The organism is Allomuricauda sp. M10 (assembly GCF_020782875.1).
In the GTDB taxonomy this organism is placed as follows: Bacteria; Bacteroidota; Bacteroidia; order Flavobacteriales; family Flavobacteriaceae; genus Flagellimonas.
Genome location: NZ_JAJGBN010000009.1, coordinates 1 through 57,282 on the forward strand (window position 1 = coordinate 1; position 57,282 = coordinate 57,282).

56 protein-coding genes and 1 pseudogene (1 of these 57 only partly in view) are annotated in these 57,282 nt (G+C 42.5%); 26 read left to right on the plus strand and 31 right to left on the minus strand.

Features of this window, described 5'->3' with window-relative positions:
- Positions 1–1,080 (minus strand): hypothetical protein (locus LKX84_RS16955; protein WP_228238751.1); only part of this gene is annotated, 1,080 nt, incomplete at its 3' end.
- Between the two features lie 213 nt (positions 1,081–1,293).
- Between LKX84_RS16955 and LKX84_RS16960 the strand changes: the two genes are divergently transcribed.
- The 6 genes from LKX84_RS16960 to LKX84_RS16985 all read left to right on the plus strand — a co-directional run bounded on the left by LKX84_RS16960 (position 1,294) and on the right by LKX84_RS16985 (position 6,722).
- On the plus strand, positions 1,294–2,034 hold the full coding sequence (locus tag LKX84_RS16960; protein ID WP_228238752.1) for a carboxypeptidase-like regulatory domain-containing protein: 741 nt from the start codon (positions 1,294–1,296) through the stop codon (positions 2,032–2,034).
- Positions 2,031–2,825: a hypothetical protein gene (locus LKX84_RS16965; protein ID WP_228238755.1), complete on the plus strand. Its 795-nt coding sequence runs from the start codon at positions 2,031–2,033 to the stop codon at positions 2,823–2,825. The genes LKX84_RS16960 and LKX84_RS16965 overlap by 4 nt, the downstream gene beginning before the upstream one ends.
- 84 nt (positions 2,826–2,909) lie before the next feature.
- The gene (locus tag LKX84_RS16970; RefSeq protein WP_317206484.1) at positions 2,910–3,419 is read left to right on the plus strand and encodes a DUF6702 family protein; all 510 of its coding nucleotides are present in this window, start codon (positions 2,910–2,912) and stop codon (positions 3,417–3,419) included.
- 60 nt (positions 3,420–3,479) lie between these two features.
- Positions 3,480–5,795 (plus strand): M1 family metallopeptidase, encoded by a 2,316-nt coding sequence (locus LKX84_RS16975; protein WP_228238764.1) that lies wholly within the window; start codon positions 3,480–3,482, stop codon positions 5,793–5,795.
- A gap of 81 nt (positions 5,796–5,876) precedes the next feature.
- Positions 5,877–6,146, plus strand: coding sequence for a twin-arginine translocase TatA/TatE family subunit (locus LKX84_RS16980; RefSeq protein WP_228238765.1), 270 nt, complete (start codon positions 5,877–5,879; stop codon positions 6,144–6,146).
- 3 nt (positions 6,147–6,149) lie between these two features.
- Positions 6,150–6,722: a phosphatase PAP2 family protein gene (locus LKX84_RS16985; protein WP_228238766.1), complete on the plus strand. Its 573-nt coding sequence runs from the start codon at positions 6,150–6,152 to the stop codon at positions 6,720–6,722.
- On the opposite strand, the gene LKX84_RS16990 is transcribed toward LKX84_RS16985, so the two are convergent.
- Positions 6,688–7,329 carry an O-methyltransferase gene (locus tag LKX84_RS16990; protein ID WP_228238767.1) on the minus strand — a complete coding sequence of 214 codons (642 nt, stop codon included), beginning with the start codon at positions 7,327–7,329 and terminating at the stop codon, positions 6,688–6,690. The genes LKX84_RS16985 and LKX84_RS16990 overlap by 35 nt on opposite strands.
- Positions 7,330–7,393: 64 nt before the next feature.
- Here LKX84_RS16990 and LKX84_RS16995 point away from each other — a divergent pair, with 64 nt between their 5' ends.
- From LKX84_RS16995 to LKX84_RS17005, 3 genes are read left to right on the plus strand one after another with little or no spacing between them, the layout of a single operon-like run.
- Positions 7,394–7,861: a GNAT family N-acetyltransferase gene (locus LKX84_RS16995; protein ID WP_228238768.1), complete on the plus strand. Its 468-nt coding sequence runs from the start codon at positions 7,394–7,396 to the stop codon at positions 7,859–7,861.
- A 40-nt stretch (positions 7,862–7,901) separates the two neighbouring features.
- Positions 7,902–9,170: a kynureninase gene (gene kynU, locus LKX84_RS17000; protein WP_228238773.1), complete on the plus strand. Its 1,269-nt coding sequence runs from the start codon at positions 7,902–7,904 to the stop codon at positions 9,168–9,170.
- 44 nt (positions 9,171–9,214) lie between these two features.
- Positions 9,215–10,363 carry an MFS transporter gene (locus tag LKX84_RS17005; protein WP_228238775.1) on the plus strand — a complete coding sequence of 383 codons (1,149 nt, stop codon included), beginning with the start codon at positions 9,215–9,217 and terminating at the stop codon, positions 10,361–10,363.
- A gap of 56 nt (positions 10,364–10,419) precedes the next feature.
- Here the strand turns inward: LKX84_RS17005 and LKX84_RS17010 are convergent, their stop codons facing one another.
- From LKX84_RS17010 to LKX84_RS17020, 3 genes are all read right to left on the minus strand, one after another.
- Positions 10,420–10,836, minus strand: a complete 417-nt coding sequence (locus LKX84_RS17010) for a response regulator (protein WP_228238777.1) — start codon at positions 10,834–10,836, stop codon at positions 10,420–10,422.
- On the minus strand, positions 10,833–12,650 hold the full coding sequence (locus LKX84_RS17015) for a sensor histidine kinase (protein WP_228238779.1): 1,818 nt from the start codon (positions 12,648–12,650) through the stop codon (positions 10,833–10,835). Before LKX84_RS17015 ends, LKX84_RS17010 begins: the two co-directional genes overlap by 4 nt.
- Positions 12,651–12,917: 267 nt before the next feature.
- Entirely contained in the window at positions 12,918–13,598 is a 681-nt protein-coding gene (locus tag LKX84_RS17020; protein WP_228238781.1) for a hypothetical protein, read from the minus strand.
- Positions 13,599–13,740: 142 nt separating this feature from the next.
- Between LKX84_RS17020 and LKX84_RS17025 the strand changes: the two genes are divergently transcribed.
- From LKX84_RS17025 to LKX84_RS17045, 5 genes and pseudogenes are all read left to right on the plus strand, one after another.
- On the plus strand, positions 13,741–14,313 hold the full coding sequence (locus tag LKX84_RS17025) for an RNA polymerase sigma factor (RefSeq protein WP_228238783.1): 573 nt from the start codon (positions 13,741–13,743) through the stop codon (positions 14,311–14,313).
- A complete protein-coding gene (locus LKX84_RS17030; protein WP_228238785.1) occupies positions 14,314–14,502 on the plus strand; it encodes a hypothetical protein in 189 nt (62 codons plus the stop codon).
- Between the two features lie 32 nt (positions 14,503–14,534).
- Entirely contained in the window at positions 14,535–15,371 is an 837-nt protein-coding gene (locus tag LKX84_RS17035; protein WP_228238787.1) for a mechanosensitive ion channel family protein, read from the plus strand.
- A 66-nt stretch (positions 15,372–15,437) separates the two neighbouring features.
- The gene (locus tag LKX84_RS17040) at positions 15,438–15,986 is read left to right on the plus strand and encodes a ClpP family protease (RefSeq protein ID WP_228238789.1); all 549 of its coding nucleotides are present in this window, start codon (positions 15,438–15,440) and stop codon (positions 15,984–15,986) included.
- Between the two features lie 272 nt (positions 15,987–16,258).
- Positions 16,259–17,614, plus strand: a pseudogene (locus LKX84_RS17045) (FAD-dependent oxidoreductase); the annotation flags it as partial.
- A gap of 194 nt (positions 17,615–17,808) precedes the next feature.
- Here the strand turns inward: LKX84_RS17045 and LKX84_RS17050 are convergent.
- Positions 17,809–18,588 (minus strand): zinc ribbon domain-containing protein, encoded by a 780-nt coding sequence (locus tag LKX84_RS17050; RefSeq protein ID WP_228238791.1) that lies wholly within the window; start codon positions 18,586–18,588, stop codon positions 17,809–17,811.
- A gap of 6 nt (positions 18,589–18,594) precedes the next feature.
- Positions 18,595–19,689: a Nif3-like dinuclear metal center hexameric protein gene (locus LKX84_RS17055; RefSeq protein ID WP_228238792.1), complete on the minus strand. Its 1,095-nt coding sequence runs from the start codon at positions 19,687–19,689 to the stop codon at positions 18,595–18,597.
- 47 nt (positions 19,690–19,736) lie between these two features.
- Here LKX84_RS17055 and lpxK point away from each other — a divergent pair, with 47 nt between their 5' ends.
- The gene (gene lpxK, locus LKX84_RS17060) at positions 19,737–20,735 is read left to right on the plus strand and encodes a tetraacyldisaccharide 4'-kinase (protein ID WP_228238793.1); all 999 of its coding nucleotides are present in this window, start codon (positions 19,737–19,739) and stop codon (positions 20,733–20,735) included.
- On the opposite strand, the gene LKX84_RS17065 is transcribed toward lpxK, so the two are convergent.
- The 9 genes from LKX84_RS17065 to LKX84_RS17105 form a co-directional block, all read right to left on the minus strand.
- Positions 20,732–22,876, minus strand: a complete 2,145-nt coding sequence (locus tag LKX84_RS17065) for an ATP-binding protein (RefSeq protein ID WP_228238794.1) — start codon at positions 22,874–22,876, stop codon at positions 20,732–20,734. The genes lpxK and LKX84_RS17065 overlap by 4 nt on opposite strands.
- A gap of 74 nt (positions 22,877–22,950) precedes the next feature.
- Entirely contained in the window at positions 22,951–23,961 is a 1,011-nt protein-coding gene (gap, locus tag LKX84_RS17070) for a type I glyceraldehyde-3-phosphate dehydrogenase (RefSeq protein ID WP_228238795.1), read from the minus strand.
- A 14-nt stretch (positions 23,962–23,975) separates the two neighbouring features.
- Positions 23,976–24,851 carry a lipoyl synthase gene (gene lipA, locus LKX84_RS17075; RefSeq protein ID WP_228238797.1) on the minus strand — a complete coding sequence of 292 codons (876 nt, stop codon included), beginning with the start codon at positions 24,849–24,851 and terminating at the stop codon, positions 23,976–23,978.
- A gap of 62 nt (positions 24,852–24,913) precedes the next feature.
- Entirely contained in the window at positions 24,914–25,474 is a 561-nt protein-coding gene (locus LKX84_RS17080; protein ID WP_228238799.1) for an RNA polymerase sigma factor, read from the minus strand.
- A gap of 31 nt (positions 25,475–25,505) precedes the next feature.
- Positions 25,506–25,715, minus strand: coding sequence for a membrane or secreted protein (locus LKX84_RS17085; RefSeq protein ID WP_228238801.1), 210 nt, complete (start codon positions 25,713–25,715; stop codon positions 25,506–25,508).
- A gap of 72 nt (positions 25,716–25,787) precedes the next feature.
- Positions 25,788–26,546: an anti-sigma factor gene (locus tag LKX84_RS17090; RefSeq protein ID WP_228238803.1), complete on the minus strand. Its 759-nt coding sequence runs from the start codon at positions 26,544–26,546 to the stop codon at positions 25,788–25,790.
- The gene (locus tag LKX84_RS17095; protein WP_228238805.1) at positions 26,543–27,109 is read right to left on the minus strand and encodes an RNA polymerase sigma factor; all 567 of its coding nucleotides are present in this window, start codon (positions 27,107–27,109) and stop codon (positions 26,543–26,545) included. Before LKX84_RS17095 ends, LKX84_RS17090 begins: the two co-directional genes overlap by 4 nt.
- A 202-nt stretch (positions 27,110–27,311) precedes the next feature.
- Complete coding sequence (gene murB / locus LKX84_RS17100) at positions 27,312–28,328, minus strand: UDP-N-acetylmuramate dehydrogenase (protein ID WP_228238809.1); 1,017 nt, start codon at positions 28,326–28,328, stop codon at positions 27,312–27,314.
- Entirely contained in the window at positions 28,325–29,518 is a 1,194-nt protein-coding gene (locus tag LKX84_RS17105; RefSeq protein WP_228238815.1) for a pyridoxal phosphate-dependent aminotransferase, read from the minus strand. The genes murB and LKX84_RS17105 overlap by 4 nt, the downstream gene beginning before the upstream one ends.
- Before the next feature lie 158 nt (positions 29,519–29,676).
- Here LKX84_RS17105 and LKX84_RS17110 point away from each other — a divergent pair, with 158 nt between their 5' ends.
- Positions 29,677–31,002, plus strand: a complete 1,326-nt coding sequence (locus tag LKX84_RS17110) for a PDZ domain-containing protein (RefSeq protein WP_228238817.1) — start codon at positions 29,677–29,679, stop codon at positions 31,000–31,002.
- Between the two features lie 56 nt (positions 31,003–31,058).
- Here the strand turns inward: LKX84_RS17110 and LKX84_RS17115 are convergent, their stop codons facing one another.
- Positions 31,059–31,451 (minus strand): DUF1573 domain-containing protein, encoded by a 393-nt coding sequence (locus LKX84_RS17115; RefSeq protein ID WP_228238818.1) that lies wholly within the window; start codon positions 31,449–31,451, stop codon positions 31,059–31,061.
- A gap of 198 nt (positions 31,452–31,649) precedes the next feature.
- On the opposite strand from LKX84_RS17115, the gene LKX84_RS17120 reads away from it, so the two are divergent.
- Positions 31,650–34,274, plus strand: a complete 2,625-nt coding sequence (locus tag LKX84_RS17120; RefSeq protein ID WP_228238821.1) for a valine--tRNA ligase — start codon at positions 31,650–31,652, stop codon at positions 34,272–34,274.
- Between the two features lie 262 nt (positions 34,275–34,536).
- Positions 34,537–35,805: a sterol desaturase family protein gene (locus tag LKX84_RS17125; protein WP_228238822.1), complete on the plus strand. Its 1,269-nt coding sequence runs from the start codon at positions 34,537–34,539 to the stop codon at positions 35,803–35,805.
- Here the strand turns inward: LKX84_RS17125 and LKX84_RS17130 are convergent.
- The 6 genes from LKX84_RS17130 to rsfS are packed head-to-tail and all read right to left on the minus strand — an operon-like array spanning position 35,802 to position 40,513.
- Entirely contained in the window at positions 35,802–36,065 is a 264-nt protein-coding gene (locus tag LKX84_RS17130) for an acyl-CoA-binding protein (protein WP_228238823.1), read from the minus strand. The two genes, LKX84_RS17125 and LKX84_RS17130, sit on opposite strands and share 4 nt — an antisense overlap.
- Entirely contained in the window at positions 36,058–36,726 is a 669-nt protein-coding gene (locus LKX84_RS17135) for a phosphatidylserine decarboxylase family protein (protein WP_228238827.1), read from the minus strand. The genes LKX84_RS17130 and LKX84_RS17135 overlap by 8 nt, the downstream gene beginning before the upstream one ends.
- Complete coding sequence (locus LKX84_RS17140; protein WP_228238829.1) at positions 36,716–37,519, minus strand: phosphatidate cytidylyltransferase; 804 nt, start codon at positions 37,517–37,519, stop codon at positions 36,716–36,718. The genes LKX84_RS17135 and LKX84_RS17140 overlap by 11 nt, the downstream gene beginning before the upstream one ends.
- 4 nt (positions 37,520–37,523) lie before the next feature.
- On the minus strand, positions 37,524–38,132 hold the full coding sequence (locus LKX84_RS17145) for an LUD domain-containing protein (protein WP_228238830.1): 609 nt from the start codon (positions 38,130–38,132) through the stop codon (positions 37,524–37,526).
- Positions 38,133–38,182: 50 nt separating this feature from the next.
- A complete protein-coding gene (gene ftsH, locus LKX84_RS17150) occupies positions 38,183–40,129 on the minus strand; it encodes an ATP-dependent zinc metalloprotease FtsH (protein WP_228238832.1) in 1,947 nt (648 codons plus the stop codon).
- 6 nt (positions 40,130–40,135) lie between these two features.
- Positions 40,136–40,513 carry a ribosome silencing factor gene (rsfS, locus tag LKX84_RS17155; protein ID WP_228238834.1) on the minus strand — a complete coding sequence of 126 codons (378 nt, stop codon included), beginning with the start codon at positions 40,511–40,513 and terminating at the stop codon, positions 40,136–40,138.
- 82 nt (positions 40,514–40,595) lie between these two features.
- Here rsfS and LKX84_RS17160 point away from each other — a divergent pair, with 82 nt between their 5' ends.
- Positions 40,596–41,339 (plus strand): biotin--[acetyl-CoA-carboxylase] ligase, encoded by a 744-nt coding sequence (locus tag LKX84_RS17160; protein WP_228238836.1) that lies wholly within the window; start codon positions 40,596–40,598, stop codon positions 41,337–41,339.
- Here LKX84_RS17160 and LKX84_RS17165 read toward each other — a convergent pair.
- Both LKX84_RS17165 and pyrE read right to left on the minus strand, forming a co-directional pair.
- Positions 41,333–41,731, minus strand: a complete 399-nt coding sequence (locus LKX84_RS17165) for an SRPBCC family protein (protein WP_228238841.1) — start codon at positions 41,729–41,731, stop codon at positions 41,333–41,335. The genes LKX84_RS17160 and LKX84_RS17165 overlap by 7 nt on opposite strands.
- Before the next feature lie 9 nt (positions 41,732–41,740).
- The gene (gene pyrE / locus LKX84_RS17170; protein ID WP_228238843.1) at positions 41,741–42,379 is read right to left on the minus strand and encodes an orotate phosphoribosyltransferase; all 639 of its coding nucleotides are present in this window, start codon (positions 42,377–42,379) and stop codon (positions 41,741–41,743) included.
- Between the two features lie 7 nt (positions 42,380–42,386).
- On the opposite strand from pyrE, the gene LKX84_RS17175 reads away from it, so the two are divergent.
- The gene (locus LKX84_RS17175; protein ID WP_228238845.1) at positions 42,387–42,983 is read left to right on the plus strand and encodes an NUDIX hydrolase; all 597 of its coding nucleotides are present in this window, start codon (positions 42,387–42,389) and stop codon (positions 42,981–42,983) included.
- Here the strand turns inward: LKX84_RS17175 and LKX84_RS17180 are convergent.
- The 5 genes from LKX84_RS17180 to LKX84_RS17200 form a co-directional block, all read right to left on the minus strand.
- Positions 42,976–44,748 carry a M14 family metallopeptidase gene (locus LKX84_RS17180; RefSeq protein WP_228238847.1) on the minus strand — a complete coding sequence of 591 codons (1,773 nt, stop codon included), beginning with the start codon at positions 44,746–44,748 and terminating at the stop codon, positions 42,976–42,978. The genes LKX84_RS17175 and LKX84_RS17180 overlap by 8 nt on opposite strands.
- A 73-nt stretch (positions 44,749–44,821) precedes the next feature.
- On the minus strand, positions 44,822–45,235 hold the full coding sequence (locus LKX84_RS17185; RefSeq protein WP_228238848.1) for a response regulator: 414 nt from the start codon (positions 45,233–45,235) through the stop codon (positions 44,822–44,824).
- Entirely contained in the window at positions 45,219–47,048 is a 1,830-nt protein-coding gene (locus LKX84_RS17190; RefSeq protein ID WP_228238850.1) for a PAS domain-containing sensor histidine kinase, read from the minus strand. Before LKX84_RS17190 ends, LKX84_RS17185 begins: the two co-directional genes overlap by 17 nt.
- Positions 47,049–47,238: 190 nt before the next feature.
- Positions 47,239–47,697: a pantetheine-phosphate adenylyltransferase gene (coaD, locus tag LKX84_RS17195; RefSeq protein WP_228238852.1), complete on the minus strand. Its 459-nt coding sequence runs from the start codon at positions 47,695–47,697 to the stop codon at positions 47,239–47,241.
- A 37-nt stretch (positions 47,698–47,734) separates the two neighbouring features.
- Positions 47,735–48,709, minus strand: a complete 975-nt coding sequence (locus tag LKX84_RS17200; RefSeq protein ID WP_228238854.1) for a D-alanine--D-alanine ligase — start codon at positions 48,707–48,709, stop codon at positions 47,735–47,737.
- Positions 48,710–48,788: 79 nt separating this feature from the next.
- Between LKX84_RS17200 and LKX84_RS17205 the strand changes: the two genes are divergently transcribed.
- From LKX84_RS17205 to LKX84_RS17230, 6 genes are all read left to right on the plus strand, one after another.
- Positions 48,789–49,382, plus strand: coding sequence for a PASTA domain-containing protein (locus LKX84_RS17205; RefSeq protein ID WP_228238860.1), 594 nt, complete (start codon positions 48,789–48,791; stop codon positions 49,380–49,382).
- 2 nt (positions 49,383–49,384) lie between these two features.
- Entirely contained in the window at positions 49,385–50,413 is a 1,029-nt protein-coding gene (locus tag LKX84_RS17210) for an RluA family pseudouridine synthase (RefSeq protein ID WP_228238862.1), read from the plus strand.
- 89 nt (positions 50,414–50,502) lie between these two features.
- The gene (yaaA, locus tag LKX84_RS17215) at positions 50,503–51,264 is read left to right on the plus strand and encodes a peroxide stress protein YaaA (protein ID WP_228238870.1); all 762 of its coding nucleotides are present in this window, start codon (positions 50,503–50,505) and stop codon (positions 51,262–51,264) included.
- Positions 51,265–51,434: 170 nt separating this feature from the next.
- Positions 51,435–53,981 (plus strand): phosphoenolpyruvate carboxylase, encoded by a 2,547-nt coding sequence (locus LKX84_RS17220; RefSeq protein ID WP_228238872.1) that lies wholly within the window; start codon positions 51,435–51,437, stop codon positions 53,979–53,981.
- A 194-nt stretch (positions 53,982–54,175) separates the two neighbouring features.
- The gene (locus tag LKX84_RS17225; protein ID WP_228238874.1) at positions 54,176–54,772 is read left to right on the plus strand and encodes a hypothetical protein; all 597 of its coding nucleotides are present in this window, start codon (positions 54,176–54,178) and stop codon (positions 54,770–54,772) included.
- Positions 54,772–55,479, plus strand: a complete 708-nt coding sequence (locus tag LKX84_RS17230; protein ID WP_228238876.1) for a uracil-DNA glycosylase family protein — start codon at positions 54,772–54,774, stop codon at positions 55,477–55,479. The genes LKX84_RS17225 and LKX84_RS17230 overlap by 1 nt, the downstream gene beginning before the upstream one ends.
- Before the next feature lie 355 nt (positions 55,480–55,834).
- On the opposite strand, the gene LKX84_RS17235 is transcribed toward LKX84_RS17230, so the two are convergent.
- A protein-coding gene (locus tag LKX84_RS17235; protein WP_228238878.1) for a M20/M25/M40 family metallo-hydrolase crosses the window boundary here: on the minus strand, positions 55,835–57,282 show its 3' portion. 49 nt of this gene lie beyond the right edge of the window; the window shows 1,448 of its 1,497 coding nt (coding positions 50–1,497); the start codon falls outside the window, past its right edge; its stop codon occupies positions 55,835–55,837.

Genomic DNA, 57,282 nt, shown 5'->3' on the forward strand with positions numbered 1-57,282 from the left:
CCCTGCACTGGGGTCCAGGGCTATGACATCTGCAAGGTCCTGTGCCTCCGTTGCCGTGACCACATATGGCGTTCCTGCGGAACCGTCACCTGTCACAACGTTTATCCCTGCGCCTGTCACGATTGTTTCCGTTCCGTCCGCTGCGTTATTGGTTATCTGGGTGTCCACATAGTTCTTGGTCGCGGCGTCCGTTGCCACGGCGGGTTCGTCGACGTTGATCAATTTGTTAAGGCCCAAATCAACATCTGCAACTGCAGCATCAAATCCACTAAGTGAAATATTGCTTTTGTCCAGTTTGTCATTGGTCACATTACCGTTCAATATTTTATCGGTGGTAACGGCATCGTTGGCCAACTCTAAACTGGTTATCCCATTGTCTGCAACGTCTAATGTGTAAGGAATGTCAATTCCGTTTCCATCACGCCTAAGGGTCGAATCAAAAGGACCAATTACTTCGTTGCCTACAATACTGTCTTTTTCGGTAATCGTCAAAGCCGTTTCATTGGTCAAGGTCCATTGGCTACCATTCCATCTAAAAATTTCCCCAATGTTGTTTCCGTCCTCAAATTTGGCCGTAGATACAGATTTCGCGGCCAAAAGGCGACCTGTTACGGATGCGGCCTGTATCTTGGTGTCCGCGTTTATGGAAGAGTTCACAATGTTGGCCCCTGTAATTTGGTTTACCTCAAAATTGTAGTTCGTACTGCCATCAAGGTTGGTGGTAGGGGTAATCACCACAGTACTGTCCAACGCGTTGGGATTCAGCTGGCTCAGATAGTCTGCCCTGGTACTTACCGTAAACGTGTTGTCAAATTCTTCGCAGATGTTGATCCATTGGGATCCATCGTAATAATGGATGCAATCATGATCGGTGTTGTATACCAACGCTCCCCGTAAGGGTGAAATGGAATTCATTTCGGCATCGGAGACCCTGGTAATGACCAGTACACGGGAACTGCTCTCCAGTTCCAAAATCGATGCGGCATTCAGGTTTTGTGGGTTGTCGCCAATCTTTACCTGCCCAATAAGGGTATTGATCATGAGTAGGACAACGACCAAGGTTGCAATGTAAGTTCTCACAGTGTTTGTTATTTGAGGTTTCCAAACGGAAACAACAAATCTAAGGTTATGCTTCCATATTCATATGAATTTCCGTCAAAACACGAAATTCAAGGGTGAACGGGAAAATCCCTTTGGGTATATTTGTAGGTAGAATTAACAAAAGTTTAGAACCCCTTCGCTTTTATATATGGGCACCATGGACTTTCTTTAACGTGTGCTAAACACTTTATTATGAAAAAAATTATCTTGATCTTGTTCTCGTTGCTGGTATCGGGTTGGTCCCTTGCACAGGATGGCCGCCAACTGCTCAGGGGGAAGGTGTTGTACCGGAGCTCCAATGTGCCCAATGAGAACGTGATCAACTCCACCTCTGGCGAGGCCACCATTACCAATGATAATGGGGAATTTGCCATTGAGGTGAAGACAGGGGATAAGATTGTGTTCACGGCGGTAAACTACCAATTGGAAGTAGTGACCATTACTCCCGAAATCTTACAGAACAACCGCTTGGTGGTTGAGGTGAACGAGAAGATTCGTGAGTTGGACGAAGTGGTGGTAACGCCCGAAAACCAGGCCAAATTTTTGGAGGTGAAGAACGAGGATTTCAAGGAATTCGACTACGAAATCGACCGGAATACGGAGGTGGTGAACGTTGCTGAATCCAGAACGGTTCGTGGCATGCAGGACGGGCTCAATTTTGTGAATATTTTCAAGGCACTCTTCAAATCCCGACAAGGGGAAGGTGGCGAGGAAAGGGAACCCCTAAAAGTCAGCGAAGTCCTCCGCCATGTGTACGACGATGAGTTCTTTGTGGTGGATCTTAAATTGCCACAGGATAAAATCGATGCCTTTTTATTGTATTGCGACGATAAGATTCCATCACAGACCTTGCTCAAAAAAGAAAACGAATTTCAATTGATCGATTTTCTGGTGACCCAAAGCAAATCCTATTTGGAAACCCTCGAAGAATGAGAAACTTTTGGGCTTGCACGGCTTTTTTTATGGTGTTTTTGGTCAGCGCCCAAGATGGGGAGGGCAAAACATTATACGGAAAGGTGGTAAGTGATGATGAGGATGTGGTGGGCGTTGTGGTCCAAAACATCACTGCCGATAAGGCCGTAATCACCGATTTTGAAGGCAAATTCGCTATCGAGGTACAGGTTAATGATACCTTGGTGTTTTCTGCAGTTCAGTTTGTAAAAAAAGTATTGCCCGTGACCGAGGTGCTCTACCATGCCAGCTATATTGAAGTGCCGATGGTGGAATTCGTAAACCAACTTAAGGAAGTAGTGGTAAGTCCGTACAACCTTTCCGGGGATTTGACCCAGGATCTTGGTAAATTAAGTTTGCAAAAAGACGTAAGTGCCGAAGCTTTGAAATTGCCCAATGCACACCAACGGATTCCCACCCAAAGTGAGCGGATGCTGGATCAGGCTACCATTGGAAAATTCAATATGGGTATGATCTTGAGCCCGCCCTTGGATCCTTTGATCAATGCCATTACGGGTCGCACCAAAATGTTGAAAAACCGAGTCAAGGTGGACAATACCTACGCCAGGACCCAACGTGTCCAGGATTTTTATGTGGATTCCCTTTTTGTGGCCACATTAAAGATTCCCATGGAAAAAATTGATGATTTTATGTATTTCTGCGAGGTGGATGAGGCCTTTCAGTCCACAGTGGACACCCATGACAAACTTAGGATCTGGGATTTTATGCTGGAAAAGAGCAGGGCCTACCGGAAAAACAACAACCTGGACTAAGGTTTTTGGCAAGCAAATTGCTGAAAACAGAGTAAATCTGTAACATTGCCTATCCCAATGGAGTCAAAATACAATATGATGAGAATGAAAAAATCAAGAATAATGCTATTGCCATTGGCAATACTGCTTTTTCTGTCCTTCACCTCTGTACACAAATTCTATGTTAGCGTTACCAATGTGGTCTATTCCGAAGAAGATAAGGCCATGCAGATCACGAGCCGAATCTTTATAGATGACCTTGATGCCCTGATGGAGGAACGTTATGGTATCAAATCGCAATTGGCAACCCCAAATGAATCCAAGTTGGCAGACGAGTATCTGGAGAAATATTTTAGGGCCAAGTTTCTGGTAGAGATCAACGGAAAACCCATAAAATATAACTTTTTGGGCAAGCGGTACGATAAGGATGTGGCCATTTGTTACTTGGAAATCCCTAATCTGAACCTAAAGGATGTCAAATCCATTTCGGTACAGAACGAGATTTTGACCGACCTGTTCGATGAACAGCAAAACGTGGTGCACGTAAAATGGGCCGGACACAAGAAAAGTTTTGTACTCATCAAAGGGAATAATAAAGGAATGTTAAACTTATAACGTAACGTTAACAATTGGTTAAAATGCGTTATTTTTCACCGTTTTAAAATCAAATAGAAAATGAACAAAGTCAAGTATTGCATGGCTTCTGTGTTGTTCCTAATGGGAGCACTGGTAATGGCACAGGAAGAAGGCGACGTAAAAACCGAAAGGGAACCTGGACACTATAACCAAAGCAGGTTTAAACAAATGTACGAGGAGTTTGCCACTCCAAACACCTATCGCTCCGCTTCTGGGGCCCCAGGACCTGATTACTATCAACAACAGGCAGATTATGTGATCAATGTACAGTTGGATGATAAAAATGCCAAGATCAATGGTGAGGAAACCATCACCTATCATAATAATTCACCGGACGATCTAGAGTTCCTTTGGGTACAGTTGGACCAGAACGTCCGTGCCAAGGATTCCAAATCCCCTTTGCGTGACGGTAACGGCGTGAACATCGCCTACACGGCTGGCAATTTTGCGGAAACGTTCATCAGCGAACCTTTTGATGGGGGTTTCAATATTGAATGGGTGAAGGATGCCAGTGGAAAACCATTGACCTATACCATCAACCAGACCATGATGCGTGTGAACATTCCACAACCGTTGAAGAGCGGTGAGAAGTTGTCCTTCTCCGTAAAATGGTGGTACAACATTCCTGATCACACGGTGAACAGGGCCCGTTCCGGCTACGAATATTTTGAAAAGGATGGTAACCGTGCCTATGTGATCGCACAGTTCTTCCCAAGAATGGCTGTGTACAGCGATGTGGAAGGATGGCAGAACCATCAGTTCTGGGGAAGCGGTGAGTTTGCCCTTCCATTTGGAAATTATGATGTGAGCATTACCGTTCCTGCCGACCACGTGTTGGACGGAACCGGTGTTTTACAAAATAGGGAGGAAGTATTCTCCAAAGACATGATGAAGCGCTACAAGGAAGCGTTGAAATCTTATGACAAGCCAGTGATCATCGTGAACCAACAAGAGGCCGAAGCTGCTGAAAAAGGATTCGCGACCAATACCAAAACATGGAAGTTTAAGGCTACCAATGTTAGGGATTACGCTTTTGCCACTTCCCGTAAGTTCATTTGGGATATGCAGGCCGTTAAGATCGGTGGTAAAGATGTAATGGCCGTGTCCTTATATCCAAAAGAAGGAAACCCGCTTTGGGAGGATTTGTCTACCAAAGCCGTGGCTCAAACTTTGAAAACGTACTCAGAGCATACTTTTGATTACCCATACCATAAGGCCATTTCGGTTCACGCCAAAAACCAAGGTATGGAGTACCCCATGATCTGTTGGAACTACGGTCGTCCTAATGAGGATGGTACCATTTCCGATAGGGTTAAATACGGTATGATCAGTGTGATCATCCACGAGGTGGGCCACAACTTTTTCCCAATGATCGTAAACTCCGATGAGCGTCAATGGGGATGGATGGATGAAGGTCTTGATACCTTTATGCAGTATTTGGCCGAGCAGGATTTTGGAACCAACAATCCGGATGTAATCGCTCCGAACGACAAATATCCTTCAAGAAGGGGTAACCCAGCGGACATCGTTCCCTACATGGCCGGAGATCAAAAATACATTTCTCCCATCATGTCCAACCCAGAAAATGTATACCAATTGGGACCAAATGCCTATGCCAAGCCAGCAACGGCACTTAACATCCTAAGGGAAACCGTTATGGGCAAAGAGCTTTTTGACCATGCCTTCAAAACCTACGCACAACGTTGGATGTTCAAGCACCCAACCCCTGAGGATTTCTTCCGTACCATGGAAGATGCTTCGGCAGTGGATTTGGACTGGTTCTGGAGGGCTTGGTTCTACACTACCGATTATGTGGATATAGGCGTGAAAGGTGTTAAAAAATACTACGTGTCCAGCAAGCCTACCAAGGAAATGGAAAAATATATGGCAGATAGGAACCTAACCGAGGCCGATCTTCCTCCATTGGTTTATTTGGCAGAAGAGGAAAGCGAAGACTTTATGCCCGAGTTAAAAGGAAAATCCCCAACGGAGACTTCCAAAAACTTGAAGGAGTTTATGATGGACAACATGACCGAAGCCGAAAGGACTAAGGTGAAGGAGCCCAAATATTTCTACGAGATTACTTTTGATAAACCAGGAGGTGTTCCCATGCCATTGATCGTAGAATATACCTATGCCGATGGAACCAAGGAAAACATCACCTACCCACCAGAGATTTGGAGAAAGAACGATGATGAGGTAAAAAGAGTGATTTCTTCCCAAAAGGAATTGGTTGGAATCGTGGTAGATCCCAAATTGGAGACTGCAGATATCGATACGACCAACAACTCTTGGCCTAAAAAAGAAGAGAAATCAGACTTTGATAAGTTCAAGGAGAACATCAAAGGAAAATAATCAAAAAAAGACTGTTAAAGAGCCTCGTGATTTCACGGGGCTTTTTTTATTTTGCTAATAAGTTCTGATTATATTTGTTGTATGCATTTTCTATTCATTAGCGGAGCGGAAATTTTCTTCATCCTATTTATTGTGGTGATGGTGTTTGGGGCGGACAAGATACCTGGTATTGCCAAAGGTTTGGGCAAAGGTATGCGCCAGCTGAAGGATGCCACGGATGATATTAAGCGCGAAATCCAAAAAAGCGCGGATGTCGACACAGACTTTACCAAAGAGATCCGCAAGGAACTCAATGAGGTGAAGAAAAATGTGGACGAGGTTACCGGCTCCATCAAAAGGGACATTAAGTAATACATGTGGGAAGATTTGCTCAAATGGGACCGGGATACGTTTGTGTATCTCAACAGTTTGGGCATAGAACGGTATGATGGATTTTGGTCTACCGTTACCAATATAACCACTTGGATTCCTCTTTTCTTATTATTTCTGTACCTGTTGTTTCAAAAGTTTGACAGGAAGGAAGCCCTTTTCAAGTTTTTTACCATTATGGGGTTGGTGATCTTTATCACCATCATTACCCATTGGACCAAAATTTCCGTGGCACGACTACGTCCCAATAACACAGAAGAAATCAATACGATTATTCGAATATTGAAAAGCCCGACGGATTACAGTTTCTTTTCGGGCCATGCCTCCAGTTCGTTTTCCATTACCACCTTGGTGTTTTTATTTTTAAGGAAGCAGGTGAAATGGGCGTTCCTGTTTTTTCTTTGGCCGCTTTTGTTCTGTATGAGCCGCATTTATGTGGGGGTACATTTTCCCATCGACATTATAGTGGGGTCTGTAGTTGGGATTTTATCAGGAATGTTGTTCTATGGGCTGTACAACCGGTTTATAGCACCCGGCTTAAGGTCAGTCCGTCCCTGATGGGTAGAAGGACCGTCTCCACTCTGGGGTCGGTTTTCAATTTTTCATTATAGGCGAGTAATGCTTCCGTGGCCTTGTCCCCTTTTTGTAATGGCTCTACCACCTTTCCGGACCATAATACGTTGTCAGACAGAATGATGCTCCCAGGTCTGGTCTTGGTGATCGCGGCTTCAAAATAGGCGTCATAGTTCACTTTTTGCGCATCGATAAAAACCAGGTCAAAGGTCTTGTCCAAGTTGGGAATGATATCCAAGGCATCACCCGTATGTTGAAAAATCTGGTCTCCAAAATCACTTCTGTCAAAATATTTTCGCTGAAGCTGATACAGCTCCTCGTTCACTTCAATGGTGTGCAGTTCACCATTTTTCTGAAGACCTTCTGCCAAACAAAGGGCAGAATAGCCGGTGTAGGTACCTATTTCCAAAATATAGGCAGGGTTGATGATCTTGGAGAGCATGCTCAATACCCTTCCTTGAAAATGTCCTGTGATCATGCGTGGTTGCACCACCTTTAAATGGGTTTCACGGGTCAGTTCCGTAAGTAGCAGAGGTTCAGGTTCCGAGTGGTTGGCTATATAACTTTCCAATAAGGGTGATAGGAAATGCATGTACAAGTTTTCGCAAAAATATAGAAAAGAACTACATTGGAATAGTTAATCAACCAAGTGAACCATGTCCTCAACTGAAATACAAATACGCCGCGCTACCCTACAAGACTTACCTATTCTGTTGGATTTTGAACAAGGCATTGTTGAAGCCGAACGCCCTTTTGATGTGACCATAAGGCAGGGTAAAGTGAGTTATTACGATCTGGAAAAAATGGTTCAGGATCCCAAATCCTGTGTGGTCGTTGCCGAAGTCGATGGTAAAATTGTATCCTCTGGCTATGCCATTTCCAAGCCAGCTAGGCATTATTTGGACCACGAGTTCTATGCCTATTTGGGTTTTATGTACACAGATGGGGCCTATCGAGGTCGCGGCATCAATGCCATGGTTGTGGATGCCCTTAAAAAATGGTCACAGGAGCAAGGTTTCAAGGAAATACGGTTGACCGTTTACAATGACAATGTGGGCGCCATCAAAGCATATGAAAAAGTAGGTTTCAAAAAGCATATCATCGAAATGCGGCTGGAACAATAATTACCATCACAAATTGTATTTTTGAAGCAAACCTTAGCATATGACCTTTCAAAATACGCTTGAATTTGCACAACAATTGGATGCTGCCGATGCCTTGGCCAAATACCGAGATGAGTTTTATTTTCCGAAGGTAAACGGTAAGGATGTGATCTATTTTACGGGCAACTCCCTTGGATTACAGCCCAAGCGTACCCAAAGTTTTGTTGATGAGGTGATGAAGGATTGGAAGGAACTGGCTGTGGAGGGTCATTTTTATGCCGATAAACCTTGGTGGGACTATCATGAACGATTGGCTACCGGACTAGGCAAAGTGGTAGGGGCAAAGCCCAAGGAAATTTCTGTAATGAACACCTTAACGGTTAACCTTCATTTATTGATGGTTTCCTTTTATCGACCTACAGCAAAACGATTCAAGATTTTGTGTGAGGAAAAGGCATTTCCTTCCGATCAGTATATGTTGCAGAGCCAGGTTAGGTTTCATGGTTTTGATCCGAAGGATGCCATTGTTGAGGTAAAGAAACGAGATGGGGAACATGCTTGGCGTACAGAGGATATCATCCAAAAAATCAATGAGGTGGGCGATGAGCTCGCCCTGATATTGATGGGTGGTGTGAATTATTACAATGGCCAGGTTTTGGATATGGAAGCCATTACCAAAGCTGGTAAATCCGCTGGAGCTTTTGTGGGATGGGACTTGGCCCACGCCGTAGGAAATGTGGAACTGTCACTACACGATTGGGATGCCGATTTTGCGGCTTGGTGCAGTTACAAATACATGAACAGCGGACCAGGGAACGCCTCTGGAATCTTTGTGCATGAAAAACATTTGGGCAAGTCGGATATTCCCCGTTTTGAAGGTTGGTGGGGAACCAAAAAAGAGACCCGTTTTCTGATGAAACCGGAATTTGATCCAACAGAAAACGCCGATGCCTGGCAACTGAGCAATCCGTCCATACTTTCGTTGGCACCTTATTTGGCCTCTTTGGAACTTTTTGAAGAAGTGGGCATGGAAGCTCTCATCAAAAAACAGAAGCAAATCGTTGCCTATTTGGAGTTTGTGTTGCATGATATTGATAAACAGGTGGATAGCACTTTTGAAATCATCACTCCAAAGGATAGGGGGTGCCAATTATCCGTGCTGTTGCATGGTGAAGGTAGGTCACTGTTCGATTATTTGATGAAACAGGGCGTGATCACCGATTGGCGGGAACCCAATGTGATCCGATTGGCCCCGGCTCCCTTTTATTGTTCTTATGAGGACATGTACAGGTTTGGCCAGATTTTGAAAGCAGGAATCCTTCAAAAATAATCTATCACCAACCATTAGATAATCTTTCCACTCCAGTATCGCCTATGAAATCACTTCGACTTATTTTGTCCAATCCACGGTATTTTGCCCCGGCATGGGTGTTCACCAGCCTCAACATTTGGTTCGGAACATGGGCAATCTATATTCCGTTAGTAAAAGATAAACTTGGGATCAATAAGGCGGATTTGGGTATTGCCTTGTTCTGCTTGTCGTTGGGGGTGTTTACCATATTTCCGGTGGCTTCCAAGATTGTAAACCGATTAGGGGTGGGCAAAGCTACATGGACTGGGGTTTGTTGTAATTCGGTAGCGGCTTTGCTACCCTTGATGGCGCCGAATTATTATTCATTGATGGCAAGTCTATTTTTAATGGGGGCCTGTAATGGACTAACTGACATTGCCATGAATACTTTGGTCACCGAGATTGAAAAGGAGGACAAACAAAACTTTATGTCGGCTGCCCATGGGTTTTTCAGTTTGGGTGGAATTTTGGTCGGGTTCAGTAGCTTTCTGATTCCCATTATCGGCAATCCACCTTTGCATATGGCAATTGTGGTGGTGTTGGTGTTGATACTCAATTTAATGTTGAGAAAACATTATTATCACATTGTGGCCGCTCCTGTGGAAAAGGAACCCTTTAGTTTCAAGGTTTTCAAGCCTTTATTGTTGTTGGGAATCATTGGTTTTGTATCCATGGGGAGTGAAGGAGCCATCATTGATTGGAGCGGATTGTACTTAAAAGAAGTGGCTTTGGCCCCAGAAGTTCTGATTGGTTCTGGATTTTTGGCTTTTTCTACAACAATGACCTTGGGCCGGTTTTTAGGTGATGGCATCAGTGCAAAGATCGGATCCATCAAAATTGTGGCATTTGGTGCTTTGATCGCTATTTTGGGGTATGCCATGGTACTTTCGCAACATACCGTTTTGGCCATTGCCGGCTTTGCTTTTTGCGGACTAGGGTTTTCCGTAATGGTCCCTGAATTGTTCCGGATCGGAGGCAATGTGAAGGGGGTGGATTCTTCACAAGGGGTTGCCTTTATTGCGGGAACGGGATACTCAGGGTTTTTGTTGGGCCCCGTAATTTTGGGGTTTTTGGCAGAGCGCGCCTCGTTGATCTATAGTTTTGTGTTGCTGTTGAGTTGTGCTATTCTCGTTTTTGGGATTACCTTTTTCTTGAGGAGAAAGGGTAGATAAGAGTGGCGGAAGAGTCAAATTCTATCAATCTTTATCCATGTAAAATAGTGCTAACGCTATAAGGAATTGATCAATCCCATTTCTTCCAGAACTTTGGTCAATTGGTTTTCATCGATTGGTTTTATGATATAGTCGCTCACAACTTCGTAGTTTTTTGCTTTTTCTTGGTCTGAAGGGTTGATAGAGGAACTTACAACATAAACAACCACTTTTTCTCTGTTTTGATGAGGGATTTTAACGAAATCGTCGAGGAATCCCCAACCGTCCTTAATAGGCATATTAAGATCCAGAAAGATGATGGATGGCAATTTTTTTCCTTTGTCCATCAACCGTATTAGTGCGTCCAAGGCTTCCTGTCCATTGTGGAAAACCAAGACTTCATTGGAAAACTTAACTTTTTTCAACAATACTTTCATTCCAAATTGGTGAATGGGGTCATCATCTACGATGAATGCGATATCCGAAGAATTCATGATTGTTGGTTTTTAAGTAATGTGACTTCAAAAGTTGTTCCTACCCCGGGCTGGCTGCTCACAGTAATTCTTCCTCCCATGGATTCTATTTGGTTCTTGGTGATAAAAAGTCCAATACCACGGGCATCTTCATTGCCGTGGAATGTTTTGTACATTCCGAAAAGTTTTTCGCCAAATTTATCCAAATCAATGCCAAGACCGTTGTCAGATACGGAAAGAACAACGGTTTCATCTTTCTCCACGGCCTTGATGGATACCAATGAGGTTTTTTTATTCAAATCCTTGTATTTGATGGCATTGGTAACCAAATTCAGGATGATGCTTTCAAGGTATGCCATGACACCCCTAACTTGTATGTTTTCGGGCACATCGGTATCAATGATTACCTTGTTTTCCTCAATCAAGGCTTGAATATCTACCAAAACTTTATGGACCAAGGGACGTAGCTGAACAGATTTTAGCTTTTGGTCCGTTTCAAGTTTTACCTGCACCACTTCATTAAGATGGGAAATGGTATCGTTCAATCCTTGGGAGGCCTTGCCCAACATCACCAAGCTATCCTTCCGTATATCCTCATCCAAAGATTCATCTGTTAGAAACTCACTGATCATGGTCAAATTGGCCGCATGCGATCTTAGATTATGCGAAACAATGTGGGCAAAATTCATTAAACTGTTATTTTGGTTGGTGGTGAGTTCCAAAAGACCTTTTAACTTTTTCTCGGCCTTGATCCTGGAAGAGATATCGACAATTTGGGAAATGAAATGGGAAATTTCCCCATCTATGTTCCGCGCAGCGGTAACCGTTAGGATTACGTAGACCAATTGTTGGTCTTTGTTGAAATATCTTTTTTCAATTTGGTAGGTGCTCCTTTTTCCTTTAATAAGCTCGCTTAGAAGACGAAGGTCAATTTCAAGGTCTTCAGGATGTGTGATATCCTGAAAAGTTAGACTTAACAATTTATCCTTTGTATATCCGAGACTGTTGCACAGACTTGTGTTAACATCCATGAACTTGCCGTTCCGGGCCACCAAGGCCATTCCTATGGAAGAGTTTTCCAAGGTACCTTTTAACGACTCCTCGGTATTCAAAAGTTGAAGTTGTGCCTTTTTACGTTTGTCTATATCTTGAAAAGTGCCAACAATCCTTACGCATTTACCGTTCAACATTTCAGGTTCCCCAATGGCCCTGACCCAAAGGATGTTCCCTTTGGCAGTGACAATCTGCAATTCGGTGTCCCATTTATTGCCCAGCTCAATGCCTTCGTTTACCAACTGGGTAATGGTGTCCCTGCTGTATCCTTCTTTGTAAAAGGAAATACCGGTCTCCAGTTGGGGAACATATTCCCGGGGAACCTCATGGATTTCCTTCGTCATGTTAGACCAATAAATGGTATTCTTGATCAGGTCTATTTCCCAACCGCCAATTCTTGCCACTTGCTGCGATTTCTCCAAGAGATGTTCCTCACGTCTTTTATGCGTTACATCTTCCAAAATTATAAGGGCATTTGGGGCAATGTTCTGATCGTCGTTCAACAGACTTACCTTCCAATCATACCAAACGGCATTCCCATTTTCTTGTACAATTCTTTTGGAATCCGAGCGATGCTTGATGCCCTCTAGACAATAGTTGATGTCTAATTTTAGCTCTTCGGGCAGTTCTGGCATGGAATCAAAAAAGTTTTGACCGATAATGGACGCATCTAAACCAAACGTGTTCAACCATTGCTTTGAAAAATCCACAAAGGATTTTTCTTGGTCAATTACGGCAAAAGGAATAGAAGTGTGATGAAAGAGGGATTTTTCAGTATTCATTGGGGATGTTTGAATCTTAAAGTTAGGGCAACAAGATTAATCCTACAATAAATCATATAAATTCATCCATCAAATACAGGGTGTATGTAGGGTAAAATCCTTGTTTTGAGGGTGTTTAAAAGAATCAATTTTTATTGATTCAATCTGAAAATTTTTCCAAACTATCCTTTTCCTTGACAAACATTGGGCAATGAAGAAATATTGCCTATTCAAAACCTCATAGAAAGAATGGACAATGTTACTGAAAACAACAAGCTGATTTTTGTTTTACTCAACCTTCACACTCAAACCCGTAAAATAAAGATTTGCGTTGCTGTCCGGTCTGTTGCGCTTAGTGGCCAATTGTAACCCGCCCATGGTGGAGTAGTCTTCCCAAGTTGAGGACAAGGAAGGTTCCGGTTGGTTAGATTTTCGGTATGTCCATTCCCGGATAATATGGTCATCCTTAAAATAGAAATCGTAGGCATCTCCCGGGGTATATCCACCTTCGTTTTTGTACACAATGGTCAGTTTTTGCATGGTCTCGTTGCTAATCGGGGAGGTGGCTTCCGCTGCGTGTTCAAAAGTATAGCTGTCGGCGTCCCACATCAAATTAAAAGGGGCCAACAACCAATACCGGTCGTTTATGAACCCTGAATTGGTTTTGTAGGCCACACTATCCATGTTGGCCTTGTTGTAGGTAAGGGAATCCGCCCCGGATTTAAAGGTGATCTCGTTCAATTTGGGTTTCCAGTCCCAATGTCTCTCAAAATGCATGGAATCACGATCCACATTAAAGGTAAAGGTAATCTCCTCCACGTTTTTCCAATTTTGGTATCCATGGGCATCCGCAACCATTTCAGGTACGGTTTTTTCGGGTTCGGGCTGCTCTTCAGCTTGTTTGGGTTCTGTTTTGCAACTGGCCAAAACGAAAAGGGCACACATTCCAACGAGGTAATAGGTCTTCATATCTGGTTTTTAACCAAATATAACATGAAATTGACTTATTTTGCGCCCCATTTTGGAAAAGCCTCCAAATTAATTCGGCATATAAGTGACTTTTTTTAAAAAGCTGTTTCTAATCCTGATAAGTAACCCCGACCAAAAGTTTTTGGAAACAGAAGACCTTCATGCCCATCTGTCGGATGAGGAATTAGTGGAACAGATAGTAGCGAACAACGACCCCCTTTTGTTCGGGAAGTTGTATGATCGATATGCCAAAATGGTCTATAACAAGTGTTTTGGCTTTGCCAAATCCGAGGATGAGGCCGAGGATTTGACACAGGATGTATTTCTGCAACTGTTCATCAAACTGAGAACGTTCAAAGGGCGTTCCAAGTTTTCTACCTGGCTTTATTCTTTCACCTATAATTTTTGTGTGAACTATGTCAACCGGAACAAGCAGCTCAAAATGCGCGATCAATCTGTTCAGGTTGATGAAACCGATCAAAAGTTTACCGAAGAAGTACCTGATGAAAGTCTTTTTGAGATGAAGGCCGATAAGCTTAAAAAAGCATTGGAACTGATCTCTGCCGAAGACAAGTCCCTTTTATTGTTGAAATACCAGGATGGCGCAAGCATAAAAGAACTGGTTGAACTTTTGGAACTTGGGGACAGTGCAGTAAAAATGAGGCTGAAAAGAGCCAAAGAAAGACTAGTCGAAATCTATAACACCCTACCATAGATGGCAAACCAACACAAAAACCCGTTCAAAGAATTGGAGGCCTCCCTTCTGGAAGCCCCGCCCGGCATGAAAAAAAAGGTAATGGACGACATTGCCGCTGCCAGGTTGATCCTGGATATGGCTTCCCTGTTTTCCATCAATATGGGAAGTGCCTTGCGCAAACTGTTCAGGACATTGGGAGAGCATTAAAAAACATACAGCAACACTATAAATAAACAACAATGGAAACAATCAACAATTGGAAGGTTATCACCATGGATTCCCTTTCGGGTATGGGCAAGGAAATAGCACAGGTAATCCCAAAGATCATCGGGGCCATTCTGGTGCTGGTAGTTGGCTGGCTTGTCATCAAAATTATCCTGTTCTTGCTTGGGAAAATCCTAAAATTGGCCAAAATAGACATCTTAAACGATAAGATCAACGGAATGGTCGTTACAGGGAAGGGCGGTTTCACCATTGATGTGGTCAAGATCATCCTAGGATTTGTAAAATGGCTATTGATATTGGCCTTTTTGATTGTAGCTGCGGATATTCTCAATTGGCAGATCATTTCAGTTGAAATAGGGAACCTACTTCATTATCTTCCGCGTTTCTTCAGTGCTCTGGCTTTATTGATGCTCGGTTTTTACATCGGCAATTTTGTAAAGAATACGGTAAAACGACTGTTCAATTCATTTGAATTTGGAGGTTCCAATTTGGTCAGCAATCTGTTGTTTTATGTGATCGTGGTGTTTATGTCCATTACGGCATTGAACCAAGCGGGGGTTGATACCACCATTATCACCAATAACATCACCATGATTTTGGGTTCTTTTCTACTGGCTTTTTCTTTGGGAATAGGACTGGGTTCAAGGGAAATGGTTGCAGATCTTTTGCGATCCTTCAACACCCGAAAAAATTATGCGATTGGGGATAAGATTGTAATGGGGGAAGATGTTGGGGTAGTGGAAGCCATCGAAAACAACAGTTTAACGCTTGCCACCAAAACAGGAAAATTCATCATCCCGATCAAGGATGTAGTGTCCCAAAAAGTGGAAGTGATTTCCCAAACAAGGTAAAGTAGGCAAGTAGTGCAAAAACTTCCTTGGATTTTGATTATTTTTGATGCTCACAACAAGTAAAAAATGAGTTCAAAAAAAGGAAAGGTTCAGGATTTGATCCAAGAAAAATTGCTCGAAGAGCGAAAAGTGTTTTTATGGGGCATGGTAGATGATGATTCTGCCAAGCATGTCATAGATCACTTGTTTTATCTGGATTCCCTTAACCATAAAGAGATTCAATTGATCATCAATAGCCCAGGAGGATATGTTACTTCCGGCTTTGCGATTTACGATACCATTAAACAGATCAAGAGCCCGGTTTCTACGGTATGTTCAGGATTGGCCGCCTCCATGGGGTCCATTTTGTTGTCCGTTGGTGAAAAAGGGAGAAGGTTCATTCAGCCCCATGCCAGAGTCATGATCCACCAGCCAAGTGGCGGTGCAAGGGGTCAGGCGTCCAATATTGAGATCCAGGCCAAGGAAATTATCAAGACCAAGGAGTTAGGCGCCCAAATTTTGGCTGACAACTGTGGTCAGTCCTTTGAAAAGGTCATGAGGGATTTTGATAGGGATTATTGGATGGGTGCCGAAGAATCCGTGGAATACGGTATTGTGGACGGTATCATAAAGTAAAAAAGGAATACCCTAAAAGGGGAAAAAGTCCTTCTCAAGTTTTTGGGAAGGACTTTTTGCATATATATGGACGCCGAAGCGGAATATTTTATTTAATAGATATACGGCAAGATTCAGGCCCAAGGTTGACAGCTGTCTGTTAAAAAATCTTAAAACCTGTCTTTTTATATAAATTTTGTAGTGATTGTGCATGTTGGCCTTGTGTTACTGGTCTTCCACAAAAGTTAAATTTCCGTACTTTTGAAGCTTAACCGTAAAAGGCCCAGAAGGCATTTATGAAACAGACCCCAAAAAATATTGCCATCATCGGTTCTGGATTGGTGGGCTCCCTTTTAGCAATCTACCTTAGAAAATTTGGACATTCGGTAACGGTTTTTGACCGAAGACCGGATATCCGTACCATTAAATTTTCTGGCCGATCTATCAATTTGGCGATGAGTAATAGGGGCTGGCGGTCCTTGGAAAAAGTGGGTCTGGCGGAAAAAATCAGGGAGATCGCCATTCCTATGGACAAGCGTGCCATGCACGTGAACGATACCCCCGTCTACTATCAAAAATATGGCAAGGAAGGGGAGGCCATTTGGTCCATTTCCCGTGGAATTCTTAACAAGCGGATGATCGATTTGGCCGAAGCCGAAGGAACCGAATTCCGTTTTGATGAAAAAGTATGGGATGTAGATCTTCCAGGAGCAAAAATATATACCGGTGAATCGGAGAAAAGCGAGTGGAAGGAATATCAGTACGATATTATTTTTGGCTGCGATGGTGCCTTTTCCCGCGTCCGGCACAAAATGCAACGTCGCAGCAGGTTTGATTATTCCCAGGATTTTATTGATGTGGGGTATAAGGAACTTACCATTCCACCCAATGAGGACGGTACCCATAAATTAGATAAAAACTCGTTTCATATTTGGCCCCGAGGTGCATTTATGTTGATTGCCATGCCCAATGTGGATGGCAGTTTTACCTGTACGCTATTTTTACCCTTTGAAGGAGAGGTTTCTTTTGAAAGCATCGCCACGGAGAGTCAGGCTAGGGCATTTTTCGAAAAGTATTTTCCCAATGTTAGGAAGGAAATTGAAAACCTGACCAAGGATTTCTTCCAGAACCCTACCAGTGCCATGGTGACCATGAAATGTTATCCGTGGACCTATTGGGACAAGGTGGCCTTGGTAGGCGATTCGGCCCATGCCATTGTTCCTTTTTATGGACAAGGAATGAATGCAGGTTTTGAAGATATTTATGTGCTTCACGAATTGATGGAGCAATATGGGGATGATTGGGAAACCATTTTTTCGGTGTATCAAAAGGAAAGAAAGCCCAATGCGGATGCTATTGCGGAACTCAGTTACCGGAATTTTGTTGAAATGAGCAGCAAAACTGCTGATCCCAAATTTTTGTTGCAAAAGAAGATTGAAAAACATTTTGCAGCCAAACACCCGGATAAGTGGATACCTATTTACAGTAGAGTCACATTTTCGGATAGACCCTATGCCGAAGCACTTGCCATTGGCGATCAACAAGAAGCCATCATGAAGAAGATCATGAAGCTTCCCAATATTGCCGATAAGTGGGATTCCAAAGAGGTGGAGGATAAGATGTTAAAGTTGTTGAAGGCTAGTAAGTAACTTGTCAATTCGAGTGATTTTTAGATTGTAATGATGAAAATTGTATCGAGAATTGGGCTATTGTCACTTTCTATTTAGTTCTCGATACTTTTCCTTTGGAAAAACTCGAACTGACATTTTTAATTAATAATTTCCTCGGGCACATAACAAAAAAGCCACCTTTTAGGTGGCTTTTTTAATTTTATTGGAAGCAATTAGATTTTGGCAAAAAGCTCTTGCATTTTGTCATGTTCTTCCTCGGCCAATAGTGGATCTACCAAAATACGGCCACTATGCTCATCGGTAATGATTTTTTTACGGGAAGCGATCTCTACCTGAACCTGTGGGGGAATGGTAAAGAAAGAACCTCCAGAAGCACCACGTTCCACAGCAACAACGGCCAAGCCGTTCTTCACGTTGGTACGGATTCTTTTGTAAGCTTGGATCAATCGGTCTTCGATTTTCTCTTCAAACTCCTCTGATTTTTTCAAAAGGGCCTTTTCCTCTTTTTCGGTTTCGGCTAGGATAGCATCCAATTCCCCTTTTTTGTGCTTAAGGTGACCTTCACGCTCAGTCAATTTTTCCTTGGTCTGGGTGATTACGTCTTTTTTCTGCTCGATCTGGGCCTTGAACTCTTTAATGTTCTTTTCGGCCAATTGGATCTCCAATTCTTGGAACTCAACTTCCTTGGTCAAAGAGTTGAACTCACGGCTGTTCCTTACGTTTTTCTGCTGCTCACTGTATTTTTTGATGAGTGCTTTGGATTCGTCGATAAGGTTTTTCTTGGCAGTGATTTCAAAATTGACGGTTTCCACGTCCGTTTTCAATTTGTCCAACCTGGTTTTAAGTCCAAGTACCTCGTCTTCCAAATCTTGTACCTCCAAGGGTAGTTCGCCTCTAACGTTGCGGATTTCATCCACCCTGGAATCGATAAGCTGTAGATCGTACAGTGCTCTCAATTTTTCTTCCACGGTGCTTTCTTTCTTGTTCGCCATATATGTTTATAAATACTTGATGGGATTCGTTATACTCTCCGATAAAGAGACTGCAAAATTAGGAATTTTTTTTGTAAGATGATCAACCAATAAATCTTTTGTAAACTGCTCAGTTTCAAAGTGCCCGATATCGGCAATTACGAGTTGGTTTTCGGCTTCGTAAAACTGATGGTATTTTATGTCGGAGGTAATGAAAACATCCGCATTCGCCCTTTTGGCGGCTGAAATAGCAAAAGCGCCACTTCCACCCAAAACGGCTACCTTTTTTACCTTTTTGTTCAAGAGTTGGGAGTGGCGAACTACGCTGGCCTTCATTTTTGACTTGACTTGGAGCAAAAATTCCGTTTCGTCCATTTCCATTTCCAGCGTTCCGATCATCCCCATTCCAATATCTTGATAGGTGTTTTCCAAAGTCACCACTTCATAGGCCACTTCTTCATAGGGATGTGCATTGAAAAGGGCTTGAAGTATGCTTTTTTCCTTCTCAAAGGTAAAGATGACATTGATCTGGGATTCTTTTTCAAAATGGACTTGCCCAATTTCACCTTTGGTGGGGTTGGCCAAGTTTCCTGCTTTAAAGCTTCCAATACCTTCCAAACTATAGCTGCAATCACTGTAATTGCCAATATCCCCGGCGCCCGCTTCAAAAAGTGCGGTTTTTACCTTATCGGCATCTGCCAATGGGGCATAGGTGACCAATTTTTTAATGGTACCTTTTTTGGGTATCAAAATTTCCGGATTCTTTAGTCCCAGCACTTCACATATTTTGGCATTCACACCCATTTTGCTATTGTCCAGTGCGGTGTGCATGCTATAAATGGCAATGTTATGCCTGATGGCTCTTAGAACCACGCGTTCCACATAGGTGCTCCCCGTGATTTTTTTCAAACCTGAAAAAATGATAGGGTGAAAACTTACGATAAAGTTACTTTTTTTGGTAATGGCTTCGTCCACTACATTTTCCAGCGTATCCAAGGTTACCAGTACTCCGGTTACTGCCATGTTGGGGTCACCGACCAATAATCCTACGTTGTCAAAATCTTCGGCATGTGCCAATGGGGCCAATTCTTCCAAAGTTTTTGTGATGTCCTTTACCGTCATGCTTAAAATGTTAATGTGCTAAAGATAAAATATTATATTTTCGTCCTATGCTGCAATTGCTCCGCAAAATAGCGTTTCCCTTTTCTTTGATCTATGGATTGGTAGTCCATGTTCGTAATTTTTTATACTATAAAGGTGTTTTTGCCTCTCAAACTTATGAAACTCCCACTATTTGTGTGGGCAATCTTAGTGTTGGGGGAACCGGCAAGACCCCTATGACCGAATATCTGTTGCGAATGTTGAAAGATGAACGTGTAGCAGTATTGAGCAGGGGATACAAACGGAAATCTGAGGGCTTTGTTTTGGCTTCCCGCAAAAGTACTGTTTTGGATTTAGGCGATGAGCCCTTTCAATTGCACCGAAAATTTCCTGATGTTGCCATTGCTGTGGACGCCGATAGAAGAAATGGCATGGAACAATTGGAAACCTTGGTGAAACCTAATGTGGTTGTTTTGGACGATGCCTTTCAACATAGAAAGGTAAAGCCAACTTTTTCTTTGTTATTGACGGCGTTCGATAATTTGTATGTGGACGATTGGTACCTGCCTACTGGAAATTTACGTGATGCTAAAAATCAGGCTGATCGTGCCAACCTTATTATTGTCACCAAATGTCCGGCCGGGTTGACGGCTTCGGAACGTGATGCCATCGGAAGTAAACTTCAACCCAAATCCCATCAAAAAGTATTGTTTGCCAGTCTGAATTATGCGGATTCGGTCGCTGATGGAAAAGGCCAAACCTTACCTCTGGATTCCTTAAAGAGCAAAGAAATTGCTTTGGTCACAGGAATTGCTTCACCAAAACCCTTATTGCAGTTTTTGAGTGTCAATGGAATTCAATACAAACATTACGAATTTGGGGACCATCACCATTTTTCAGCAAAGGATATTGAAAGTTTTCAAGGGCACCAACTGGTGTTGACCACCGAAAAGGATTTTGTTCGCTTGGAAGGTAAGATCGATGGACTTTATTATTTGGAAGTGGCGCACCATTTTTCAGAAAGTGACCATGCCATTTTAAAAAAATCCATTGAAAGGTTGTTCTAAACGGAACCTTGCATTTTGCTTCTAAGTACGTTCTCGCCAATTTTTTGGTAGAACACCTCCGGTTTGAAGGGTTTGGTGACCACATCATTACAGCCAGCGGCGTAGAAACTGTCCAAACTATCATCCAATGAAATGGCGGTCAAGGCAATGATCGGAATATCCTGGTTGAACTTGCGTATCTGTCTGGTGGCCTCTTCCCCGCTAATGCCCGGCATGTGAATGTCCATTAAAATGGCATCATAGGTATTGCTCTTGGCCAAATCGATGGCTTCATTGCCATTGTTGGCAATATCGCAGGTAATTTCTTTCTTGGTGAGCATTTTTTTGGTGATCACCTGATTGATCTTGTTGTCCTCCACAATTAAAATGTGCAAGCCCTTGAATTGGAATTCTTCAGGATCCAACTGAAAGGAAATCTCATCCAGTCCCTTGTTGTCACATTTAAGGTCCATTTCAAAAAAGAACGAACTACCTTGGTCCAACTCACTTTCCAATTGAATGGTACTTCCGAATAATCCCAATAAACTCTTCACAATGGTAAGTCCAAGACCTGTGCCGCCATATTCGCGGTTGATCTGAATGGAACCTTGCTCAAAACTGTCAAAAATGTGTTTTTGCTGTTCCTCAGAAATTCCGATACCGGTATCCCTTACTTCAAAATACAGTTTTACCTGATCTTCGTCTTTCTTCAACATTTTGGCAATGACCTCCACCTTTCCATTTTTTGTGAACTTGAGGGCGTTGCCCACAAGGTTCATGAAGATTTGTGAAAGTTTAATCGGGTCGCCCAATAATTGTTGTGGTATGTTGGAATCGTAGTCCAAGATCAGTTTGGTCTTGTTTTCCTTGGCATTGGGTTGAAGGGAATCCACAACATCGTTCAAGATCTTGTGCAATTTGAACTCAATGCTCAACGGTTCCAGTTTGTCCGCATCAATTTTATTGATCTGAAGGATATCGTTGATGAAATTCAAAAGATATTCCCCTGAGAATTTCAATGACTTTAAATGTTCTTTTTGGTGTTCCGCTGGGTTTTCCTCCAAAAGCAAATGGGTGAGTCCGGTCACCGCATACAGAGGCGTTCGCAGCTCGTGGGTAACGGTGGACAAGAAATTGGTCTTGGCCTCCATGGCCAATACTGCAGCATCCCTGGCAAGTTCCAATTCCTTGTTTTTGGTGTACAATAGGTCGTTGGTCTTTAACTTGATCTGGTTGTTCCTAAAGAGGGAGACAGCCAAAAGCGAAATAATGGTCAAGAAAGCCGAAGTCAAGATCGCAGTGATCTCGGACCGGTTTTTCGATTCGCTCAATTCCTCGATCTTGGCTTGCTGCTTGTTCAGTTCGTTGGTTAGGTGGTCATACCGAAGATCTTCTGCCGTTTTGGACTCTAATTTTGCCTTTTCAACATTGAAGATGGAGTCCTTTATTTGGGCCAATCCTTTGTTGAAAATGAGGGCCTGTTGAAAATTCCCCGTCTTCTCATAAATGTCGGATAGTTCCTCGTTGGCATTCTTTATGATTTTGGCGAACCCATGTTTTTGGGAAAGTTCAAGTGCTGCTTTGGAATGGATGATACCTTCTTCGTAATCGTTTAGCTTTACACTGATAACGGCCAGTTGCAGATTGGCTTTGGCCGCTAAATAGGCTCTTTCCTTGTCGTCTGAATTTACAATGAGCGCATGCAGGTTTTTGATTGCATCGTCATATTTTTCTATGTTGGTGAAAATATAAGCCTCCAGCAACAGGATGTTATTGCTCAGGTTTCTATTGTTACTGATTTTTCTGGCTTCATCCAATAATTTCAGGGCTTGAAAATTGTTGCCCTCGTCATATCTCAGTGCGGCATCCAGGTACAATTGAAAAGCTTGTGCATAGGCATAGGATTGGTCCTTGAGGTAAATGCTGGCCCTGTCCCAGTACTGAAGGGCGGTTTCCCTATCTCCCTCTTCCAAAAAAATACGGGCGTATTGCTGATACGTATCCAACAAGAGTTTGGTGTCCTCATTGCTTTCGGCAATGTTGGCGGCCTCATCTAACGTTTCCATGGCCTGGGCCACCTTATTTTGGTGGCGATATTCCATGAATTGATCAAAAATGGCCTGGACTTTTGCCGTTGAACTTGCATCATTTTGGGCAAGCATAGCTTGGGTGCATAAGAAAATGCACAATAGAAGTAGCGTTTTAACGCCTATCCAACTGTGTATCAAGCGCAAAATCAAATGTAATTTTTCTTTATAAGCAAAGCTATTAAATCAATAATTCTGGAACAATACCCAGTTTCATTGTCATACCATCCAATAATTTTCACCATTTTTCCAATTACGGAGGTCATCAAAGAATCAAACGTACAAGAATGACAACTATTGTTTATGTCGATGGAAACAATTGGATCTTCTGTGTAATGAAGAATTTGTTTCAATTCATGCTCGGCGTACTTCTTAAAGGTAGCATTTATTTCTTCAATGGAGGTTTCTCGGGCCACATTGAAAGTAATGTCCGTCAACGACCCGTTCGGAACCGGAACACGAATGCCACATCCACCGATAACATTGGACAATTCTGGAAAAATTCGTGTCAGTGCCTTTGCTGCCCCAGTTGTGGTGGGAATGATGGATTGCCCAGCAGCACGTGACCTTCGTAAATCCCGATGCGGGGCATCATGAAGGTTTTGGTCCGAAGTATAGGAATGGATTGTGGTAATATAAGCTTGTTCAATGCCGCAAAGTTCGTTGATGACCTTGATCATGGGGGCGGCATTGTTTGTGGTGCACGATGCATTGGAGATAATTTCATCATCAGCCTTGATGATTTCTTCGTTTACTCCCAAAACCACCATTTTAATGGAATCCTCTTCGGGCGGAACCGAAAGGATTACCTTTTTTGCTCCATTTTTTATATGAAATTGAAGCTGCTCTTCCTTCTTAAACTTTCCTGTCGCTTCTACAACAAGGTCTACTTGATGGGAAGCCCAATCGATATCCTTGGGATGACTATGGTTGAGAATGAACACTTTGTTCCCGTTGACGACCATTACATTTTCATGTACCTGAATATCGGCATCCAAGGTGCCATGGATGCTATCGTATTTTAGTAAATGCGCCAAAGTTTTGGTATCTGCCAAATCGTTGATGGCCACCACATGTATGTTCGGGTGTTTTTGTAATAACCTGAAAAGGGTCCTGCCGATACGTCCAAAGCCGTTTATGCCTATTCTGATGTCTTTCATGACAAGGGGAGGAACTATTGAATGTGCTTGTGCGCTTTATAGGAAGAACGGACCAAGGCACCGCTTTCTACATGTCTGAAGCCCATTTCAAGACCAATTTCCTCGTATTTTTTGAACTGCTCCGGTAAAATGAATTGTTTTACGGGAAGGTGTTTTTTAGAAGGTTGCAGGTATTGTCCGATCGTGACCACATCCACATCAGCCTTTCTCAAGTCTTCCATAGTGGCAATGACCTCATGTTCTTCCTCGCCCAAACCAAGCATGATACCAGATTTGGTGCGGTTGGCTCCATTTTTCTTCAAGTAGTCCAAAACTTCAAGACTACGCTCATATTTGGCTTGGATACGTACTTCACGGGTCAACCTTTTTACGGTTTCCATATTGTGTGAGATCACTTCTGGTGCAACGGCCAAAATCCTGTCCAGGTGGGTTGAGATTCCTTGAAAATCTGGGATAAGGGTCTCTAAGGTAGTTTCTGGGTTCATCCTTCTCACGGCTTTGACCGTTTCGGCCCAAATAATGGATCCCATATCCTTCAAGTCATCACGGTCTACGGAGGTAAGCACGGCATGTTTAATATTCATGATCTTGATGGATCGCGCCACTTTTTCGGGTTCTGCCCAATCCACACTTTCCGGTCTTCCGGTCTTTACGCCACAAAATCCGCAGGAACGTGTACAGATATTTCCCAAAATCATAAAAGTAGCGGTACCTTCTCCCCAACATTCTCCCATGTTTGGGCAACTGCCCGAGGTGCAAATGGTGTGTAGGTCATATTTGTCCACAAGGCCACGCAACTGGGTATATTTTTGACCTGTAGGTAGTTTTACCCGAAGCCATTTTGGTTTTCCTTTGGGTGGTATTACGCTTTCTGCCACGTTTGTGCTCATACAACGGAATTTGATTTACAAAGATACGAAACTGGGAAGGAAAGTTTACCCTGAGAATTGGGTCACTTTTTTTTGATGATCTCTGCCAACAACTTTTTGGCACGAAGTAATTTTACCTTGATGTTGTTCACAGGTTCATTGAGTTCAACGGCAATGTCCGCATAGCTCATTTCGTTGAAATACCGAAGGTTGATGACCTTTTGGTAATGGGGTTTCAATTTTTTGATGTCTTGCAACAGATTGGCAAGGTTTTGTTCAATGATCAATTGGTCTTCCACGGATGGGGATTCGTCCAAGACTTTTTTGACTTCCTCGCCCCTTGGATCCACATCATCCAATAAAGTCCTTTTTCTTTTACGGATGAGGTCTACATGCAAGTTTTTGGAAATGGTGATAAGCCAAGTCTTGAACTCGTAGGCTGAATCATAGGTTTCGAGACGATCAAATGCTCGCGAAAAGGTCCTGATGGTGATGTCCTCCGCATCATTTTCATTCTTGGTACGCTGCAACTGAAAACCATACACATCGTTCCAAAAAGTATCCAAGAGTGTGCTGAAGGCAATTTGGTTTCCGGCTTTTGCCCTGCGAATGGTCTCTTGTATGGAATTATCGGTTTTCTCCAAAAATAAAGGTGTCCTTAATGATTGTAATGGATCAGTTCAACTCGGGCAACGAGTCTTTTTTACATTCCTGCTCATGAGGCAATTTGCCGCAAAAACCACAGGCTTCGCCACTCTTGTTCAAAAAGGGGCTTTGACTTGCACAGGTTCCGGCAAACTTCCCATCTTTTTTACTCCAAATTTTAATTGCGATTCCAGCAAATGCAAGTGCTAACAGGCCAATGGTCAATAGTGCTAACTTCATAATCCAACTTTTGTACAAAGGTACAAAATACCCTTGTAAAGCAAGGGCAGGTTTACCTTTACTTTAGGATTATTAATAGGCGATGTTAGCGACAATATTGTCCACAGAAGGAGCGGCATTGCCACCTTTTGGTTCAATGGTGATGTAGCCTACGGCATTGTCAGCATAGGGTAGGGCCAAAAGTTTGTCCTTTTCGTCCAATTGCTTGATAACACCCAAGTTTACCAATTCGCCGTTCACTTCGGCCCACATTTGGAAACATTTGTCTTCTGGCAATTGTGGAACATTGCTCACATTGATGTAAGACAATTTTTTGACCGGGTTGATATAGGCGATGGCTTTCAACTCTTTTCCTTCACGCTTACCGTTGACCTCATATTTTTTGGTCGCAGGGTTGTTCAGGACGATGAACTGGTTCCTCATGTCTTCCAACTGGTCCTTCATGTTGTCTTCCAAATATTTGATCTTGTTGGAAACCAAGGTATTTTCCTCTTGAAGGTTTTTGTTTTGGTTCCAGAAGAATAGGGAAGACCCGGCGAAAACCAAAATGGCGACACTGGCAGCAACGGCGTAACGGTAGAACCTTTTGCTCACCATTTTTTCCTTTTTGGCACTGGCAAGGATGATTTCCTTCAGACCTTCAGGGGTGTTTTTGGCGTACATTTTGGCAAAGGTCTCCAAGTTTTTTTGAAGCTCGTCATACGTTTCCCTCACCTCGGGATACATGGCGATATACCTTTCCGCTTGTTGGGATTCTTCTTTAGAAGCATCACCAATAAGATATTTTTCCAATATGTCGGATTCCAGAAATATTTTTACTTTTTCCTTCATGACAGTAAGTTTAAGATTAAGAGCAAGGACATTGTTGTGCCATAGATTTTTCCAAGTTCCCTAAGTCCTATTTTTAGTCTTGATTTTATTGTTCCCAGCGGAATGTCCAGTTCTTCACTTGCCTCTTGTTGAGTCATTCCATCAAAAAACAGGGCCTCCAATACTATGCGGTACTTCGGGTCGATCTTATCCAAATTATCTTGGATATCCATATGGTCGGGCACAATACCCTTAACTCCAACTTTATATACGTTGGAAACATCGATTTGGACTTCCTTATCCGCTTTATTATTTATACTTCTTAATTTATCGATGGCCGTGTTCCTTGTTATGCGGAACAACCAGGTAAAAAGTTTGGCTTTGGAGGCGTCATAGGAATCCGCTTTTTTCCAAATTTTAATGAAACTTTCCTGCAATACATCCTGGGCCAGATCTTCATCTTTTACCACCTTAAAAGCGACACCGTAGAGCGTTTCACTGTAGTTTTCATAGAGCAGTGAAATGGCCCTATCGTCCTTTTCTGCCAGTAGTGAAACAATATGTCTTTCAATCAATGTGCTCATGTATGACGCTTTTGGTAATTTTTTTTGGGGACAAAAATCTAAAATAGGGTTTATCTCGTATATAGAACAAAGCTAAGGCAGAAAAAGGATTATCTACTTAGCCATTTGAAAAGAATTTAGAGGGTTTGAATGCCCTGACTGCATACATAAATTTGGTTAGTTTGGTTTGGTATAACCCCCGTTTCTGTTCTAAGTGCGGGGGTTATTTTATGATGTTCACCTCGGGTTGGATTTTAATCCCGAAAGTATCATAAACCTCTTTCATGACTTTTTCGGATAGGGCAAGTATCTCTGCACCAGTAGCATTCCCATAATTGACCAATACCAAAGCCTGCTTATCGTGTACACCTGCGTCACCAAATCTTTTTCCCTTAAATCCACATTGCTCAATAAGCCAACCGGCAGGGATTTTTATTTGGTCATCATCAGTTTCATAATGGGGTGCTTGCGGATTTTTTTTGATGAACTTTTCAAAAGCCTTTCTTGAAATTACCGGGTTTTTAAAAAAGCTACCACTGTTTCCCAGTTCTTTTGGGTCGGGCAATTTGCTTCTTCGGATGGTAATCACGGCGTTTGAAATATCCTGAATGGTTGGATAAATGACATCATTTTTCTGCAGTTCGGCCTCAATGGCGCCATATCCGGTATGCAGGGCATGGTCATGTTTGGTAAGCCTTAAATTTACCGATGTGATGATATATTTGTCCTTAGCTTCGTTCTTGAAAATGGATTCCCGATAACCAAATTTGCATTCCTCATTATCAAAGGAAATCAATTCACCTGTTGCCATTTCCATAGCCGTGCAACTCACAAAAACATCTTTCAGCTCAACACCGTACGCACCAATATTCTGTATGGGTGCAGTTCCCACATTTCCGGGGATTAACGAAAGGTTTTCAATGCCACCGAAATCCTTTTCAAGGCACCACATGACCAAACCGTGCCAATTTTCGCCGGCCATGGCCTTGATTTCAACAGTGTCCTCATTTTCTTCCACAATGCTGATACCCTCCAGATTGATATGCATCACAAGGGCGTCTATATCTTTGGTAAGCAACATATTGCTTCCACCACTGATGATGAATTTTTTGGGATATGCCTTAAGCTCCAAGACTTTCTGTAGTTGGGCAAGTCCTGTGATATCAACAAAAAAACGTGCCTTGGCATCGATACCAAAGGTATTATACGGTTTTAAGGATATGTTTTCAAGAATATTCACCGGGCGTTGTACTTGGTTAAGGCCTTGCCCAAAATCTGGACCGCCTTTACAAGTTGCTCTTTTTCGAGCACATAAGCAATTCTTATCTGATTTTTTCCAAGTCCGGGAGTGGCATAAAAACCGGCGGCAGGGGCAACCATCACGGTATTGCCATCCACTTCAAAATGCTCCAGCAACCATTGGGCAAAATCATCGGCATCTTCCACAGGTAATTCCACCACACAGTAAAAGGCGCCTTGTGGAACCGCTACTTTTACACCTTCCAACTTCTGGAGTTCGGAAATCAGGATGTTCCTTCGGGAAACGTATTCCTCGATCACGGCATCAAAATATTCCTGGGGCGTTTCCAAGGCAGCCTCACTGGCAATTTGTGCAAAAGTGGGGGGTGACAATCGGGCCTGTGCAAATTTCAAGGCCGTTTGGATCACTTCCTTGTTTTTGGAAACCAAACATCCGATTCGGGCACCGCACATACTGTATCTTTTAGAAACGGAATCCACCACAATGGCATGTTCCTCCAAACCTTCCACCTGTAGAATGGAATAATGGGTCCTTCCTTCATAGGTGAATTCACGGTACACTTCATCAGCGATCAAGAACAGATTATGTTTTTTCACCATTTCCGCCAACTGCATGATTTCTTCCTTACTATATAGGTAGCCAGTTGGGTTACCGGGATTGCAGATTAGGATGGCCTTGGTTTTTGGGGTGATGAGTTTTTCAAACTCCGAAATGGGAGGGAGGGCAAAATTGGTATCGATGCTGGAAACGATCGGAACCACATTCACGCCTGCAGCAGTGGCAAATCCATTGTAATTGGCGTAAAATGGCTCCGGTATAATGATTTCATCCTCGGCATCCATAATGGTGCCCATGGCAAAACTCAACGCTTCCGAACCCCCTGTGGTCACAATAATGTCCTTTGCGTTTACATATATGTCCTTTTTGGCATAATAGGCCGCAATTTTTTCCCTGTATTGTTCGGAGCCCTCCGTCATACTGTAGGCTAAAACCTCAATGGTGTGGTTGCGAACCGCATCCAATGCCACTTTTGGGGTCTTGATATCGGGTTGCCCAATATTGAGGTGAATTACATGGGTGCCACGCTTTTTTGCAGCCTCGGCATAGGGGACCAATTTACGGATGGGAGAGGCGGGCATGTGCCTCCCTTTGTTAGAGATACTGGGCATTTCCAAATTTTTACGCAAAAATGGGAAAACCAACACTTGAAAACAACATATTGCGCAATATTTGTTCGCCGATCAAAATGTTAAATTCAGTGGAGGCATTCTTTGAATTTTGTATATTTAGTAAACATAACCTTATAAAAGTGAGTATGTTAAAAAAAATGCTATATTTTTTTATACTTCTTTTAATTGTGCCGATAACTGTTTTGGCGCAGGGATATGGTTTGCCCAATGGGCAGAAATTCGAAAAAATCAGGTTTGAACTCATCAATAACCTGATGATTGTACCTATAGAGATCAATGGGGCCGAATTGACTTTCATTTTGGATTCAGGCGTGAGCAAGCCCATTTTATTTAATCTTTCCGAATCGGATTCTGTACCCATCAACAATGTTTCCGAGGTAACCATTCGGGGATTGGGTGATGGAGAACCCATGAAAGCATTGAGTTCCAAAGGGAATGTTTTTAAACTTGGCAATGCCAGGAATTTTTCTCAGGACCTTTATGTAGTATTGGATCGGGATATCAATCTATCCACATCGTTGGGAATTCCTGTGCATGGTATCATGGGATATGATCTGTTCCGCGATTTTGTGGTAGAAGTCAATTATGGTTCCAAGAACATTAAACTACACGACCCTAACATATACGAATACCGACAAAAGAAGAACGATCAGACCATTCCTTTGGTAGTGGAAAGGAAAAAGGCCTATGTTGAGGGTACCGTTCTAATGCGGGATACAGCAAACATTAAGGTAAAATTGTTGGTGGATACAGGAAGTAGCGATGCCTTATGGCTTTTTCATGAACCTGAACGCGGATTGGAGGTGCCCGACAAAAATTATGAAGACCATCTGGGCAGGGGATTGAGTGGTGATATTTTTGGAAAGCGTTCCAAGATCAGAGGTGTCCGTATCGGGGATTTTGAACTGAAGGACGCCAAGGTGGCCTTTCCTTACCGAGAATTTTTCGGAGGGTTTGAAAACTTGGGTGATCGAAATGGAAGTGTTGGTGGTGAAGTGTTGAAACGTTTCAATATGGTGTTCGATTATTCCCGTGGCCAGGTAACGCTCCGCAAAAATGGCAACTTCAAGGAGCCTTTCCAATACAATTTGGCCGGTATAGAACTTCAACATAACGGATTACGCTACATCGCTGAAAGTATTGCCGATAACAACGGAATTGTAAAGGATGATGATTCTTCCTTCGGAAACGTCAAGATTTTGATAGAGAACCGAACAAAGCTTAGCTTGGTCCCTGAAATAGTCGTATCCAGTATCAGGGCCGGTAGTCCTGCTGCTGAAGCTGGCCTTCGAGAAGGGGACGTGATCTTGGCCATCAATGGAAAGGGAGTGCATCGATATAAGATCCAGGAAATCCTAAAAATGTTGAATGAGAAGGAAGGAAAACGCGTTAAAGTTTTGATTGAACGCTACAACAAAGACCTTCTGTTTTCTTTTGTATTGAAGAAAGTGTTCGACGACTAGAAATAAAAAGCCCCGGAAACAAAGTTTCCAGGGCTCCTATTAAAATAATTTTCTTTTTACTTACTGGCACCAGGTCCTTTAACCTCTCCTTTGATTTTTAAAACCTTCGTAGGGGTATCAGAATTGGAGGTCACGGTAATGGCCTTTCTAATTGGGCCAACCCTGTTGGTGTCATATTTCACTTCGATTTTACCTGTTTTACCTGGCATGATCGGTTCTTCCGGTTTTTTAGGGATGGTACATCCACAGCTGGATCTAACATCACTGATTACCAAAGGAGCAGTTCCTGTATTAGTGAATTCAAATACACGAACTCCATCGCTTCCTTTTTCAATTTCACCGTAATCGATGGTCTCACTTTTAAATTCAATTTTAGCCGTAGCTTCTTGCGCATAGATCCCTAGGGAAATAAGCCCTAAAAATAGCACGAGTACAGTTTTTTTCATCATTTTTGGTTTTTGGGTGAATTTCAAAAGTAGATGTTTTCACACCTGCGTCCAAAATTCTTTTGTTATGTAATAACGTTACTTATTTTTGTTTCGTATTTCTGAATCGGAATCTATCCGAAGAATAGCTATTGATAAACATTGCGCTTTCCCTTCAAAAATTCGATTCAAACCCATATGTAACAAAAACTGTACCGAAAAATGGAAATTCCATCAAAATATGAGCCCAAAAGGGTTGAAGAGCGCTGGTATAACTACTGGATGGAGCATGATTATTTTAGCTCAACCCCTGATGAAAGGGAGCCTTACACCATTGTGATTCCCCCACCAAACGTGACAGGGGTGCTCCATATGGGCCATATGCTCAACAATACCATTCAAGATGTGCTCATACGTCGTGCCCGACTATTGGGAAAAAATGCCTGTTGGGTGCCTGGTACGGATCACGCTTCCATTGCTACGGAAGCCAAAGTGGTGGCCAAATTAAAGGAACAAGGGATTGATAAGGCCAACTTGTCCCGGGAGGATTTTTTAAAGCACGCTTGGGACTGGACCCACGAATATGGTGGTGTCATCCTTCAACAATTGAAAAAACTGGGCTGCTCCTGTGATTGGAACCGGACCAAATTCACCATGGATGATGATATGTCCGCTTCAGTGATCAAGGTTTTTGTGGATTTGTACAATAAGGGATTGATTTACAGGGGTTATCGAATGGTGAACTGGGATCCTGAAGCCAAAACTACCTTGTCCGATGAAGAAGTAATCTATGAAGAAAGACAGGGCAATCTGTATTATTTGGCCTATGATATTGAAGGTTCAGACGAAAAGGTAACCATTGCAACCACCCGTCCCGAGACCATTTTGGGAGATACTGCCATCTGTATCAACCCAACTGATGAAAGATACCATCATCTTCGCGGTAAAAAGGCCATTGTGCCCATATGTGGTAGGGTTATCCCGATCATTGAAGATGAATATGTGGATGTGGAGTTCGGTACCGGTTGCTTAAAAGTGACCCCGGCCCACGATGAGAACGATAAGAATCTTGGGGAAAAGCACAATCTGGAGGTTATTGACATCTTCAATGAGGATGCTACTTTGAATTCCTTCGGATTGCATTACCAAGGTAAAGATCGATTTGTGGTCCGCAAGGAAATCGCCAAGGAATTGGAAGAAAAGGGATTTTTGGTGAAAACGGAACAGCATATCAACAAGGTGGGGACTTCCGAAAGAACCAAGGCCGTTATTGAACCCCGATTGTCCGATCAGTGGTTCCTGAAAATGGAAACTTTGGCCAAACCTGCTTTGGATGCGGTTTTAAATACGCATGATGTTAAGTTGTATCCTTCCAAATTCGATAATACCTATCGCCATTGGATGGAAAACATCCGCGATTGGAACATATCCCGTCAGTTGTGGTGGGGACAACAGATTCCAGCTTATTATTATGGTGATGGCAAAGAGGATTTTGTAGTGGCCGAAACCCCTGAGCAAGCTTTGGAATTGGTTAAATCTAAAAATCCGGCAATCCAACAATCCGATTTACGTCAAGATCCGGATGTTTTGGACACTTGGTTTTCTTCCTGGTTATGGCCCATCAGTGTTTTTGGTGGAATCATGGAGCCGGACAATAAGGACGTGAATTATTATTATCCCACCAGTGATTTGGTTACCGGTCCCGATATTTTGTTCTTCTGGGTGGCCAGAATGATCATTTCCGGGTACGAGTACAGAGGGGAAAGACCTTTTGAAAATGTGTATCTGACAGGTTTGGTTCGCGATAAACAGCGTCGGAAAATGTCCAAATCCTTAGGGAATTCCCCTGATGCACTCCAATTGATAGAGGATTTTGGTGCCGATGGGGTTCGTGTTGGGTTATTATTGAGTTCCGCTGCGGGTAACGACTTGTTGTTTGATGAGGCCCTTTGTCAGCAGGGATCCAATTTTGCCAATAAGATCTGGAACGCTTTCCGATTGGTGAAAGGTTGGGAAGTTGCTGATATCCCTCAACCTGAAGCTGCTAAAACAGGAATTGACTGGTACAGGGCCAAGCTGAGTCAGACGTTGGTCGAAATTGAAGACCATTTTTCAAAATATCGCATTTCCGATGCCTTGATGGCCATTTACAAATTGGTTTGGGACGATTTCTGTTCTTGGTTGTTGGAAATTGTAAAACCAGCCTATCAACAACCAATAGACCGAACTTCTTTTGAGGCGGTAATCCAATTGTTTGAAGAAAATTTGAAACTGTTACATCCTTTCATGCCGTTCTTGACCGAGGAGATTTGGCAACACATTGCCAAACGTACCCCTGAGGATGCCCTGATTGTGGCCCAATGGCCCAAAGCTGAAAAAGTGAACGCCAAATTGATTGCCGATTTTGATTTCGCTGCCGAGGTCATTTCAGGTATCCGAACCATTAGAAAAGAAAAGAGCATTCCTCAAAAGGATGCTTTGGAACTTTTTATGCTCAATGCGGAGGGAGTAGGTGATAATATGGACGCTATCATCCTAAAGGTGGCCAATGTTTCCAAATTGGAAACCATTGATGCAGGATTGGACGGGGCTTTGAGTTATCGAGTGAAGAGTAACGAATATTTTATCCCGATCAGTGGGGCCATAGACGTTGAAGAAGAGATCAAAAAGATCAAGGAAGAGCTTCAATATACCAAAGGTTTCCTAAAATCGGTACAAGGTAAATTGAGCAACGAACGCTTTGTGAACAATGCACCGGAACAAGTAGTGGCCATTGAACGCAAAAAAGCAGCTGATGCCGAAGCCAAGATTGAAACCTTGGAAAAAAGCCTGGCCAGTTTGCAATAGCCTTTCGTTATATCGCTAAATAATTTGTGAAAAGGGAAGGGGACTTCCCTTTTTTCTTGTTCAAATGCTTCGAGTGTTAATGCGATAATAGAAATACGAGTTTGGTTGTTAGGCAAGGTGGAGATTTCTTCCCAAATGAAAAGAAGTTCGCAGTCCAGTTCGAATATCACTTACGCAAACGATATAGATTTATTTAAAAATTTGAAGTAAATTCATGACGCATTACCCCGTACCTGCGTTGGTTAAACTTTAAATTTTACAGATGGAATCGTATGCGACGGCATTGCTTTATGCCACTCCTTTCTTCATCGGGTTGGTCTTGGTGGAGGTGCTCTATGGCAGATTTGCAAAAAATCAGAAACACAATGTAATGGATACCGTGAGCAGCCTGAGCTCCGGATTGACCAATGTGGTGAAAGACTCACTTGGACTTGGTATCATTTTGATCAGCTATCCTTTTTTATTGGAGCATTTGGCCCTTATCGAAATCAAATCCACTTGGTTGGTTTGGGTAGTGGCGTTTATCGCTTTGGATTTTGCCGGGTATTGGAACCATAGGTTGAGTCATCATATCAATTTCTTTTGGAACCAACATGTGATCCATCACAGCAGTGAGGAATTTAATTTGGCCTGTGCCCTGCGTCAGCCTATTTCCAACCTATTGGGGTATTATGCCTTGTTGTTGATTCCTGCTGCGCTTTTGGGAGTTCCCAATACGGTCATCGCTGTTTTGGCCCCGATTCATTTGTTCGCGCAGTTTTGGTACCATACCCAACATATCGGAAAAATGGGGTGGTTAGAGTATGTGATCGTGACGCCTTCGCAACATCGGGTGCACCACGCCATCAACCAACAATATATCGATAAAAACCTAGGACAGATTTTCTGCATTTGGGATCGCATGTTCGGTACTTTTCAAGAAGAGCTGGAGGAGGTGCCGCCTCAATATGGTGTTTTGAAACCTGCCCACACTTGGAACCCCATCATCATCAACTTTCAACATTTATGGCGATTGATGCAAGACGCTTGGAGGACTAAGAATTATTGGGACAAATTCCGTATTTGGTTCATGCCAACTGGATGGAGACCTAAAGATGTAAAGGATAAATACCCAGTTGAGATTATTGAGGATGTGTACCATTTTAAAAAGTACCAACCGGAATCTTCCATGGCGTTAAAGGGTTATTCGCTTTTTCAGTTGATCGTGACCACAGTGTTGATGCTTTTTATGTTCTACAATTACTCAGAAATCGGTTTTGAAGGGTTGTTGTTGTTCGGTGCCTTTGTTTTTTTAGGAGTTTATGGATACACCACTTTAATGGACCGTGCCCCTTACGCCGTTTGGATAGAGCTGTTCAGGGGCTTGGCAGGCTTGGTTCTGATTTATTGGACCAATGATTGGTTCGGTATCAATGCATTTTTACCGATGGGAAGCTATCTTGTAGGGTTGTATTTTGTAGTCACCATTTTTGGGGCCATCTACTTCACGTATTTTGAAAAGACCTTGGCAACCCCAGATTTGGTTTCTTAACGAAAGTTCAATTCTTTTTCTACAAGCTCGATATATTTTTCCATGGCCTCTTTGGGGCCAATGTTCTGTGCTTGAAAAAGGGCATTTGCCTTAAAGGCGTTGATTAATGGCGTTCTACTGCCAGGGTTGTCGTAATTTCTATTGGCTATTTTGAAATAGGCATATAATCGGAGCAAAAAATCCGCAGGTAATGGTTCTGTATAACTGTTTACAAAAGCCACTGCCTCATTGAACTTTTTATGTAGCTCTTCATCATTCATCGTCCTCAGGTCTGAAGGAAGCAATACAGGTTTTGGCGCCGACCACTTTTTGGTTCAACTTAACGGTAATGTTACAGTTCAAGGGCAATAAAAGGTCTACCCTGGATCCAAATTTGATGAAACCGGCATCTTGTCCTTGCGTAACCTGTTCCCCTTCTTCGGCATAGTTTACAATGCGACGGGCCAAGGCTCCGGCAATCTGTCTATATCCAATTTCTCCAAACTTGGGAGTGTGCAACACTACTGTGGTGCGCTCGTTTTCGGTACTCGATTTAGGATGCCATGCCACCAAATATTTTCCTGGGTGGTATTTGGAATAGGTGACCGTTCCACTGGCCGGGTAGCGCGTAACGTGCACATTCACCGGTGACATGAATATGGAAACCTGTCTTCTTCGTTCCTTAAAATATTCGGTTTCTTCCACTTCTTCAATGACCACTACCTTACCGTCAACTGGGGCCAAAATTTCATTAAAATTGGGGGTAACGGGACGTTTGGGGTTCCTGAAAAACTGCAGGATGAGTATCAAAAGGATCAATGCGGTAATCTGTATCGCATATCTGGCCCATTCCAATTGCATATAGAATTCGGCGGCTAGAATGGCGGCGACCACTATAAAAAATGTAGTAATAATTATTTTTTGACCCTCTTTATGAAACATAGGAGAATAAGTTTAGTATCAAATAGGCAAACGGTGCCGCAAAGACCAAGCTGTCCAATCGGTCCCAAATTCCACCATGACCTGGCAATATGGCACCACTGTCCTTAACACCAGCCATTCGCTTGAATTTGGATTCCAATAGATCGCCCAAACTACCGGCAACCACTATTAATGTAGCCATTGCCATCCATTGGGTCACGGTCAGTTTTGTCTCATACCACGATAAAATGTAGGCGGCTACGAGTGCAAAAATAAGACCTCCGATAGAACCTTCAATAGTTTTTTTGGGAGAAACTGATGGAAAAAGTTTGGTGCGCCCCAAAGTCCTTCCCACCAAATAGGCAAAAGTGTCGTTTACCCAAATCAATATAAAGATGCCCATAATTAAAAATTGGGCAAAATCTTCCTCTTTATATGGAATCATTGTCAAAAAGATGCATCCTCCACCTATATAGAAAACCGCAATCACGAATTTTTGAAAATCGGTAAATTTTGCTGGCTTATCAGAAAAAAGGAACATGAGTAACGCCAAATCTACCGTTATGGTCAGTAGCATAAGCACAGTAATGGCTGCACTATCTTTTACCAAGTAAATGTAGGCCCACCAAAGTGCCAAATAGGCCACAAAGATGTAATATCCCTTGATCCGTACTATTTTTTTGAACTCGTACAAACAGGTAAGCCCAAAGGCCATAAAAAGAAAGTCAAAGGCATCCGAACTCAAAAAAACAGTCCCCAAGAGAAGCACAACATAGATGACCCCGGTAATGGAGCGTCGTAAAATTTCCCTCATGAAATCAGTAGTCTTCTAGGAGTAAAAGATAGACATTTTTTGAGGCACTCCCATAGGAAAGGAAATCATCCTTGTTTTCCTGGGTAAGTTGAAAGTGCTTTAAAGTTGTAATGTTATTGGGAATATTCTTTTGGTAGCGTTCCTTGATGATCTTGAGTCCTTCGCTGATAGAGTCCACCAATTGACTGGTGGTCGCAAATACGATCAGGTTGGAAGGAAGCTCATCCAACTTTTTTTCCTTAATCTGGTTGGAGCACACTAGGATGGAACCATTGTGGGCCACCAAGTGCTCGCAAGTCGTAAAAAAGATATCGCTTTCCTGTCTGTCGTTAGTGAATTTCAGGTTCTCCGAAGAAAACTTGGTCTCCAATCTAGGATCGAGGGTATAGAGCAAATGGTTCTGCCAATCGTTCTCCGAGATAATGTTTTTCAAGGCATCTGAAACTTCTGAAAAATCTTCACAGTAAATGAATTTGCCCCCATTTTTTTTGAAATAGATGGTGAATTTTTCATCCACGGGAATTTTTAGATCGGGCATGTGCTCTCCACGGGTTTCCGCTGTTTCTTTGGAAACCTTTTTTCCTCCTCCAAAAAGTTTTTTGAAAACTCCCATCTATTGTATCAGGTGCATATTCAATATAAATTCAATCCAAGATTTTTAGCTTATTTGGCAGGTTCTAGCTCTTCATGTTTTTCAAAAGGCCTTCTACCAAAGATTTTCTCCAAATCGTCCTTAAAGATAACTTCTTTTTCTAACAGCCTATCTGCCAATTCTGTTAGCTTGTCCTTGTTATCGGCCAATAGTTTAATGGCTCTTTGGTATTGCTCTTCAATGATTTTTGAAATCTCTTGATCAATTTTCTGTGCAGTCTCCTCGCTGTACGGTTTGGTGAAACCATATTCGTTTTGTCCGGTTGAATCGTAATAGGTAATGTTACCCAATTCATCATTAAGACCATAAATAGTTACCATGGCACGAGCTTGTTTGGTCACTTTTTCCAAATCGCTCAAAGCACCTGTCGAAATTTTATCGAACATTACCTTTTCTGCCGCACGACCTCCCATGGTGGCACACATTTCATCCAACATTTGTTCGGTTCGGACGATTAGGCGTTCTTCTGGTAAGTACCATGCAGCACCCAAAGATTGTCCCCTAGGAACGATGGTGACCTTCACCAAAGGTGCGGCGTGTTCCAACATCCAACTAACAGTGGCGTGGCCAGCCTCATGGTAGGCAATAGTCTTTTTCTCTTCTGGGGTGATGATTTTGTTCTTCTTTTCCAAACCACCAACGATTCTATCCACGGCATCAAGAAAATCTTGCTTGGTCACCGCTTTTTTCTCTTTACGGGCGGCGATAAGGGCGGCCTCGTTACATACGTTGGCGATATCCGCACCTGAGAATCCAGGGGTTTGCTTCGCCAAAAAGTCAAGATCCAAGGTCTCGGCGGTTTTGATTGGGCGCAAATGCACCTCAAAAATTTCTTTTCTTTCGTTCAAATCTGGAAGGTCCACATAGATCTGACGGTCAAAACGACCGGCACGCATCAAGGCTTTATCCAGTACATCAGCACGGTTGGTAGCGGCCAATACGATTACGTTGGTATTGGTTCCAAAACCGTCCATCTCGGTCAACAATTGGTTCAGGGTGTTTTCCCTTTCGTCATTGGAACCTGTGAAGTTGTTTTTCCCCCTAGCACGACCAATCGCATCGATCTCATCAATAAAGATGATGGCAGGTGACTTATCCTTTGCCTGTTTGAAAAGGTCACGTACCCTAGAGGCACCAACCCCAACGAACATTTCAACAAAGTCAGAACCTGAAAGGGAAAAGAAAGGAACTTTTGCTTCCCCGGCAACGGCCTTGGCCAAAAGGGTCTTACCTGTTCCCGGAGGGCCTACCAAAAGGGCCCCTTTCGGGATTTTACCTCCCAGTGAAGTGTATTTATCAGGGTTTTTAAGGAATTCCACAATCTCTTGTACTTCTTCCTTGGCACCCTCCAAACCAGCAACATCTTTAAAAGAAGTGCGGGTATCGGTTTTCTCGTCGAACAATTTGGCCTTTGATTTTCCGATGTTGAAAATCTGACCACCTGCACCGCCTCCTGCGCCACCGGACATTCTTCGCATCAAATAGATCCAAATACCAATGATCAACACAAACGGCAACAAGGAAAGTAACAATTCCCCGATTACGTTGGATTCCGTATCGAACTCAACAATGGTGTCGAGGTTGTTTTCTTTTTTGATCTCGGAGATTTCGTTCTGAAAAATCTGAAGATCTCCATAATCCAACACATATTGAGGCAATAAACTGCTGGAAGGGAACAATGGTTTTTTGGCCACTCCCTTATGAACGTCCTTCTTTAAGGCTTCTTCGGTAAGGTAAACCTTTGCCTGTCTGGTATTGGTAATGATGACGATTTTGGATATATCGCCATTACGCAAAAATTCCTGCAACTCGGAAGTTGTGGTCTTTTCGGTACTTGAAAAACTACTTCCACCAAAAAACTGGAAACCAATGATCAATGCGATTACTACGCCATAAATCCACCACGAACTAAAACGCGGCCTCTTTGGGGGGGTATTTGAATTGTTCTCTTTTGCCATTTTGTTTTAAGAATTGTAGCTGCTCTCCACCATGGTTACTTTGGCGTCACCCCAAAGTCCCTCAATGTCGTAGAATTCCCTAATGTGTTTTTGAAATACATGTACCACTACATTTACATAGTCCATCAATACCCATTCGGCGTTCTCAGAACCTTCAATGTGCCAAGGTTTGTCCTTTGAGGCTTTACTCACTGTTTTCTGGATCGAGGATACAATTGCGTTTACATGCGTGTTGGAAGTACCATTGCAGATGATGAAGTAGTCGCAAACAGTATTTTCGATTTCCCTCAGGTCCAGTAGATTAATGTCGACTCCTTTAACGTCTTCTATCCCTTCTAAGATCAAGGCAATCAGTTCATCTGCGCTAGCTTTTGTTTTCTGCATTCAAAAAATTTAGTTTCTACAAATTTAGGTATTTTTTGTTTTCTTAGCCTTAGTTTTTAACAAATCGATAAGGCGCACCACTTTGGGAGAACAAACTCAAATAATCAAACTTGATGCCACGGATTCCACAAATCTGTATTTGAAGGAACTTCTGCAGGCCACAACTTTGTTGGACTATACGGTTGTGGTCACCAAAAAACAGCTAAAGGGGAGGGGGCAAATGGGAACTGTTTGGCAATCTGAAGAAGGTAAAAACTTAACTTTCAGTGTGTTGAAAAATTTTGATGCGTTACACGTAGAGCATCAATTTTTGTTGAACATGGGTGTTTCCATGGCCGTGGTAGATGTGCTCAAAGAGTTGGCGGTGCCAGATGTCAGCGTGAAATGGCCCAACGACATTATGTCAGGTACTTTTAAGATTTGTGGTATTTTGATTGAAAATGTTTTGAAGGGCACTTTCGTCAGTCAGGCCATCATCGGTATTGGTCTGAACGTAAACCAAGCCCATTTTGAAAATCTGGACAAGGCATCGTCCCTAAAAATGATAACTGGAACCTTTTTCGATTTAGATGAACTTATGCATCGGATTTTGGAAAGGCTACAGTATCATTTGGAGTTTTTGGAAAGCAAAACGGTAGCCCAATTGCTCCCATCCTATGAAAAATTGTTATTCAGAAAAGACAAACCATCCACCTTTACCAATGGCCAAGGGGAAATGTTCATGGGGTTTATTAGAAGCGTTTCTCCCACAGGAAAATTGGTCCTGGAACTGGAGGACCACATTTTGAAGGAATACGATCTTAAGGAAGTGACCTTGCTTTATTGACCAATCTTGTCCATGTTGGTGGACAGGGTTTCCATGAAATTGGTAATCGGGGATTTGATCATCATGGCCATCATGGCGTTGAACTGGCCTTCAAAACTCAAACCTACCTCACTTTCATTTTCACCCAAAGCCGTAATATCTGCAGTTAAGGTAAAGGGCAATTTATCACTGGCGGCACCAAGCACCACTTTGTCATTTGGGTTTTGTTCCTTCAGCCTCAAGATAATTTCGGGCATGCCCTTAAGGGCAAATTTGAAGGTGTTCTCATCCAACACCTCAAACTTGTCAATATTGTCAGGCATCAAGGTTTCAAAGTTTTTGATGTCTGTCAAGAAATCAAAAACTTCTTTGTCGCTCTTTGCGATTTTCTTTTTGGAAGCTTCTATGTGCATTGTTGCTATTTATTTCCATTCCTGCGGATTGGATCTCCATTCCAACAGGGTTTTTAGTTGTGAATCTTTAATATAGTGGGTTTCCGAAGCCTGTTCGATCAAATGTTCGTAATCGGAAAGGGTGTGGAGTTCCACACCTTCTGCTTCAAAATTGGCACTTGCCACTGGAAAACCGTAAGTGAAAATGGCGATCATGCCTTTAACCTTGGCATTTTGGTCCTTTAGTGCACGAACGGCATTAAGGCTGCTTTTGCCTGTACTGATCAGGTCTTCGATGACCACCACAGTCTGACCGGATTCAAAATAACCTTCAATTTGGTTCTGTCTACCGTGCGATTTTGGTTCGGGCCTAACATAAACGAATGGAAGCCCCAAGGCTTCGGCCACCAGAATACCGATGCCGATGGCGCCGGTGGCCACTCCGGCGATCACATCCGGCTTGCCGTAAAGTCTTTCAACCTGCTTGGCCATTTCCTCCCTTACAAAATTCCGAATTTCAGGGTAGGAGAGCATTACCCTGTTATCGCAATATATTGGCGATTTCCAACCCGAAGCCCATGTAAATGGATTTTCGGGTTCCAACTTTATTGCATTAATTTGCAGCAGAAGCTCAGCTGTTTTTTTTGCTATTCCCTTATCTAAAACCATTGCGCAAATGTATGAAGTTTTTGTTAATGAGTCCCCACTGATTTTAACAAACGAGCGCCCGGAACATACCAACGGAAACCTATTCTTGTTGGATGGTGATTCTATAATGGAGGCCATTCATTTGCTATCCAAGAAGAAACTGAAAAAGGCATACTTGTACCATCCGGATAAGGATAAGATCCTGAAAATTTTCATGCACAAGATACCAGTGATCGTTGCCGGAGGCGGTTTTGTGGTGAATGAAAAGGGCAAGGTGCTCTTCATCAAAAGGAATGGAAAATGGGATTTGCCGAAGGGAAAAGTGGATAAGGGCGAAACCATTGAAAGTGCCGCCATACGTGAAGTGGAGGAGGAAACCGGGGTGAAGAACCTAAAAATGGAACGTTTTTTACGCACCACCTACCATGTTTTTAAACGCAATGGTGCCTATTGGTTGAAACAGACGCATTGGTTTTTAATGTCTACTGACTATACCGGAAAATTAATTGCCGAAAAAGCCGAAGGCATTGAAAAGGTAAAATGGAAAGGTCCTGAAAAAACCCAAAAAGCCATCAAAAATTCCTATAAAAACATAGCTATTTTGTTCAAGCAAGTGGCTACCTAGCCAAAATGCCCGAAGCTTTACTTTCCTTGGCAATCCTGTAAATGGGATAGGCCAGATAGGCATCCTCCAAATATTTGGAACGTTGGAAAATCCAATCCAATTGGGCGTACCAATTGTTCGCGAAATTGAGGTCCAGATTTTTCTTGGCTTCAAAGTTCTGCCTCAAAATGGAGTCCTGTTGTAACATTTCCAAGGCGATATCCTCAAAAACATAGGGTGAAAAGCCTTCTTTCTGCTGAAGTACGGTATCGAAGAAATTCCAGTTGAAAAAGGAATCCACCGCATGGGGTTCCAATGTCTCCAACAAATACCGAATACCGGGTTGACGGGTCGGTACCACATAATCACCTGCCCTAAAACGGACTTTCTTGGTGCTTTTTTCCACTTTGGTGTTGGAGTGGGGATAATGGCCTTCGTAAGGGGAATTTCGAGTGTCGTAATCCAAAATTTTATAGGCTTCCACTGTTAATGTGGTATCCTTGTCCAGTTTGAAATACTGGATTTTGTTGACATCCAACCGTTCAATTACCTTTTGCCAACTTTGTTTCACTACATAGGCATCTGGTACCGAAACGGTGTCCAAGGGATAAAAATAATCTTGGTAAACCGTTTCTTTTACAAAAGGTCTGCTTCGGTCGTATTTTAATCTGGGTAGTCCGGTAACCTCGCTGGTGGGTCGGTCAGCTTCAAACCCCTTGAATTGTAAAATGGAACTTTTGGTGGTGTCTACTGCCCAATTGAAGTAATATTCGGAAAGATCTACGTTTTTTTCCAACGTCTCTTTTCGCAAGGATTTAATTGTCTTATGTTCTTTTTCCACCACGTCCAAAAGACTTTCCATGAGCACATAGGTTCCCTCCACTCGTTGGTCATAGGGTTTTAGCATGTGTGTTTCCACCATGAGGCCCAGTGTACTCCATAGGGTAGTATAACCGGTGGAATATCTGGGATGGTCCATAAATTGGCTAAAGCCAAGTTCAGGCGGCATGTTGAACACGTTCACATAAGGGGTAATGTCCCATTCCTTCTCCAACAACGATTTTTCAATTTTGGGCATAAAGGAATCATGCAAGTATTCGCCCATTTTGCCACCAAGCTTGTTGTGTTGGGTGAACAGATGGGTGAGGGTATATTGGTAATCGGCACCATTACTCACATGGTTATCTATAAATACATCGGGTTTCACCGAATGGAAAATGTCTGCAAAGGTCCTTGCGTTCTTGGTGTCCATTTTGATAAAATCCCGGTTCAGGTCATAATTGAGTGCATTGCCGCGGAAACCATATTCCAACGGACCATTTTGATTGGCACGTGTAGTGGAATTCCGGTTCAACGATCCACCAACGTTATAAATGGGGATGGTGACCAAGACGGTCTTCTTGGGAGTGGGAATCTTACCTGTGGCCAAATCCCTATAGAGCATCATGGTGGCGTCAATACCATCGCTTTCACCTGGATGGATGCCATTATTGATCAAAATGATGGATTTTTCCTTTCGGATGTTCTCAAAATTGAAATCCCCTTCCGGATTAAAGGTAACCATGTGCAGAGGAAATCCACTGTCCGTTTTGCCTATGGTGTGTACATTGATCTGAGGAAAATCCCGTGCCAAGGAAATATAAAAATCAATGGTCTGTTGATATGTGGCCGTTTCCTTGCCTCCAGAGATTTCGAAATGAGTTAGGAAAGAGTTGACCTTGTCCTGCTTTTCTGTTTCGCAGGACAAAAGGAGAACAAGGGTCGCAAAAAAAACTAAATGTTTCAAGGTGCTGGGGTACTTTGTTAGTTATACCAAAAGTAACTTTTTTCGGTGGCCCCAAAAATACGGAATATTATGATTATGAGGCCATATGGAAACCTTCCAAATCGGAAACCTCTATTTTGAAAATGGGTTTGTTCTTAAAATTGAGTTGATGCGGGCATTTCTCCTTAAAATCGTTCCAACGTTGGTAATCGGATGGATCAATGGACGAAGTGATCATGTTGATGATGATCCGGTCGTGTATGTCAAGTCCGATCAATTCTTCCAAAAAATCCCAGCCATCCATTATGGGCATGTTGATATCTAAAAATATTACTTCCGGGATATCCTGTTCCAAGGTAAGCCTTTCGGCCAAAGCATCGAATGCCTCCTTTCCATTTTGAAAAATTTGGATGTCGTCACAGATAGCCACTGGTTTCAACATTTTTTTTATGCCGAATACGGTTATGGGATCATCGTCCACAATAAAAATACTACTTAATTTCTTCATTAAAATATACGTTGAAGGTAGTTCCCTTGTCCACTTCACTGTTCACGGTAATCTTTCCGCCCATGGCCTCGATTTGGTTGCGTACCAAGTACAATCCGAATCCTTTGGCGTCCTTGTTATTATGGAATGTCTTATACATGCCGAATATTTTGTCGCCATACCTTTCAAGGTCAATTCCCAATCCATTGTCTGCAATGGACAGGATGATCTTGTTGTCGAGCTTTTTGGTGGTTAGGGTAATGATAGGTTTTCTTTCAGGACTTCTGTATTTTACGGCATTGGTCAACAAGTTCAAAATAATACTGTCCATATAGGCCGGAATACTTTTTACAACATGTTTTTGGTCCACTTCGTTGTTGATCAATACTTGGTTTTTATCCAAGAAGGCGGTCAAACTATGTTGTACCTTAATAATGTGGTCATAAATGTTGATGGGTTCCTTTTTAAGGTTGATGTTGGTATTGATGTCCACCACTTGGTTCAGGTTTTCCAAGGTTTCCAGCAAATTGTCCGAAGCCTGGGTCAACATGGTGATGATATGTTCCCTTTCCTTTTCATTTTCCTCCGATTTTAAAAATTGCAGCAACATGGAAAAGTTGGCCGAGTGGGATCGAAGGTTGTGGGAAACAATATGGGCGAAATTGATCAGTTTCTTGTTCTGGATGGAAGTCAGGTTGATCAGATTGCGCAGCTGATCTTCTTTCTTTTTAATGGCCGAGATATCCATGCTTATGCCAATCAAACCGCTTACCTTACTGTTAAGGTCGAACAATGGAATCTTGGAGGTCAGGAAATTGGTGGCCTGCCCATTCTTTTTGATGCTAATGGTCTCTTTGCCCAAAATGGGTTTCAAGGTTTTGAGGACTTCAAGGTCTTCTTCCCTCGATATTTTGGCAACTTCCTCATCATAAAGGTCAAAATCGGTTTTACCTAGTAATTCTTTGGGACTTTTTTCCAGGTATTCGCACTCCGATTTGTTCACTAGGATTTTTTTGGAATCCAGGTCTTTTACAAAAACGTTCAATGGTAGGTTGTCGATCAAGGCAGTGAGCAATTGTTGATTTTCCATAACCTTGGTCTCGGTCATCACTTGCTCGTGAATGTCTTGGAAGGTGCCAAATACCTTAACAACTTCTCCGTTTTTTTCAATGGCCTTTCCGGCAGATTGTATCCATCGTTCCTCGCCGTTGTGGGTAATGATCATCAATCTTTCATTGAAAGGAGTACGTTCATGGATGGCTTTGTGGAATAACATGGAAATCTTGTTCCTGCTATATCCGGGTTTGTAAAATTCAATGGCCTCATTCACGTTTGGGACGAAAGACAGGGGGACTTGGTGTATTTTCTTGGTTTCTTCACACCAATAAAGTTTTTCGGTCTGGACATCAAATTCCCAGCAGCCTACTTGGGCCACTTCGGATTTGGTCTTTAATATGGCATTGATTCGCTCAATTTCCAGTTCATTTTTTACTTCCCTGGAAATATCACTGGTCTGGACAATGGACCCTATAATATTCTCCTTTTCATCATACCAAGGTGTAAAGCTGGTTTCTAACCATCTTGCCTCCCTGTCATTGACCATTTCATGGCGAATGGAAAAGGTTTTTTGGATGCTTAGTTTTTCATTGAGGTTGTCAACATTTTCCAACAAATTGCAAATGTTGACCTCTATGATGCTCTTGGGAGGCAATCCAAATATTACGAACCATGAGTCTGAAGCGTCTACAACCATACCGTCCAAACCGACCAAAGCGGTGGCTTGCGGTAGCTGTTTGAGTAGATAGTGCTGCTCGATTCTCTCAACTGCTTTCAAAGTACGGGGGTTTTACAATTAAGAAATTTCTGACCAATGTATAAGTATTGGGTAAGCTAACTTATTTAATGTTGTGAAAGGGATAAAAATTGTGGTCTCTTTGAAAAATGCCTGTGTTTGTATAATTTAAGAGAGGCAGATTTAACCTACAATTGAACTGGAATAACCTTCTTAAACGTGCAGGGGAGGATTAGCGATTGACCACGACGGTATCGGGAACAAGTCCGGTATAATCGCCACCATTTCGGATAACGTCCCGCACAATGGAAGAGCTAATGAACGACTTTCCTGAAGAAGTCAATAAGAAGACGGTTTCTATTTCCGAAAGCTTTCTGTTGGTGTGGGCGATGGCTTTTTCAAACTCAAAATCTGCAGGGTTACGCAATCCCCTTAAAATAAATTCCGCACCGATTTCCTTGCAAAAATCCACCGTCATTCCTTGGTAGGTGACCACCTTGATCTTGGGCTCATCTTTAAAGGCATCTGCAATGAACTTGGTCCTTTCTTCCAAAGTGAACATGTATTTTTTGTCGGCATTGATCCCGATGGCGATGACCAATTCATCAAAAAGCGTAATACCCCTTTTGATGATGTCGTAGTGGCCAAGGGTTAGGGGGTCAAAGGAACCGGGGAACAATGCGCGTCTCATATAGTGGAAAAGAAAGTTTGTTTAAAAATACGCTTTTCTAGGCTAATGCTTCCGTTATGGCACTATCAAAAAGTTCTTCCAAGCTAATGCCTGCCGTTCTTGCCTGTTGTGGCAAAAGGCTTTCTTCCGTCAATCCAGGAGTGGTGTTTACTTCCAACAAATGGGGCACATCACCAATAAAAATAAACTCGCTTCGGGTATAACCTTTCAATCCAAGTGTCTTGTAGATGAACTCGGCCCACTTGCGAACATTTTTTTCCTGATTCTCATTGATCCTAGCAGGGGTGATTTCCTGTGACTTGCCTTGGTACTTCGCTTCAAAATCAAAAAAATCGTTTTCCGAAATAATTTCGGTTATCGGCAATACCATCACCTCGCCTTTATATGTAATCACACCTACGGACACCTCGGTCCCTTCCAAAAAGGATTCGATGATCACTTGGTCATCTTCTTTGAACGCGCTATCGATGGCCTTTTGAAGTTCGTTTTTTTGGTACACTTTGGACACTCCATAACTACTGCCTGCTCTATTGGCCTTCACAAAACAGGGTAGTCCCACTTTTTTAATGATGCCCTCCTCATCTACCTCCTGACCTTTGTTCAGGTGATATGAAATGGCACATGGGATTGCATAAGGCTTTAACGTGCTCAAAAGATCCCGTTTATTGAAGGTTAGCGCAGATTCGTAATGGTTGCAAGAGGTGTGGGGAATGCCCAAAAGCTCAAAATAGGCCTGCATGAGTCCGTCTTCACCCGGTGTGCCGTGAATGGCATTGAAAACACAATCAAAATGTATTTTTTGCCCATTTACATTGATGCTGAAATCGCCTCTATCAACCGGATATTCGTTGTCGCCCTTATCCAGATAAAACCATTTCTCTTTGGAGATGATAATGCGGTATGCATTGTATTTTTCAGGGTTCAGGTATTTGTTCACAACGTTCCCACTTTTTATGGAAATACCGTACTCACTGGAGTAACCTCCCATGATGATGGCAATGTTCTTTTTCATCGGCTTTCTAAATATCGCAAGGCCAAAATAAAGAAAAAAGGGCTGGCTTTCCTATATTTGTTCCGATAAGGTTTAGTGCATGAAAAATTTTTTGAACTTTTTGAAAAGCAAGACTTTTCTCATCCAACTTGGTCTGGCCATTGTGGCCGTTATAGTCTTGGTCTTCTTGGCCATGCAATGGCTTAAGGGGACCACCAACCACGGTGAGTTTGTAGAGGTACCGGATTTTTCCAAAATGTCGGTATCGGAAATGCGAAAGACAGTGGAAGAGGCTGGGTTGCGCTATCAAGTTTTGGATTCCTCCAACTATAATCCCGATTACCCACGATTTTCCATTTTGGATCAGAATCCACCGGCCGGTAATAAGGTAAAGGCCAACCGTAAAATTTATTTTACGGTAAATCCATCTGGGTATAAAAAGGTAAGTGTGCCCGATATCATTCAGGTGACGCAGCGAAATGCCGCTTCCATGTTACGTGCTGTAGGCCTTGATGTGGAGCGTGTCACCTATATTGACGAATTGGGTAAGGACATGGTCTACAACATCAAGTTCAAGGGTAAATATGTAAAGCCCGGCGACAAGTTGCCCAAGACCTCCAAGATCGAGTTGATTTGCGGTAACGGTACCATTCCGGGTAGCGCAAAGGTTAAGGCCGAATCTGATTCCGAATAACCATGGATTTTACCGACCAAAATGAGCTGTCTCCTGACGAGCTTTTTGAACACCATAAGTTTGTAGCCTCCAAAGGTCAAGAGCCTTTGCGGGTGGATAAATTCTTGATGAATTTTATTGAAAATGCCACCCGTAACAAGATTCAACAAGCGGCCAAAAATGGCCATATTTGGGTGAATGGTGCTACAGTAAAACAAAATTACAAGGTAAAGGCCGGGGATGAGGTGAAGGTGCTCTTTGAGCATCCACCCTACGAATTTTTGTTGACTCCCGAGAATATCCCATTGGACATTGTGTATGAGGACGATTCCCTTTTAGTGGTGAACAAACCTGCCGGAATGGTAGTGCATCCCGGGCATGGAAATTATTCCGGTACGCTCATCAACGCCTTGGTGTACCATTTTGAAAATTTGCCCAACAACAGTTCCAATAGGCCTGGGTTGGTGCATAGGATCGATAAGGATACTTCCGGACTTTTGGTGATTGCCAAAACAGAATTGGCCATGACCCATTTGGCACAGCAATTTTTTGAGAAAAGTAGTGAACGGGAATATGTGGCTCTTGTTTGGGGTAATGTTGAAGAAGATGAAGGCACTGTGGAGGGAAACATTGGTAGACATCCGAAGAACCGTTTGCAGATGACCGTTTATCCGGATGGGGAAGATGGAAAAGAAGCCATCACCCACTACAAGGTTTTGGAAAGGTTGGGGTACGTGACCTTGATTTCCTGCCGATTGGAAACGGGCCGAACCCATCAGATTAGGGTGCACATGAAATACATTGGGCATACGCTTTTCAATGACGAGCGCTATGGTGGGGATGCCATTTTGAAAGGAACCACCTTTACCAAATACAAACAGTTTGTGGATAATGCCTTCAAGGTGTTGCCGCGTCAGGCGTTACATGCCAAAACTCTGGGGTTTGAGCATCCGGTGACCGGAAAATTCATGCGTTTTGATACCGAATTGCCAGAGGATATGGTCCAATGCATTGAAAAATGGCGCAATTATTCCAAACACGTGGAACAATAGTTTTCATCAATCGTAGGATTGAAAACCTCATTGACGATCTTTTTCCAAAATTGAAAATCCTCAGTATTTTTGAACTAAAGAAGCACTGAATGAAAATTGTCATATCTCCGGCCAAGTCTCTCGATTTTGAATCGGAAATCCCAACATCAACCTATAGCCAACCCCTTTTTTTGGAGGAAGCGCAGAAACTGAACGCCATCCTGAAAAAGAAAAGACCAAAGGCATTATCGCAATTGATGTCCATTTCCGATAGTTTGGCACAATTGAACTGGGAACGTAACCAACAATTTTCAGTTCCTTTCAGTCCCGAAAATGCTCGTCCTGCCGTGTATGCTTTTAACGGTGATGTATACCAAGGCTTGGACGCACAAACGATTCCATTGGAGAAACTGGACAAGTTGCAGGATACGCTTCGGATTTTATCCGGACTGTATGGCATCTTGAAACCTTTGGACCTGATGCAGCCCTACCGTTTGGAAATGGGCACCCAATTAAAGGTGGGCCGAAAAAAGAACCTGCACGAATTTTGGAAAAAACAACTGACCGACCATTTGAACCAAGAACTGGTGGATGGGGAACTTTTTGTGAACTTGGCCAGTAACGAATATTTTGGTGCCGTTGATGAAAAGAAACTCAAGGTTCCGGTAATCACCCCCATTTTTAAGGATTGGAAAAACGATCAATTGAAGATCATCAGTTTCTTCGCCAAAAAGGCAAGGGGCTCTATGGTTCGTTATATCCTCGATACAGATGCCAAGACCTTGGAAGACATTAAAGGTTTTGATTATGACGGATATCTTTTCAGTCAGGAACATACCCTAAAGGCCAATGAGCCTGTTTTCATTCGCTAAATCTTTGGCAAAGACCTAAGGATTTAGTATGTTTTAGTGTTCATTGAATCGTGTTATGATTGGAGGGCACTGGTCCTAAATTGTGATACGCATAAATTTAATCCCAAGGTTTCAGTTTAATCACGACCTTTGGGTGTACACTCATTTAAAACGATAACACCAAATAATCCATGCAGCATTCCAGACGGTTAGAAGAATTTAAAAAATCGGTAACCAACAAGTTCAATATCTACAATAGTTTGTTTTTGAGCTTGCCCTATAAAAATGTGGAAAACGTGGGCATTTTGATTCCCCTTTTGCTCGATCAGTGTGAAAAGGGACTCAAAGCAGGGAAAGAGCCGCAGGAAATTTTAGAGGTGTTCTTTTCCAATTTTGTCAACATCAAGGACGAAAGGGAACGCTTGGATTTCATGTTCAAGATCATTCAATATGTGGAAAGGCAAGTGGTGCTTTATGATAGTGTGGAAGATGCTGCTTTCCCAAAACTGCAAAAATACAGCAACTCCTTGACCATCAAGGATTATTTTGAATTGGTGAACCGAACCAAAAACTGGGACAAAGTATCCAAAAAACTGTCTACATTTAGTGCACGGATCGTACTAACGGCCCACCCGACCCAGTTTTACACTCCGGCCGTTTTGGACATTATTGCGGAGCTTCGGTCGTTGATCGATCATGATCAGATCTATGATATTGATGTGACCTTGCAACAGTTGGGTCTTACCTCTTTGATCAATGCCAAAAAACCAACCCCTTTGGATGAGGCCAAGAACATCATTTATATTCTCAGGAATACCTACTATGATGCCGTGGGCCAGTTGTACCAATATGTAAAGCGCAACATCAAAGACGAGCATTTTGAGAATTATAATATCATAAAATTGGGCTTTTGGCCTGGTGGTGACCGAGATGGAAACCCATTCGTGACCGCGGATATTACAAGTCAAGTGGCAGATGAACTTCGTTTGACATTGATGAAGTGCTATTACAACGACCTGAAGGAACTGCGCAAAAAACTCACCTTTCAGTCTATGCAGGAAGACTTGAACCAGTTGAGTGCCAAACTTTATCTGGCCATGTTCAACGCCAAGGCACCGGTACAATACAATGAGATAATCGATCATTTGAAATCCGTTAGGGAAAAATTGATTGCCGATTATCATGAGCTGTACTTGGATCAGTTGGATAAGTTCATCGACAAGGTCCATATTTTCAAGACCCACTTTGCCTCGTTGGACATCCGTCAGGATCACAGCAAGCATAAATTGGTGGTAGAAACCGTGTTGAAACAACAAGGGGCCATCAAGGAAAGTTTGGATGAATTGAAGGAAAAAGATTTGGTAAAATGGTTGTTGCAGAAAGATTTCAAACTAGATCCATCGGATTATGACGATGAAATCGTGAAGGATACCATTACCAATATCCAACAACTAAAGGCAATTCAGGAGCGAAATGGGGAAGATGGATGCAACCGTTACATCATCAGTAATTCCGAAGATATCTTTTCGGTATTGTTCGTTTTTGGATTGTTCAGATGGTGTGGTTGGGACGATAAGGAAATCACTTTCGACATCATTCCACTCTTCGAGACTATGAAGGGTATGGAAGTTTCCGAAGAAGTGATGCAGACCTTGTTCGATATTCCAAAATACCGCAAGCATCTGGAACGCCGAAATGAAACGCATACCATCATGCTTGGTTTTTCCGATGGTACCAAGGATGGTGGCTATCTAAAGGCCAACTGGTCTATCTTGAAGACCAAGGAAACCTTGAGTAAAGTCTGTAAAAAGAACGGCATCAAGGCCATTTTCTTTGACGGTAGGGGAGGCCCACCAGCACGTGGCGGAGGTAAGACCCATAGGTTCTACGCGGCCCAGACCAAGGATGTGGCCAACCATGAGATTCAATTGACCATACAAGGCCAGACCATTACCAGTACCTATGGTACAAAGGAACAGTTCATGCACAATTCGGAGCAATTGCTCACCGCAGGACTGAGCAACAATATTTTCGGTAAGGAATTGGTGTTGACATCGGCCCAACGAAAATTGATGGAAGAACTGTCGGACCTTAGTTTTGATAAGTACGATGCCCTAAAACAGCATGAAAAGTTCATTCCGTATTTGGAACACAGGAGCACCTTGAAATATTATACCAAGGCCAATATAGGCAGTAGACCAGGCAAGAGGGGTAACAAGAGCCAATTGACCTTGGCTGATCTGCGTGCCATTTCATTTGTGGGGTCATGGAGCCAGTTGAAACAAAACGTTCCAGGATATTTTGGATTGGGCTCTGCCATTCAGCAATTAAAGGATGAAGGCAGAATGAACGAGGTTAAAAAATTGTACAAGGAAGTGCCATTCTTCAAGGCATTGATGCTGAATAGTATGATGTCTTTGGCCAAGACCAATTTTGACCTTACCCGTTATATGAAGGATGATCCCGAGTTCGGGGAATTCTGGAGTATTTTGCATAATGAGTTCGAACTCTCCAAAAAGATGTTGTTGCAAATCTCTGGATTGAAGATTTTGATGGAGGACGAAGAGGTTTCGAGGGAATCCGTGAAGATCAGAGAGAAAATTGTATTGCCACTTTTGGTCATCCAACAGAACGCCTTGTACCACATTACCCAAAAATCGGAATACTTGGAATTGTACGAAAAAATCGTGACGCGCTCCCTTTATGGTAACATCAACGCCAGTAGAAACTCGGCATAACTGTCTTTAAAAATGTTGCGAATTTGCAGCGTTGACTTTTGGCAAATTAATTCTATTTTTAGGTGATGTATTATTATGTAATAGTTGCCTTACAGGGTTTTTGCGTGTATCACTGTTATACCCACAGAAACAATTATTATTGGATATTTGCAATCATATTTCTTCCTCTGGTAGGTTCGATTCTATATCTTTTAATGAATGTCTTTCAAAAAAGGGACATTGAAAAGGTGCAGGAAAGCTTGGTCACCGCTATTAATCCTTCTAAAAAAATTAAAGATTTAGAAAAGAAATTTAAGTTTTCTGAGACCTTTGAAAATCAAGTATCCCTAGCGGATGCCTATTTGAATGAAGGAATGTATGAAGAGGCCATTAAAAATTATAGGGCATCTTTAAAGGATGTCTTCGTCAATGATTTTTATGCGATTTCAAAGTTGGTAGAGGCCTATTATTATGCCGAGGATTATGATAATACTATCCAATATGTGGATAAAATAAAGGACAATCCCTCCTTTAGAAAGTCGAAAGCATCGTTTTTATATGGATTGGCTTTGGAGAAAACAGGTAATATGGCATCTGCGGAAGAATATTTAAGAGTCTTTGATGCACCGTATTCCAATTTTAATGAGCGCTTGGAGCTTTCTCGGTTCTTGGTTAGGCAGAATAAGATTGAAGAGGCCAAAGAAGTCCTTCAAGAAATGATTTCTGAGTCAGAGCATATGTCTAGGCAAAGTTTTAAGACGAATAGGGAAGCCATTGAGAAAGCCAAGGAAGAGTTTGCGTCACTTGCATAATGTTCTTACACCGCCATCCATACGAGCCATTTCTATTTCCCGAAGCCACCAAACTTATCGTGGGTACCTTGCCACCGCCCCGTTTTACTACAGGGGAGTTGAAAAAAGAGGATGTGGATTTCTGCTACGGGAGCTGCAATGGTATGCTATGGCCCATTTTGGACCGAATCTTTGATCTGGGGTTAAAATATGAGACTACGGCCGAGGCCATTTTTCAAAGAGAACAATTTCTGTTGAAACACAAAATTGGTGTCTGTGATATTGTACAAAGCGCGGAACGTTCCAAGATTGATGCTTCCGATTTGGGAATGCAAAACGTTGAACTCCGTGATATGATTGGTTATTTAAGGCACTTTCCTAAAGTGGATACTCTTCTGTTCACCGGCGGCAATAGTAAGAATGGTCCGGAATATTTCTTTAGAAAACAACTAAGGGAATACGACATAAAATTAGAAGTAGTGAATGATGAAGTACCACGAATCCATGAGTTTAAATTGCCTTTGTCTGTTAGTGAAATTGAAAAATTGAAACCGCTGTCGGTTCGAGCGCAGTCGAGAACTATTAAAACGGTTTCCCTGACCGCTCCTTCCGGTGCCGCCAACCGCGCAGTGGGAAGTCTTGAAGCTTACAAAAAGCTAAAAGATAAAGACCCTAATTTCAATACTTTGGATTTTAGGGTGATGCAGTATCGCGAATTTTTCAAATAACACTGTGTCTAGTAGCCTTAGGAAAGATTTAAAATTTGTTTAAGGCAATTTTAAGACCAGTACTGCGTATATATAACAATCACAAAACCTAAAAATCAAGAAAATGAAATCAATAAATAAAATTATCGGAATTTTTTTTGCTGTAACGCTTATGGCCTCGTGTTCAGCAAATTATCATGCCAATAAAAATGGGATTCCCCCAGGCCAGGCCAAAAAAATTACGGGGGCACAAAGCGCCAAAGATTATGCCCCTGGTCAACAAAAGAATAAAAACAAGAACTGATTTTGTCAGTTAAAATCATAAAAAAGGCCCCATGATCATGGGGCCTTTTTTATGATATACTTCTTTTGATCCTTATTTTATGGGAGTGGACAATATTCCATAAAAAGCTTTGATCCCATAAGCCAATTGACCAATCTTTACATTTTCATTCGGACTATGCTGGTTATTGTCAGGATTTACGACTGGAACGATAAAAGCAGGAATCTTCAATTCGTTGATAAAAGGGGCAATGGGAACCGTTCCACCCATGGTTCTAATTTGGATGACATCCTTGTTAAAAGTATTTTTCATGGTTGCTGTCAAAAACTGACCGTAAGGATTGTTTAGGTCGGTACGAAATGCATCGGTTACACTACCTTCCTTCACCATTACAATTTTGTCAAATTGCATCCGCTCTTCTTTAGTGGGTTCATGATCCAACACTTTGAACCCTTGCTTTGCAATGTGGTCCTTGACCAATTTTTTTAATCGATTACCATCGGATTCCACTACCAATCTTAGGTCCAACTCCGCGGTGGCACTTTCTGGTACAATAGTGCGGGCCTGTTCGCCAATCCATGCAGAACCCAATCCTCTTATGTTCAAGGAAGGATATTGTAAGGCTTCCTGGTAAAAACTGCCGACCTTTTCAGGGGTCTTAAATTGAAGTCGCTCTGCAATTTCGGCATCACTGTCCGGAACACTTTTCAAAATAGCTTTTGTGGCTTCATCAATCGTGATTCCATCGTAATATCCAGGGATAAGTACCCTACCTTCGGAATCTTTCATACTGGCCAGCAATTGGGACAATTGAAAACCAGGGTTTGGGGCATAATTCCCATAATGCCCACTGTGTTGGGGTTTAATGGGACCATACGTGGTCAAGGAAAGGGTGGTGATACCCCTGCAGCCATAAACCACGGTGGGTTCCCCAGAGGAATGTACGGGACCATCCACGATCATCAAAAAGTCGGCTTCCAAAAGCTCGCGATATTGTTTAACGGCTTTAGGAAGTGGCTTGCTGCTTTTTTCCTCTTCACTGTCCAATATCACCTTTACGTTGAAGGGTATCTCCTTGCCATCTTGCTTTAAAAGGTCGATGGTGTTCAATAGCATTACGATTGGTGACTTATCATCCGAAGTGGAACGACCGAACAATCGCCATTCGTAATTAATGTCGTCATTCAATTCATCAAATGAGACGGTTTTGAAACCATCACCTTCGGGAACCTTCAATACCATTTTATAAGGGTCGGGCTGGTCCCATTTGCTAGGGTCAACCGATTGGCCATCCAAGTGCATGTAGATCAAAACGGTAGGCTTATCATTGTTCATGGGCAAAGCCGCAAAGAACAAAGGCAGTCCATCCGTATCCAAAACAGCAGTGTTGAATCCACGTTCCCCAAACTTTCGTTTCAACCACATGATATTTCTGTCAATATCATCAGGGTTCAAGGCATCGTTGGGGATGGCTATGAATTCCTGAAGTTCGTTGATGGCATCGGCCACTTGGGATTTTACAGCAACATCATCTTGGGCAA

What these genes read in the sequence shown, in the direction of transcription:
- LKX84_RS17050 (WP_228238791.1), bottom strand. Translation starts at nt 18,588, where the DNA reads ATGGCGAACAAGAAAGAAAGCACCGTGGAAGAAAAATTGAGAGCACTG.
- LKX84_RS17135 (WP_228238827.1), bottom strand. Translation starts at nt 36,726, where the DNA reads ATGTTTCATAAAGAGGGTCAAAAAATAATTATTACTACATTTTTTATA.
- pyrE (WP_228238843.1), bottom strand. Translation starts at nt 42,379, where the DNA reads ATGGTTTTAGATAAGGGAATAGCAAAAAAAACAGCTGAGCTTCTGCTG.
- LKX84_RS17120 (WP_228238821.1), top strand. Translation starts at nt 31,650, where the DNA reads ATGGAAATTCCATCAAAATATGAGCCCAAAAGGGTTGAAGAGCGCTGG.
- LKX84_RS17130 (WP_228238823.1), bottom strand. Translation starts at nt 36,065, where the DNA reads ATGAATGATGAAGAGCTACATAAAAAGTTCAATGAGGCAGTGGCTTTT.
- LKX84_RS17165 (WP_228238841.1), bottom strand. Translation starts at nt 41,731, where the DNA reads ATGCACATAGAAGCTTCCAAAAAGAAAATCGCAAAGAGCGACAAAGAA.
- LKX84_RS17040 (WP_228238789.1), top strand. Translation starts at nt 15,438, where the DNA reads ATGAGTTCAAAAAAAGGAAAGGTTCAGGATTTGATCCAAGAAAAATTG.
- LKX84_RS17110 (WP_228238817.1), top strand. Translation starts at nt 29,677, where the DNA reads ATGCTATATTTTTTTATACTTCTTTTAATTGTGCCGATAACTGTTTTG.
- LKX84_RS16980 (WP_228238765.1), top strand. Translation starts at nt 5,877, where the DNA reads ATGCATTTTCTATTCATTAGCGGAGCGGAAATTTTCTTCATCCTATTT.
- lpxK (WP_228238793.1), top strand. Translation starts at nt 19,737, where the DNA reads ATGCTGCAATTGCTCCGCAAAATAGCGTTTCCCTTTTCTTTGATCTAT.
- rsfS (WP_228238834.1), bottom strand. Translation starts at nt 40,513, where the DNA reads ATGCAGAAAACAAAAGCTAGCGCAGATGAACTGATTGCCTTGATCTTA.
- LKX84_RS17200 (WP_228238854.1), bottom strand. Translation starts at nt 48,709, where the DNA reads ATGAAAAAGAACATTGCCATCATCATGGGAGGTTACTCCAGTGAGTAC.
- LKX84_RS17005 (WP_228238775.1), top strand. Translation starts at nt 9,215, where the DNA reads ATGAAATCACTTCGACTTATTTTGTCCAATCCACGGTATTTTGCCCCG.
- LKX84_RS17085 (WP_228238801.1), bottom strand. Translation starts at nt 25,715, where the DNA reads ATGAAGTTAGCACTATTGACCATTGGCCTGTTAGCACTTGCATTTGCT.
- LKX84_RS17015 (WP_228238779.1), bottom strand. Translation starts at nt 12,650, where the DNA reads ATGAATACTGAAAAATCCCTCTTTCATCACACTTCTATTCCTTTTGCC.
- LKX84_RS16965 (WP_228238755.1), top strand. Translation starts at nt 2,031, where the DNA reads ATGAGAAACTTTTGGGCTTGCACGGCTTTTTTTATGGTGTTTTTGGTC.
- LKX84_RS17230 (WP_228238876.1), top strand. Translation starts at nt 54,772, where the DNA reads ATGTTCTTACACCGCCATCCATACGAGCCATTTCTATTTCCCGAAGCC.
- coaD (WP_228238852.1), bottom strand. Translation starts at nt 47,697, where the DNA reads ATGAGACGCGCATTGTTCCCCGGTTCCTTTGACCCCCTAACCCTTGGC.
- LKX84_RS16990 (WP_228238767.1), bottom strand. Translation starts at nt 7,329, where the DNA reads ATGCATTTCCTATCACCCTTATTGGAAAGTTATATAGCCAACCACTCG.
- gap (WP_228238795.1), bottom strand. Translation starts at nt 23,961, where the DNA reads ATGAAAGACATCAGAATAGGCATAAACGGCTTTGGACGTATCGGCAGG.
- LKX84_RS17030 (WP_228238785.1), top strand. Translation starts at nt 14,314, where the DNA reads ATGGCAAACCAACACAAAAACCCGTTCAAAGAATTGGAGGCCTCCCTT.
- LKX84_RS17010 (WP_228238777.1), bottom strand. Translation starts at nt 10,836, where the DNA reads ATGAATTCTTCGGATATCGCATTCATCGTAGATGATGACCCCATTCAC.
- LKX84_RS16985 (WP_228238766.1), top strand. Translation starts at nt 6,150, where the DNA reads ATGTGGGAAGATTTGCTCAAATGGGACCGGGATACGTTTGTGTATCTC.
- LKX84_RS16975 (WP_228238764.1), top strand. Translation starts at nt 3,480, where the DNA reads ATGAACAAAGTCAAGTATTGCATGGCTTCTGTGTTGTTCCTAATGGGA.
- LKX84_RS17055 (WP_228238792.1), bottom strand. Translation starts at nt 19,689, where the DNA reads ATGACGGTAAAGGACATCACAAAAACTTTGGAAGAATTGGCCCCATTG.
- LKX84_RS17020 (WP_228238781.1), bottom strand. Translation starts at nt 13,598, where the DNA reads ATGAAGACCTATTACCTCGTTGGAATGTGTGCCCTTTTCGTTTTGGCC.
- LKX84_RS17105 (WP_228238815.1), bottom strand. Translation starts at nt 29,518, where the DNA reads ATGCCCAGTATCTCTAACAAAGGGAGGCACATGCCCGCCTCTCCCATC.
- LKX84_RS17220 (WP_228238872.1), top strand. Translation starts at nt 51,435, where the DNA reads ATGCAGCATTCCAGACGGTTAGAAGAATTTAAAAAATCGGTAACCAAC.
- LKX84_RS17205 (WP_228238860.1), top strand. Translation starts at nt 48,789, where the DNA reads ATGAAAAATTTTTTGAACTTTTTGAAAAGCAAGACTTTTCTCATCCAA.
- LKX84_RS17140 (WP_228238829.1), bottom strand. Translation starts at nt 37,519, where the DNA reads ATGAGGGAAATTTTACGACGCTCCATTACCGGGGTCATCTATGTTGTG.
- LKX84_RS17175 (WP_228238845.1), top strand. Translation starts at nt 42,387, where the DNA reads ATGTATGAAGTTTTTGTTAATGAGTCCCCACTGATTTTAACAAACGAG.
- LKX84_RS16995 (WP_228238768.1), top strand. Translation starts at nt 7,394, where the DNA reads ATGTCCTCAACTGAAATACAAATACGCCGCGCTACCCTACAAGACTTA.
- LKX84_RS17090 (WP_228238803.1), bottom strand. Translation starts at nt 26,546, where the DNA reads ATGAAGGAAAAAGTAAAAATATTTCTGGAATCCGACATATTGGAAAAA.
- yaaA (WP_228238870.1), top strand. Translation starts at nt 50,503, where the DNA reads ATGAAAATTGTCATATCTCCGGCCAAGTCTCTCGATTTTGAATCGGAA.
- kynU (WP_228238773.1), top strand. Translation starts at nt 7,902, where the DNA reads ATGACCTTTCAAAATACGCTTGAATTTGCACAACAATTGGATGCTGCC.
- LKX84_RS17210 (WP_228238862.1), top strand. Translation starts at nt 49,385, where the DNA reads ATGGATTTTACCGACCAAAATGAGCTGTCTCCTGACGAGCTTTTTGAA.
- LKX84_RS17095 (WP_228238805.1), bottom strand. Translation starts at nt 27,109, where the DNA reads ATGAGCACATTGATTGAAAGACATATTGTTTCACTACTGGCAGAAAAG.
- LKX84_RS17035 (WP_228238787.1), top strand. Translation starts at nt 14,535, where the DNA reads ATGGAAACAATCAACAATTGGAAGGTTATCACCATGGATTCCCTTTCG.
- LKX84_RS17225 (WP_228238874.1), top strand. Translation starts at nt 54,176, where the DNA reads ATGAATGTCTTTCAAAAAAGGGACATTGAAAAGGTGCAGGAAAGCTTG.
- LKX84_RS17145 (WP_228238830.1), bottom strand. Translation starts at nt 38,132, where the DNA reads ATGGGAGTTTTCAAAAAACTTTTTGGAGGAGGAAAAAAGGTTTCCAAA.
- LKX84_RS17065 (WP_228238794.1), bottom strand. Translation starts at nt 22,876, where the DNA reads ATGCTTGCCCAAAATGATGCAAGTTCAACGGCAAAAGTCCAGGCCATT.
- lipA (WP_228238797.1), bottom strand. Translation starts at nt 24,851, where the DNA reads ATGAGCACAAACGTGGCAGAAAGCGTAATACCACCCAAAGGAAAACCA.
- LKX84_RS17185 (WP_228238848.1), bottom strand. Translation starts at nt 45,235, where the DNA reads ATGAAGAAATTAAGTAGTATTTTTATTGTGGACGATGATCCCATAACC.
- LKX84_RS16960 (WP_228238752.1), top strand. Translation starts at nt 1,294, where the DNA reads ATGAAAAAAATTATCTTGATCTTGTTCTCGTTGCTGGTATCGGGTTGG.
- ftsH (WP_228238832.1), bottom strand. Translation starts at nt 40,129, where the DNA reads ATGGCAAAAGAGAACAATTCAAATACCCCCCCAAAGAGGCCGCGTTTT.
- LKX84_RS16970 (WP_317206484.1), top strand. Translation starts at nt 2,910, where the DNA reads ATGAAAAAATCAAGAATAATGCTATTGCCATTGGCAATACTGCTTTTT.
- LKX84_RS17125 (WP_228238822.1), top strand. Translation starts at nt 34,537, where the DNA reads ATGGAATCGTATGCGACGGCATTGCTTTATGCCACTCCTTTCTTCATC.
- LKX84_RS17115 (WP_228238818.1), bottom strand. Translation starts at nt 31,451, where the DNA reads ATGATGAAAAAAACTGTACTCGTGCTATTTTTAGGGCTTATTTCCCTA.